The sequence below is a fragment of the Enterobacter cloacae complex sp. P1B genome, assembly GCF_014982345.1.
GTDB classification, from domain to species: Bacteria; Pseudomonadota; Gammaproteobacteria; order Enterobacterales; family Enterobacteriaceae; genus Enterobacter; species Enterobacter bugandensis.
Map to the genome: position 1 here is coordinate 67,952 of NZ_JADCLF010000004.1, position 56,452 is coordinate 124,403.

Annotated in this window: 53 protein-coding genes, 2 tRNA genes and 1 pseudogene (2 of these 56 cut by a window edge); 22 read left to right on the top strand and 34 right to left on the bottom strand. The window is 56.1% G+C overall.

From position 1 onward, the window contains the following. Positions 1–906 carry the 5' portion of an asparagine--tRNA ligase gene (asnS, locus tag INF77_RS03230; RefSeq protein WP_193532702.1) on the bottom strand. The gene continues 495 nt to the left of window position 1, outside the view, so 906 of the gene's 1,401 nt are visible here — the first part of the coding sequence; it begins with the start codon at positions 904–906; the stop codon falls past the left edge of the window. A gap of 167 nt (positions 907–1,073) precedes the next feature. Continuing rightward, a complete protein-coding gene (pncB, locus tag INF77_RS03235) occupies positions 1,074–2,276 on the bottom strand; it encodes a nicotinate phosphoribosyltransferase (protein WP_045630030.1) in 1,203 nt (400 codons plus the stop codon). A gap of 254 nt (positions 2,277–2,530) precedes the next feature. Between pncB and pepN the strand changes: the two genes are divergently transcribed. Next, positions 2,531–5,143, top strand: a complete 2,613-nt coding sequence (pepN, locus tag INF77_RS03240; RefSeq protein ID WP_193532703.1) for an aminopeptidase N — start codon at positions 2,531–2,533, stop codon at positions 5,141–5,143. Between the two features lie 100 nt (positions 5,144–5,243). Here pepN and ssuB read toward each other — a convergent pair whose 3' ends face one another. Genes ssuB through ssuE form a run of 5 tightly spaced genes read right to left on the bottom strand, consistent with a single transcriptional unit; the run spans position 5,244 to position 9,484 of the window. Next, positions 5,244–6,014: an aliphatic sulfonates ABC transporter ATP-binding protein gene (gene ssuB, locus INF77_RS03245; protein ID WP_193532704.1), complete on the bottom strand. Its 771-nt coding sequence runs from the start codon at positions 6,012–6,014 to the stop codon at positions 5,244–5,246. After that, complete coding sequence (gene ssuC / locus INF77_RS03250; RefSeq protein ID WP_028012588.1) at positions 6,011–6,802, bottom strand: aliphatic sulfonate ABC transporter permease SsuC; 792 nt, start codon at positions 6,800–6,802, stop codon at positions 6,011–6,013. The genes ssuB and ssuC overlap by 4 nt, the downstream gene beginning before the upstream one ends. A 9-nt stretch (positions 6,803–6,811) precedes the next feature. Further along, positions 6,812–7,957, bottom strand: coding sequence for an FMNH2-dependent alkanesulfonate monooxygenase (ssuD, locus tag INF77_RS03255; RefSeq protein ID WP_150143247.1), 1,146 nt, complete (start codon positions 7,955–7,957; stop codon positions 6,812–6,814). Beyond that, positions 7,954–8,916, bottom strand: coding sequence for a sulfonate ABC transporter substrate-binding protein (locus INF77_RS03260; RefSeq protein WP_028012590.1), 963 nt, complete (start codon positions 8,914–8,916; stop codon positions 7,954–7,956). Before INF77_RS03260 ends, ssuD begins: the two co-directional genes overlap by 4 nt. Then, entirely contained in the window at positions 8,909–9,484 is a 576-nt protein-coding gene (ssuE, locus tag INF77_RS03265) for an NADPH-dependent FMN reductase (RefSeq protein WP_088204950.1), read from the bottom strand. The genes INF77_RS03260 and ssuE overlap by 8 nt, the downstream gene beginning before the upstream one ends. A 249-nt stretch (positions 9,485–9,733) precedes the next feature. On the opposite strand from ssuE, the gene pyrD reads away from it, so the two are divergent. Next, a complete protein-coding gene (gene pyrD, locus INF77_RS03270) occupies positions 9,734–10,744 on the top strand; it encodes a quinone-dependent dihydroorotate dehydrogenase (RefSeq protein WP_045261711.1) in 1,011 nt (336 codons plus the stop codon). A gap of 165 nt (positions 10,745–10,909) precedes the next feature. Then, positions 10,910–11,452 (top strand): cell division protein ZapC, encoded by a 543-nt coding sequence (zapC, locus tag INF77_RS03275; protein WP_028012593.1) that lies wholly within the window; start codon positions 10,910–10,912, stop codon positions 11,450–11,452. Here the strand turns inward: zapC and INF77_RS03280 are convergent. Next, complete coding sequence (locus INF77_RS03280; RefSeq protein ID WP_047368226.1) at positions 11,449–12,558, bottom strand: YcbX family protein; 1,110 nt, start codon at positions 12,556–12,558, stop codon at positions 11,449–11,451. The two genes, zapC and INF77_RS03280, sit on opposite strands and share 4 nt — an antisense overlap. Positions 12,559–12,656: 98 nt before the next feature. Here INF77_RS03280 and rlmKL point away from each other — a divergent pair, with 98 nt between their 5' ends. The 6 genes from rlmKL to rmf all read left to right on the top strand — a co-directional run bounded on the left by rlmKL (position 12,657) and on the right by rmf (position 20,582). Continuing rightward, positions 12,657–14,765 (top strand): bifunctional 23S rRNA (guanine(2069)-N(7))-methyltransferase RlmK/23S rRNA (guanine(2445)-N(2))-methyltransferase RlmL, encoded by a 2,109-nt coding sequence (gene rlmKL, locus INF77_RS03285; protein WP_028012595.1) that lies wholly within the window; start codon positions 12,657–12,659, stop codon positions 14,763–14,765. Positions 14,766–14,777: 12 nt separating this feature from the next. Further along, positions 14,778–16,685 (top strand): ABC transporter ATP-binding protein, encoded by a 1,908-nt coding sequence (locus tag INF77_RS03290; protein WP_028012596.1) that lies wholly within the window; start codon positions 14,778–14,780, stop codon positions 16,683–16,685. Between the two features lie 12 nt (positions 16,686–16,697). Then, positions 16,698–17,951: a membrane integrity-associated transporter subunit PqiA gene (gene pqiA / locus INF77_RS03295; RefSeq protein WP_045261707.1), complete on the top strand. Its 1,254-nt coding sequence runs from the start codon at positions 16,698–16,700 to the stop codon at positions 17,949–17,951. A gap of 4 nt (positions 17,952–17,955) precedes the next feature. Further along, on the top strand, positions 17,956–19,596 hold the full coding sequence (pqiB, locus tag INF77_RS03300; RefSeq protein ID WP_028012598.1) for an intermembrane transport protein PqiB: 1,641 nt from the start codon (positions 17,956–17,958) through the stop codon (positions 19,594–19,596). After that, complete coding sequence (gene pqiC / locus INF77_RS03305) at positions 19,593–20,159, top strand: membrane integrity-associated transporter subunit PqiC (protein ID WP_028012599.1); 567 nt, start codon at positions 19,593–19,595, stop codon at positions 20,157–20,159. The genes pqiB and pqiC overlap by 4 nt, the downstream gene beginning before the upstream one ends. Before the next feature lie 255 nt (positions 20,160–20,414). After that, a complete protein-coding gene (gene rmf / locus INF77_RS03310) occupies positions 20,415–20,582 on the top strand; it encodes a ribosome modulation factor (RefSeq protein ID WP_013097261.1) in 168 nt (55 codons plus the stop codon). 71 nt (positions 20,583–20,653) lie between these two features. Here the strand turns inward: rmf and fabA are convergent, their stop codons facing one another. Together fabA and INF77_RS03320 are read right to left on the bottom strand one after the other, a co-directional pair. Continuing rightward, on the bottom strand, positions 20,654–21,172 hold the full coding sequence (gene fabA, locus INF77_RS03315; protein ID WP_000227926.1) for a bifunctional 3-hydroxydecanoyl-ACP dehydratase/trans-2-decenoyl-ACP isomerase: 519 nt from the start codon (positions 21,170–21,172) through the stop codon (positions 20,654–20,656). 68 nt (positions 21,173–21,240) lie between these two features. Next, positions 21,241–23,001 carry a Lon protease family protein gene (locus INF77_RS03320; protein ID WP_193532705.1) on the bottom strand — a complete coding sequence of 587 codons (1,761 nt, stop codon included), beginning with the start codon at positions 22,999–23,001 and terminating at the stop codon, positions 21,241–21,243. A gap of 185 nt (positions 23,002–23,186) precedes the next feature. Here INF77_RS03320 and matP point away from each other — a divergent pair, with 185 nt between their 5' ends. Next, positions 23,187–23,639, top strand: coding sequence for a macrodomain Ter protein MatP (matP, locus tag INF77_RS03325; RefSeq protein ID WP_023332611.1), 453 nt, complete (start codon positions 23,187–23,189; stop codon positions 23,637–23,639). Between the two features lie 63 nt (positions 23,640–23,702). Here matP and ompA read toward each other — a convergent pair whose 3' ends face one another. Both ompA and sulA read right to left on the bottom strand, forming a co-directional pair. Then, complete coding sequence (gene ompA / locus INF77_RS03330) at positions 23,703–24,758, bottom strand: porin OmpA (RefSeq protein WP_108780329.1); 1,056 nt, start codon at positions 24,756–24,758, stop codon at positions 23,703–23,705. 354 nt (positions 24,759–25,112) lie between these two features. Beyond that, on the bottom strand, positions 25,113–25,622 hold the full coding sequence (gene sulA, locus INF77_RS03335; RefSeq protein WP_041910604.1) for an SOS-induced cell division inhibitor SulA: 510 nt from the start codon (positions 25,620–25,622) through the stop codon (positions 25,113–25,115). 217 nt (positions 25,623–25,839) lie between these two features. On the opposite strand from sulA, the gene INF77_RS03340 reads away from it, so the two are divergent. Next, positions 25,840–26,466, top strand: coding sequence for a TfoX/Sxy family DNA transformation protein (locus INF77_RS03340; protein ID WP_041910603.1), 627 nt, complete (start codon positions 25,840–25,842; stop codon positions 26,464–26,466). On the opposite strand, the gene yccS is transcribed toward INF77_RS03340, so the two are convergent. Together yccS and INF77_RS03350 are read right to left on the bottom strand one after the other, a co-directional pair. Beyond that, a complete protein-coding gene (yccS, locus tag INF77_RS03345) occupies positions 26,423–28,585 on the bottom strand; it encodes a YccS family putative transporter (RefSeq protein ID WP_045261705.1) in 2,163 nt (720 codons plus the stop codon). The two genes, INF77_RS03340 and yccS, sit on opposite strands and share 44 nt — an antisense overlap. Before the next feature lie 19 nt (positions 28,586–28,604). Beyond that, on the bottom strand, positions 28,605–29,051 hold the full coding sequence (locus INF77_RS03350) for a YccF domain-containing protein (protein ID WP_041910601.1): 447 nt from the start codon (positions 29,049–29,051) through the stop codon (positions 28,605–28,607). A gap of 123 nt (positions 29,052–29,174) precedes the next feature. On the opposite strand from INF77_RS03350, the gene helD reads away from it, so the two are divergent. Then, positions 29,175–31,229 (top strand): DNA helicase IV, encoded by a 2,055-nt coding sequence (gene helD / locus INF77_RS03355; protein WP_045261704.1) that lies wholly within the window; start codon positions 29,175–29,177, stop codon positions 31,227–31,229. A 57-nt stretch (positions 31,230–31,286) separates the two neighbouring features. On the opposite strand, the gene mgsA is transcribed toward helD, so the two are convergent. Together mgsA and INF77_RS03365 are read right to left on the bottom strand one after the other, a co-directional pair. Next, complete coding sequence (gene mgsA, locus INF77_RS03360; RefSeq protein ID WP_193532706.1) at positions 31,287–31,745, bottom strand: methylglyoxal synthase; 459 nt, start codon at positions 31,743–31,745, stop codon at positions 31,287–31,289. Positions 31,746–31,825: 80 nt separating this feature from the next. Continuing rightward, complete coding sequence (locus INF77_RS03365) at positions 31,826–32,488, bottom strand: DUF2057 family protein (protein ID WP_193532707.1); 663 nt, start codon at positions 32,486–32,488, stop codon at positions 31,826–31,828. 173 nt (positions 32,489–32,661) lie between these two features. On the opposite strand from INF77_RS03365, the gene INF77_RS03370 reads away from it, so the two are divergent. Next, the gene (locus INF77_RS03370; protein WP_028012609.1) at positions 32,662–33,075 is read left to right on the top strand and encodes a CoA-binding protein; all 414 of its coding nucleotides are present in this window, start codon (positions 32,662–32,664) and stop codon (positions 33,073–33,075) included. Positions 33,076–33,112: 37 nt separating this feature from the next. Here the strand turns inward: INF77_RS03370 and hspQ are convergent, their stop codons facing one another. Further along, positions 33,113–33,430 carry a heat shock protein HspQ gene (hspQ, locus tag INF77_RS03375; protein ID WP_008499919.1) on the bottom strand — a complete coding sequence of 106 codons (318 nt, stop codon included), beginning with the start codon at positions 33,428–33,430 and terminating at the stop codon, positions 33,113–33,115. 60 nt (positions 33,431–33,490) lie between these two features. Then, positions 33,491–34,681, bottom strand: coding sequence for a 23S rRNA (cytosine(1962)-C(5))-methyltransferase RlmI (gene rlmI / locus INF77_RS03380; protein ID WP_045261702.1), 1,191 nt, complete (start codon positions 34,679–34,681; stop codon positions 33,491–33,493). 22 nt (positions 34,682–34,703) lie between these two features. Between rlmI and INF77_RS23430 the strand changes: the two are divergent. Together INF77_RS23430 and yccX are read left to right on the top strand one after the other, a co-directional pair. Then, a pseudogene (locus tag INF77_RS23430) lies at positions 34,704–34,935 on the top strand (helix-turn-helix transcriptional regulator); the annotation flags it as partial. 11 nt (positions 34,936–34,946) lie between these two features. Then, on the top strand, positions 34,947–35,228 hold the full coding sequence (gene yccX / locus INF77_RS03390) for an acylphosphatase (RefSeq protein ID WP_048999181.1): 282 nt from the start codon (positions 34,947–34,949) through the stop codon (positions 35,226–35,228). Here yccX and tusE read toward each other — a convergent pair. The 6 genes from tusE to INF77_RS03420 form a co-directional block, all read right to left on the bottom strand. Beyond that, positions 35,225–35,554 (bottom strand): sulfurtransferase TusE, encoded by a 330-nt coding sequence (tusE, locus tag INF77_RS03395; protein WP_028012611.1) that lies wholly within the window; start codon positions 35,552–35,554, stop codon positions 35,225–35,227. The two genes, yccX and tusE, sit on opposite strands and share 4 nt — an antisense overlap. A 69-nt stretch (positions 35,555–35,623) precedes the next feature. Next, positions 35,624–36,175, bottom strand: a complete 552-nt coding sequence (locus INF77_RS03400; protein WP_126817645.1) for a LuxR C-terminal-related transcriptional regulator — start codon at positions 36,173–36,175, stop codon at positions 35,624–35,626. Positions 36,176–36,185: 10 nt separating this feature from the next. Beyond that, on the bottom strand, positions 36,186–37,343 hold the full coding sequence (locus tag INF77_RS03405; RefSeq protein WP_193532708.1) for a CfaE/CblD family pilus tip adhesin: 1,158 nt from the start codon (positions 37,341–37,343) through the stop codon (positions 36,186–36,188). 1 nt (position 37,344) lies between these two features. Beyond that, positions 37,345–40,062, bottom strand: coding sequence for a TcfC E-set like domain-containing protein (locus INF77_RS03410; RefSeq protein WP_193532709.1), 2,718 nt, complete (start codon positions 40,060–40,062; stop codon positions 37,345–37,347). A 72-nt stretch (positions 40,063–40,134) separates the two neighbouring features. Next, complete coding sequence (locus INF77_RS03415; protein WP_028012615.1) at positions 40,135–40,641, bottom strand: CS1 type fimbrial major subunit; 507 nt, start codon at positions 40,639–40,641, stop codon at positions 40,135–40,137. 75 nt (positions 40,642–40,716) lie between these two features. Next, positions 40,717–41,460 (bottom strand): fimbrial protein, encoded by a 744-nt coding sequence (locus INF77_RS03420; protein WP_048999178.1) that lies wholly within the window; start codon positions 41,458–41,460, stop codon positions 40,717–40,719. Between the two features lie 307 nt (positions 41,461–41,767). On the opposite strand from INF77_RS03420, the gene INF77_RS03425 reads away from it, so the two are divergent. Together INF77_RS03425 and INF77_RS03430 are read left to right on the top strand one after the other, a co-directional pair. Then, complete coding sequence (locus INF77_RS03425; RefSeq protein ID WP_063154537.1) at positions 41,768–42,529, top strand: winged helix-turn-helix domain-containing protein; 762 nt, start codon at positions 41,768–41,770, stop codon at positions 42,527–42,529. Continuing rightward, positions 42,526–43,002 carry a hypothetical protein gene (locus INF77_RS03430; RefSeq protein WP_193532710.1) on the top strand — a complete coding sequence of 159 codons (477 nt, stop codon included), beginning with the start codon at positions 42,526–42,528 and terminating at the stop codon, positions 43,000–43,002. Before INF77_RS03425 ends, INF77_RS03430 begins: the two co-directional genes overlap by 4 nt. A gap of 56 nt (positions 43,003–43,058) precedes the next feature. On the opposite strand, the gene yccA is transcribed toward INF77_RS03430, so the two are convergent. Then, positions 43,059–43,718, bottom strand: coding sequence for an FtsH protease modulator YccA (gene yccA / locus INF77_RS03435; protein ID WP_013097244.1), 660 nt, complete (start codon positions 43,716–43,718; stop codon positions 43,059–43,061). A 269-nt stretch (positions 43,719–43,987) separates the two neighbouring features. On the opposite strand from yccA, the gene INF77_RS03440 reads away from it, so the two are divergent. Then, a complete protein-coding gene (locus tag INF77_RS03440) occupies positions 43,988–45,616 on the top strand; it encodes an ABC transporter substrate-binding protein (RefSeq protein WP_028012619.1) in 1,629 nt (542 codons plus the stop codon). Positions 45,617–45,760: 144 nt separating this feature from the next. After that, positions 45,761–45,848: transfer RNA gene (locus tag INF77_RS03445), tRNA-Ser, on the top strand. Positions 45,849–45,915: 67 nt separating this feature from the next. Here INF77_RS03445 and INF77_RS03450 read toward each other — a convergent pair. The 5 genes from INF77_RS03450 to INF77_RS03470 form a co-directional block, all read right to left on the bottom strand. Then, entirely contained in the window at positions 45,916–46,752 is an 837-nt protein-coding gene (locus tag INF77_RS03450; RefSeq protein WP_126345216.1) for an alpha/beta fold hydrolase, read from the bottom strand. Positions 46,753–46,904: 152 nt separating this feature from the next. Beyond that, a complete protein-coding gene (locus INF77_RS03455) occupies positions 46,905–47,123 on the bottom strand; it encodes an acyl carrier protein (RefSeq protein ID WP_028012621.1) in 219 nt (72 codons plus the stop codon). Positions 47,124–47,140: 17 nt separating this feature from the next. Beyond that, entirely contained in the window at positions 47,141–48,574 is a 1,434-nt protein-coding gene (locus INF77_RS03460) for an AMP-binding protein (RefSeq protein WP_193532711.1), read from the bottom strand. Further along, positions 48,571–49,689 carry an MBOAT family O-acyltransferase gene (locus INF77_RS03465; RefSeq protein ID WP_063154529.1) on the bottom strand — a complete coding sequence of 373 codons (1,119 nt, stop codon included), beginning with the start codon at positions 49,687–49,689 and terminating at the stop codon, positions 48,571–48,573. Before INF77_RS03465 ends, INF77_RS03460 begins: the two co-directional genes overlap by 4 nt. Positions 49,690–49,817: 128 nt before the next feature. Then, positions 49,818–50,954, bottom strand: coding sequence for a D-alanyl-lipoteichoic acid biosynthesis protein DltD (locus tag INF77_RS03470; protein ID WP_028012624.1), 1,137 nt, complete (start codon positions 50,952–50,954; stop codon positions 49,818–49,820). Between the two features lie 279 nt (positions 50,955–51,233). Between INF77_RS03470 and INF77_RS03475 the strand changes: the two genes are divergently transcribed. Beyond that, positions 51,234–51,321: transfer RNA gene (locus INF77_RS03475), tRNA-Ser, on the top strand. A gap of 44 nt (positions 51,322–51,365) precedes the next feature. Here the strand turns inward: INF77_RS03475 and INF77_RS03480 are convergent. Genes INF77_RS03480 through hpxO form a run of 3 tightly spaced genes read right to left on the bottom strand, consistent with a single transcriptional unit; the run spans position 51,366 to position 54,517 of the window. Beyond that, positions 51,366–52,301: a PDR/VanB family oxidoreductase gene (locus INF77_RS03480; protein ID WP_193532712.1), complete on the bottom strand. Its 936-nt coding sequence runs from the start codon at positions 52,299–52,301 to the stop codon at positions 51,366–51,368. Positions 52,302–52,312: 11 nt separating this feature from the next. After that, positions 52,313–53,347 carry a molybdenum cofactor-independent xanthine hydroxylase subunit HpxD gene (gene hpxD / locus INF77_RS03485; protein ID WP_193532713.1) on the bottom strand — a complete coding sequence of 345 codons (1,035 nt, stop codon included), beginning with the start codon at positions 53,345–53,347 and terminating at the stop codon, positions 52,313–52,315. Positions 53,348–53,362: 15 nt separating this feature from the next. Beyond that, positions 53,363–54,517, bottom strand: a complete 1,155-nt coding sequence (gene hpxO, locus INF77_RS03490; RefSeq protein ID WP_047368243.1) for an FAD-dependent urate hydroxylase HpxO — start codon at positions 54,515–54,517, stop codon at positions 53,363–53,365. A gap of 239 nt (positions 54,518–54,756) precedes the next feature. On the opposite strand from hpxO, the gene uraD reads away from it, so the two are divergent. Beyond that, on the top strand, positions 54,757–55,257 hold the full coding sequence (uraD, locus tag INF77_RS03495) for a 2-oxo-4-hydroxy-4-carboxy-5-ureidoimidazoline decarboxylase (protein ID WP_193532714.1): 501 nt from the start codon (positions 54,757–54,759) through the stop codon (positions 55,255–55,257). Then, entirely contained in the window at positions 55,254–55,577 is a 324-nt protein-coding gene (uraH, locus tag INF77_RS03500) for a hydroxyisourate hydrolase (RefSeq protein ID WP_047368245.1), read from the top strand. The genes uraD and uraH overlap by 4 nt, the downstream gene beginning before the upstream one ends. Here uraH and guaD read toward each other — a convergent pair. Then, positions 55,557–56,452, bottom strand: partial view of a guanine deaminase gene (gene guaD, locus INF77_RS03505; RefSeq protein WP_063943665.1) — the 3' portion only. 421 nt of this gene lie beyond the right edge of the window; only the last 896 of its 1,317 coding nucleotides appear in the window; its start codon lies beyond the right edge, outside the window; the stop codon is at positions 55,557–55,559. The genes uraH and guaD overlap by 21 nt on opposite strands.

Sequence of the window (56,452 nt, forward strand, 5' to 3'; positions counted from 1 at the left end):
ACGCTCCAGACGCGCTACAGCATCGCTGTCTACGCGTTCGGCGAAGAACTTCATGTCGTCAGGTCGCTCTTCCAGCACCGCTTTGAAGACGTACTTCAGCATCGCTTCTGCGAGACCTGCAATGTCATTCAGATCGGCAAACGCCACTTCCGGCTCCAGCATCCAGAACTCCGCCAGGTGGCGGCTGGTGTTGGAGTTTTCGGCGCGGAAGGTTGGGCCGAAGGTATAGATCTTAGACAGCGCACAGGCGTAGGTTTCGCCGTTGAGCTGGCCGGATACCGTCAGGAAGGCTTCTTTACCAAAGAAGTCTTTGTCGTAGTCGACTTTACCTTCCGGCGTGCGCGGCAGGTTTTCCATGTCCAGCGTCGAGACGCGGAACATTTCGCCTGCGCCTTCCGTATCGGACGCGGTGATCAGCGGGGTAGACACCCAGAAATATCCCTGCTCATCGAAGAAGCGATGCAGCGCCTGGGCCAGCGTATGACGCACGCGAGCCACCGCACCAATCAGGTTGGTACGCGGACGCAGGTGTGCGACTTCACGCAGGTATTCAATGCTGTGACGTTTTGCCGCCATCGGGTAGGTGTCCGGATCTTCAACCCAGCCAGTCACTTCAATGGCAGAGGCCTGGATCTCGAAACTCTGGCCCTGGCCCGGGGATGCCACAACCACACCGGTGACGATAACGGAACAACCCGTTGTCAGGCGCAGAACGTCATCATTGTAATTGGGCAGAGAATTATTAATGACGGCCTGTACAGGATCAAAGCAGGAACCGTCATAGACGGCAAGGAAGGAGATGCCAGCTTTAGAATCTCGGCGAGTACGCACCCATCCGCGCACGGTGACCTCCTGGTCAACGGCGACACGGCCCTGGAGTACGTCGGCTACAGGCACAACGCTCATAATATTCTCTCTGTTAATAGTCGGAAAAAATAAACACTTGTCCACCCCAAGACGGGGGGATATCTATGTTACCTGCCAACCGCTATCAGACAAGTAAATTTCGCAGTCAAAAGAGAAGAATTGAGAAATAAATAAGGGAAGGGAGCCCTGAAGGCTCCCGTAAGCGCTTAACTGGCTTTTTTGATCTGGGGGAGATCGAACGCTTTGCGCAATGCGCGAACAAACGCTTTGTCATGGCAGATGGTTTTACCCGGGCTGTCGGAGAGCTTAGCCACCGGCTTGCCGTTACATTCCACCAGCTTTATCACGATATTCAGAGGTTTTACCTGAGGAATGTCGCAGGTCAACCGGGTACCGATCCCGAAGCCCAGGTTAATTCTGGCATTGAAATGACGATACAGTTCGACGGCTTTTGCCAGGTCGAGATTATCGGAGAAGACCAGCACCTTGCTCATCGGGTCAATGCCGAGTTTTTGGTAATGAGCAATCGCCTTTTCGCCCCATTCAACCGGATCCCCTGAGTCGTGGCGTAACCCCTGGTAACGCTCAGCGAACTCGGGACCAAAGTCGCGCAGGAAGGCATCCATCGTAATACAGTCGGTCAGGGCGATCCCGAGTTGATTCGGGTACTCTTCAAGCCACGCAGCCAGCGCCGCACGCTGGCTGTTAGCCAGGTCCGGGCTAATTTGCTGATGCGCCTGGAACCACTCGTGCGCCTGAGTGCCCATTGGCGTCAGGTTGAGGCGACGCGCCAAATCGTAGTTGCTGGTACCCACGAACCACGGCTCCTGCTGCAGACGTTCAACGATAGCCTGCTGAACCTCGCGAGAGAAGCGGCGACGGGTACCGAAATCCATCAGGCGGAAGCGGGACATATCCAGCCCTTCGGTCAGCGTTGAGAATGCCTCAAGTTTGTTCTCCAGCGAGGCGACCGCCTGTTCGACGCCCGTTTCAGGCGAACGGTAGCGGTGAGCCAGCTCGCTGATGACGGCCAGAAGCGGCACTTCCCACATGATCACTTCCCGCCACGGACCTTCAAGACGAATATCCAGCTTGCCGTTCTCGTTGGTCACGGTGACCTGTTCAGGCTTATAGCGGAAGTCGCGCAGCCAGTTCAGATAGTCCGCTTTAAAGAAAGGCAGGCCAGAAAGCCACTGATATTCGTCATCGGTGAGCGCCAGATGCTGCATCGCATCGACCTGTTCACGAATGGAGTCTGCGTAGATACCGAGCAAGTCGTCACCACGGCAGCGGAATTCCGCCGCGACGTGAACGTCATAGTAATGGTGGAAAACGGCTTGCTGCATATGCAGTTTATACGCGTCGGTATCCAGCAACGTATGCAGAACCGGAGAAGCGAATTGAGTCATAGGTGCGCTGTAGCATCCTCTCACGGGAGCGTTTAGTACAATAAACAACTCCGGAGTATACCTTGTTTAGTGATTTATTGAACCCCGATCACAACATAAGCACACTTTATGGTCGAGAGCATTTCGTGCCCCGTGTTATACAAATGTAGCGAAAAAGGTGTTTAAGCCTGAAAAGATGAACATTCTGCATAGCGCGTTTTACGCAACAGGAATATATTGAAACGTTACTCGACAAACGATGCATAAGGTTTTCTATGACACAACAGCCACAAGCCAAATACCGCCACGACTACCGTGCGCCGGAATACCTGATTAGCGATATCGACCTGACTTTTGACCTGGATGCCACAAAAACCGTTGTGACGGCGGTAAGCCAGGTGACGCGCCACAGCGCGACTGCCGTACCGCTGCGTCTGGATGGCGAAGACCTGACGCTGGTCTCCCTGCACATTAACGATGAAGCCTGGTCAGATTATAAAGAAGAAGGCAACCAGCTGGTCATCGACAACCTGCCGGAACGCTTTACGCTGCGCATCGTGAATGAAATCAGCCCTGCCGCCAACACGGCGCTGGAAGGGCTCTACCAGTCAGGCGTGGCCCTGTGTACCCAGTGTGAAGCCGAAGGTTTCCGCCACATTACCTGGTACCTGGACCGCCCGGACGTGCTGGCGCGCTTTACCACCAAAATCATTGCCGATAAAACCCTCTATCCGTTCCTGCTCTCCAACGGTAACCGCGTGGGTGAGGGCGAGCTGGAAAATGGCCGTCACTGGGTGCAGTGGCAGGATCCGTTCCCGAAACCGTGCTACCTGTTTGCGCTGGTGGCGGGTGATTTCGACGTGCTGCGCGATACCTTCAAAACCCGCTCTGGCCGCGAAGTGGCGCTGGAGCTGTTCGTTGACCGCGGCAACCTTGACCGCGCGCCGTGGGCGATGACTTCACTCATTAACTCCATGAAGTGGGATGAAGAGCGTTTCGGCCTCGAATACGATCTCGACATCTATATGATCGTCGCCGTCGACTTCTTCAACATGGGCGCGATGGAGAATAAAGGCCTTAACATCTTTAACTCCAAGTACGTGCTGGCGCGTACAGATACCGCCACCGATAAAGACTACCTCGATATCGAACGCGTTATCGGCCACGAGTATTTCCATAACTGGACCGGTAACCGCGTCACCTGCCGCGACTGGTTCCAGCTGAGCCTGAAAGAGGGGCTGACCGTCTTCCGCGATCAGGAGTTCAGCTCCGATCTGGGCTCGCGGGCGGTCAACCGCATCAACAACGTGCGCACCATGCGCGGCCTGCAGTTTGCGGAAGATGCCAGCCCAATGGCGCACCCGATCCGTCCGGATAAAGTCATTGAAATGAATAACTTTTACACCCTGACGGTGTACGAGAAGGGCGCTGAAATTATCCGCATGATCCACACCCTGCTGGGTGAAGAGAATTTCCAGAAAGGGATGCAGCTTTACTTCGAACGTCACGACGGCAGCGCGGCTACCTGCGACGACTTCGTGCAGGCGATGGAGGACGCGTCCAACGTTGATCTTTCTCACTTCCGTCGCTGGTACAGCCAGGCCGGGACCCCGATTGTCACCGTTAAGGACGACTACAACCCGGAAACCGAGCAGTACACTCTGACCATCAGCCAGCGCACGCCGCCAACCGCCGAGCAGGAAGAAAAATATCCGCTGCACATTCCGTTCAGCATTGAGCTGTACGACAACGAAGGCAACGTCATCCCGCTGCAGAAGGGCGGCCACCCGGTGCACCACGTGCTGAACGTGACCCAGGCAGAGCAGACCTTTATCTTCGATAACGTCTACTTCCAGCCGGTGCCTGCGCTGCTGTGCGAGTTCTCCGCGCCGGTGAAGCTGGAGTACAAGTGGAGCGACCAACAACTGACGTTCCTGATGCGTCACGCCCGCAACGATTTCTCCCGCTGGGACGCGGCGCAGAGCCTGCTGGCAACCTACATCAAGCTTAACGTGAACCGTTACCAGCAGGGCCAGCCGCTGACGCTGCCGGTGCATGTGGCAGACGCGTTCCGCGCCATCCTGCTGGATGAGAAGATTGACCCGGCGCTGGCGGCTGAAATTCTGACGCTGCCGTCCGCGACTGAAATTGCGGAGTTGTTCGACATCATCGACCCGATTGCCATCGTGGCGGTGCGCGAAGCGCTGACCCGCACGCTGGCGACCGAACTGGCGGATGAATTCCTGGCGCTCTACAACGCTAACAAGCTTGACGCGTATCGCGTGGAGCATGCGGATATCGGCAAGCGTACCCTGCGCAATACCTGCCTGCGCTATCTTGCGTTTGGTGAGGCCGAACTGGCGAACACGCTGGTGAGCAAGCAGTATCACGAAGCGGATAACATGACTGATGCGCTCGCGGCCCTGGCAGCAAGCGTTGCCGCTGAACTGCCGTGCCGCGATGCGCTGATGCAGGAGTATGACGACAAGTGGCACCAGGATGGTCTGGTGATGGACAAGTGGTTTATTCTGCAGGCGACCAGCCCGGCGGCCGATGCGCTTAGTAAGGTTCGCAGCCTGCTGAAGCACCGTTCGTTCACCATGAGCAACCCGAACCGCGTTCGCTCGCTGATTGGCGCATTTGCCAGCAGTAACCCGGCCGCGTTCCACGCCGAAGACGGCAGCGGATACCAGTTTATGGTGGAAATGCTGACCGAGCTGAACAGCCGTAACCCGCAGGTGGCGTCGCGTCTGATAGAGCCGCTGATCCGTCTGAAACGCTACGATGAGAAGCGTCAGGCGAAGATGCGCGCCGCGCTTGAGCAGCTGAAAGGGCTGGAAAATCTGTCTGGCGATCTGTACGAGAAGATTGCTAAGGCGCTGGCCTGATGTAAAAAAGCCCGGTGGCGCTACGCTAACCGGGCCTACGTGGGTGCGCGGGGCATCGGTTTTCTCCCTCTCCCTGTGGGAGAGGGCCGGGGTGAGGGCATCAGGCATTGGCCTTTATCCGCTGAATCTCCGCTTCCCCACGTTTCATCACCCGATTCAGCACTTCGGCTTCCAGCTCCGCCAGTCTCGCCGAGCCCACGCGACGAGGCCGCGGGATGTCCACCGTCAGATCCAAACCGATTTTCCCGTCTTCTATAAGCAATACCCGGTCCGCCATCGCCACGGCTTCGCTGACGTCATGCGTCACCAGCAGTACCGTAAAGCCGTGCGCCTGCCAGAGGGATTCAATAAGATCCTGCATTTCTATCCGCGTCAGGGCATCAAGAGCGCCGAGCGGCTCATCAAGCAGCAGCAGGCCGGGACGGTGAATCAACGCTCGCGCCAGCGCCACGCGCTGCTTCTGGCCGCCCGACAGCGCCGCAGGCCATTCACCTGCACGGTTTTCCAGCCCGACGGCGGCCAGCGCCTGACGGGCCTCATCCCGCCAGTTGCCTTTGAGCCCCAGCCCGACGTTATCAATCACCGTTTTCCACGGCAGAAGGCGCGCATCCTGAAACATCATGCGCGTATCGTCCTGAATATTGGCCAGCGGCGTGGTTCCTGCCAGAATCTCTCCTCCGTTGGGGGCTTCCAGCCCGGCTAAAAGACGCAGGAGCGTGCTTTTTCCGCCGCCGCTGCGCCCGACTACAGCCACAAACTGGCCGGCGGGAATGTGCAGATCCAGCCCGTTAAGAATGGTGTTTTCGCCGTAGCGTTTGGTTACGCCGTTCAGCAGCAGCGGCGTGCCCTGATTTAGTCGTGCGGTATTCATGCTTTCGCCTCCTGAAGGGTATAGGCCGGGTTCCAGCGCAGCCAGCTGCGCTCCAGCCACTGTGCGCTGACGTCGGCGAGTTTGCCGAGCAGTGCATACAGAATGATGGCGACCACCACCACGTCCGTTTGCAGGAATTCGCGGGCGTTCATCGCCAGGTAGCCAATACCGGAGTTGGCTGAGATGGTTTCCGCCACAATCAGCGTCAGCCACATCAGGCCGAGCGCAAAGCGCACCCCGACCATAATGGAGGGCAGGGCGCCCGGCAGAATCACGTGAGCAAAGAGGGAAAAACCCGATAAGCCGTAGCTGCGCGCCATCTCCACCAGACCGCGATCGATATTGCGGATGCCGTGCCAGGTGTTGATGTATATCGGGAACAGCGTGCCCAGCGCCACGAGGAAGATTTTGGCGCTCTCATCGATCCCAAACCACAAAATGACCAGCGGGATCAGCGCCAGATGCGGCACGTTGCGCAGCATCTGGATGGAGGTATCCAGCAGCCTTTCCCCCCAGCGTGAAAGGCCGCTGATCAGACCCAGCACCAGACCGATGCTGCCGCCGATGGAAAACCCAATCACCGCGCGCCAGGAGCTGATCGCCAGATGTTGCCACAGCTCTCCGCTGACGCTCAGCGACCAGAACGCTTCGATAACGCCCTCCGGAGAGGGCAAAATGCGGCTCGACAGCCAGCCGGTGGTCGACGCAAGCTGCCAGAGCGCCACGATGCCAACGGGCAAAAACCACGGGGCGGCGCGCAGCAGCCATTTTTGTGAGGTGGCAGACATGGTCACTCCTTAGCTCTGTGCGGCTTTGCGCGGAATAAACTCGTTTGCCACGGCTTCGCCCTGCAGCTGGAGCCGCTGCGGCTGCGGAATTTCCGGAACGGCGACATCCAGATGCGGGAATAACAGCTCGCCCACCCTGTAGGCCTCTTCCAGGTGCGGATAGCCGGAGAGAATAAAGCTGTCGATGCCCAGGTCAGCGTATTCATTAATACGTGCAGCCACGGTTGGCCCGTCGCCGACCAGCGCCGTGCCCGCGCCGCCGCGTACCAGACCCACGCCCGCCCACAGGTTCGGGCTGATTTCCAGATTCTCGCGCTTGCCGTTGTGCAGAGAGGCCATGCGGTGCTGCCCGACGGAGTCGGTTTTGGCAAACGCAGCCTGCGCCTTCGCAATGGTCTCATCGTCCAGATGGGAGATCAGACGGTCTGCCGCCTGCCAGGCTTCTTCATTGGTTTCGCGCACAATCACGTGCAGGCGAATCCCGAAGCGCACCTTGCGGCCATGGGAGGCGGCTTTGGCGCGGACCTGGGCAATTTTCTCTTTCACCAGCTCGGGCGGCTCGCCCCAGGTCAGATAGAGATCGACCTGCTCGGCGGCCAGATCCTGGGCCACATCCGACGATCCGCCAAAATAGAGCGGAGGGCGCGGCTGCTGCACCGGCGGGAAGTAGAGCTTCGCGTCGCGAACGTGAATATGCTTACCTTCAAAGGTGACGGTTTCGCCTTCCAGCAGGCGTCGCCAGACGCGGGTAAATTCGGCGGAGGCTTCATAGCGCTCGGTATGGTCGAGGAACACGCCGTCACCCGCCAGCTCCTGCGGATCGCTGCCCGTCACCAGGTTAAACAGAGCGCGGCCGTTGGAGAGCCTGTCAAGCGTTGCTGCCTGACGCGCCGCCACGGTGGGTGAAACGACGCTCGGACGCAATGCAACCAGGAATTTAAGGCGCTGGGTGACCGGGATCATCGACGCGGCCACCAGCCAGGCATCCTCGCACGAGCGTCCGGTCGGGATCAGCACGCCGGTAAAACCGATTCGGTCCGCCGCCTGGGCAATCTGCTGAAGATAGCCATGGTCAACCGGGCGCGAGCCCTCTTCTGTACCAAGATAGTGTCCATCACCGTGGGTGGGTAAAAACCAGAAAAGATTCAGACTCATGATTTAGCTCCTTCTTTGCCAGCGGGCTGCCAGATGCGTTCGCGAATATCGACCTGTTTTGGTACCAGGCGGTTTTGATAGAAGAGGTCAGCAGTCTGTTGCTGAAGCGCGGCGACGTGTGCGTCGACAGGCGCAATGGTGGTGGGCGGACGGTGACTGAGGTAGCTCGCGATCACCGGCTCAGGTAAGCCCATGGTTTTTGCCAGCAGGGCGATGCTCGCCTGACGCTGGCTCTGGGTCAGGGCATCTGCCTGCGTAAAGGTATCCAGTACGCCCTGAATAAACGCGCCGTTTTTTTCGGCGTAAGGGCGTGAGGCGAGGTAGAACGAACCGGTTTGCTTCAGCGTGGTACCGTCTTTCAGCACCCGTACGCCACCCTGCAGTAATGCCGCGGAGTAGTACGGATCCCAGATAGCCCAGGCATCAACGTTCTTCTGCTGGAACGCGGCGCGCGCGTCGGCGGGCGTCAGGTAAACGGGCTGAATGTCGGTGAACTTGAGCCCGGCTTCCTGTAAGGCGCGCAGCAGCAGGTTGTGCGAGCTGGAACCTTTCTGGAAAGCGACCTTACGCCCTTTAAGGTCGGAGACGCTTTTAATGTCACTGTTTTCAGGTACCAGGATGACTTCGGCTTTCGGCTTAGCGGGTTCTACACCGACGTATACCAGGTCTGCCCCGGCAGCCTGAGCGAAAATAGGCGGGATGTCGCCCGTACTGCCCAGATCGATACTGCCGACGTTCAGGGCTTCAAGCATCTGCGGCCCTGCCGGGAACTCCACCCATGAGAATTTGGTGTCCGGGAAGCGTTTTTCCAGCAGCTGGTGGCTTTTTGCCAGCACCATACTGACGCTGCCTTTTTGGTAGCCAATCCGTAAACTGTCCGGTGCGGTTTCTGCGGCATGTGCCAGCGCGGTAAACGCCATCAGGCCAGCCAGTCCGAGGCGGGTTAAGGTTTTAAACATGTGCGACTCCCTGCAGCGGATTAAAAGAAGGAACCTGGATATCCCGGCGATGCAGCGCGTGCCAGAAAGTTTCCAGCGAGGCATCAAGGCGCGTTTGCAGATTCGGCGTGAAGTGCGGCTTATGCTGGTAGTCAATGACCTGCGAATCATCCGCGAAAACGCCGTGAAGGATCTCCTGCGCCTTCAGGGCGTTCAGCACCGGCTTCAGGGCGTAATCTACCGCCAGTAAATGGGCCACCGTGCCGCCCGTTGCCAGCGGCAGAACTACTTTGCCGTCCAGTGCGCGCTCGGGGAGAAGATCGAGCAGCGTTTTCAGCGCGCCCGAAAAAGAGGCTTTATAAATCGGGGTCGCAACGATGAGGCCGTCCGCTTCCTTGAGCTGCTCAGTGAGGGTTTTCAGCGCGGGGCTGTCGAAGCGGGCATACAGCAAATCTTCAGGTTCGAAGTTATGCAGATTCCAGTGGCACACTTCCACGTCCAGGGCATTGAGCTTGTCGCGGGCATATTCCAGCAGGGCGCTGGAACGCGAAGGGAATCGTGGACTTCCGGCCAGGGTAATAACGCGCATACTTCCTCCTTATAACTAATTGTTTGCTTTTGTCTAACATTCATAACAATTTTCAGGAGTGTGACACCGCGCGGTTATTCCACTAAATGATTTATCCGCAATTAAACTGCGAAAAACTGCATAAGAAAGAGAGTGGGAGGTAAACGATTGCGTTTTACGCCGATTTTTTTGCCGCAGGTCAATTCCCTTTCGTGACGGGATCGCCCATAATCCCCTCCCGGTTTGCACACCGGGAATCCAGGAGAGTTCATGTACTACCCCTTCGTTCGTAAAGCCCTTTTCCAGCTCGACCCCGAGCGCGCTCATGAATTTACATTCCAGCAATTACGTCGTATTACAGGAACGCCTCTGGCGGCCCTGGTGCGTCAAAACGTGCCGGAAAAGCCTGTGCAGTGCATGGGGCTGACCTTTAAAAATCCGCTTGGTCTGGCGGCCGGTCTGGACAAAAATGGCGAGTGCATTGATGCCCTGGGCGCGATGGGCTTTGGCTCCATCGAAATTGGTACCGTCACGCCGCGCCCGCAGCCGGGAAATGACAAGCCGCGCCTGTTCCGCCTGGTCGAAGCCGAAGGGTTGATCAACCGCATGGGCTTTAATAACCTCGGCGTTGATCATTTGGTAGAGAACGTGAAGAAAGCCCATTTTGATGGGGTGTTAGGCATCAATATTGGCAAGAATAAAGATACGCCGGTTGAGCAGGGTAAAGATGACTACCTGATTTGTATGGAAAAAGTCTACGCCTATGCCGGGTATATCGCGGTGAATATTTCCTCGCCCAATACCCCGGGGCTGCGCTCCTTACAATATGGCGAAGCGCTGGACGATCTTCTGAGTGCCATTAAAAATAAACAAAATGAACTCCAGGCGATCCACCATAAATATGTTCCGGTCGCGGTGAAGATCGCGCCGGATCTTTCTGTCGAAGAATTGATCCAGGTTGCCGACAGTTTGGTTCGCCATAATATTGACGGGGTGATTGCAACGAATACCACGCTCGATCGTTCGCTCGTTCAGGGAATGAAAAACTGTGACGAAGCGGGTGGGTTAAGTGGCCGTCCGGTACAATTAAAAAGCACCGAAATTATTCGCGCGCTGTCTGCGGAATTAAAAGGCCGTTTACCGATTATTGGCGTCGGCGGTATCGACTCGGTGATTGCTGCGCGCGAGAAGATGGCGGCCGGTGCGTCACTGGTGCAAATCTATTCCGGCTTTATTTTTAAAGGCCCGCCTTTGATTAAAGAAATCGTTACGCATATCTAATCTTTTTTCTTAATCAGACAACCAGGGCTTTATTTCCAGCCCTGGTTGTTTTATATTCCGTCACTGTTGCTTATTTAGACATTATCGTCTTTTATTACTAGTGTTATAAACGAAGCGGCGAACAGGACATTTTTAGTACAGGACGTTTGGGGACGGGAGAGACACATGCGAATTAAACCTGACGATAACTGGCGCTGGTATTTTTGCGACGAGCATGACCGTATGATGCTCGATTTAGCCAATGGCATGTTGTTTCGTTCTCGTTTTGCCCGCCGAATGTTAACCCCGGACGCGTTTTCTCCATCGGGCTTTTGCGTTGACGATGCGGCGCTTTATTTCTCCTTTGAAGAAAAATGCCGCGACCTGATGCTCTCTAAAGAGCAGCGTGCCGAACTGGTATTAAATGCGCTGGTGGCTATCCGTTTCCTGAAACCGCAAATGCCGAAAAGCTGGCATTTCCTGCCTCACGGCATGGACTGGACGCCAGCAACGGGCGATGCGGCCAGCGTTAACCTGAGCGATACCGCCGAAGAGGTGAGTTTGTTAGTGGTTGAGCCGGGCGAAAATGCCGCACTCTGTCTGCTGGCGCAGCCCGGCGTGACGATTGCCGGGCGCGTAATGCAGTTAGGTGATGCGATCAAAGTCATGAATGACAGGTTGAAGCCACAGCTGCGCGTCGATGCCTTCAGCCTCGAACAAGCGGTTTAAGCTTCTAGTTGTACCGACGTTTTCGGTACGCAGCTACAGCACAGGATTGTGCCGTCATTTCCAATTGCAGATTTTTTCAGCGCACTCACTTCTCCCTCCAGCAGCTTGATGCGGCAGCATCCGCAAATTCCCGCGCGGCAGGAATACGGTACGCGAATACCGGCTTGCTCCAGCTGCTCCAGTAAAACCTGCTGATTGTTGCCACGAATAACCTTGCCCTGCCAGTGAATATCCACCCCAGTGGCGACATTCGTCTCAACCTCGACCATTTCTTCTTCCTGGCCTGAGCCGTACACTCGCGCCGGCCCGCGGGCGAGAATTTCAACTTCATCGCCTACGCGGATTGCGCCGCTGGATCGCGGGATCAGGTTCTGGCCGAAATCGACATCGCCGTTGTCCTGCGCGGTACGGAACGATTGCAGCGTTTTCAGCGGCTCGCCGGAAGGATGCTTCTGGCCTTTCTCAGGACTTACCGTGGTGAAAATGCAGCGGCTGCAGGGTTTGACGACATCAAAGATGACGCTGCCGATGCGGATGACTTTCCAGGTGTCTTCATCCCAGGCGTCCGCTCCGGTCACGACCAGATTCGGGCGGAACTGTTCCATCTGTACGCTGGCTTTACAGCGATTCTGTAAATCACGCAGAGACGCTTCGTTGGTGAGCAGGAACGGGAAGCCATCCGCGAAGGAGAGGGGAACGGCGTCGTGGCGCTTTACGCGACGCGTCAGTTCCGGCCCAACCCACCGCAGCTGCACGTCGCGGGAGAAGAAGCCGCTCAGCCAGCGGTTAATTTCATCCGGCGCGATGCGCGCGGTAAAATGGTTGCCCCATACTTCCGTTGGCGCGTCGACAGCCGCAAAATCCGCAAAGCGAATCACCGCGCTGGAACCGTCCGGCGCGGTAAGGTGCAAACCGTCGTGAAGCGGGGAAGGGGTAAAGCGAACCATCTGAGGGAACTGGCGTGCGGTGATAAACGTACCGTCAGGCTCGGTGACCATAAAAATACGATCGAAGGCGAACCCGCTCATGTCTGCCAGCGCGTGAGTGACGCCGATGCCGCGCATGGATTTCACCGGATGAATAAAAAGCCTGGATAACGTCGCCACTGCACACTCCCTCGAATGAAAATAAGCCTTCAACTTTATGACATACACGCCATATTAGCTATAATGCGCGACAATTTTCTAAGAGTAAAAGTGACGATATGAATTCTCTGTTTGCCAGTACGGCCCGTGGGCTGGAAGAGCTGTTAAAAACTGAACTGGAAGCCCTGGGCGCGCAAGAGTGCCAGGTGGTTCAGGGTGGTGTCCATTTTGAGGGCGACACGCGGCTTATTTACCAGAGCCTGATGTGGAGCCGTCTGGCGTCGCGCATCATGCTGCCGATGAAGGAATGCAAGGTCTATAGCGACCTGGATCTCTACACCGGCGTACAGATGATCGACTGGACAGAGATCTTCACGCCTAACGCCACCTTCGCGGTGCATTTCAACGGCGTAAACGACGAGATCCGCAACAGCCAGTACGGCGCCCTGCGCGTAAAAGACGCCATTGTGGACTGCTTCACGCGTAAAAATAAGGAACGTCCGAACGTTGATCGCGAAAACCCGGACCTGCGTATCAACGTCTGGCTGAACGGCGACACGGCGAGCATCTCCCTCGATCTGAGCGGCGCGGGTCTGCACCTGCGCGGCTACCGCGATCGCACCGGTATGGCACCGATCAAAGAAACCCTGGCCGCCGCCATCGTGATGCGCTCCGGCTGGCAACCGGGCACGCCGCTGCTCGACCCAATGTGTGGCTCCGGTACGCTGCTGATTGAGGCCGCAATGCTGGCAACCGACCGTGCGCCGGGGCTGCACCGCGGCCACTGGGGCTTCAAAGGCTGGGCGCAGCACGACGAAGCGCTCTGGAAAGAGGTTAAAGACGACGCGCAGACCCGCGCGCGTAAGGGCCTGGCGGAGTATACTTCTCACTTCTACGGTTCGGATAGCGACCCGCGCGTAATTGAACGCGCGCGCAGCAACGCCCGTCGCGCCGGTATCGGCGAGCTGGTCACCTTCGAGGTGAAAGACGTGGCGAACCTGACCAACCCGCTGCCGAAGGGCCCGTACGGGACCGTAATCAGCAACCCGCCATACGGCGAGCGTCTGGACAGCGAGCCTGCGCTGATTGCCCTGCACAGCCTGCTGGGCCGCAATATGAAGGACTACTTCGGCGGCTGGAATCTGTCTCTGTTCAGCGCCTCGCCGGAGCTGCTGAGCTGCCTGCAGCTGCGTGCCGATCGCCAGTTTAAAGCGAAAAACGGCCCGCTGGACTGCGTGCAGAAAAACTATCATCTGGCAGAGAAAGCGGCGGACAGCAAGCCAACCGGCGTGGCAGAGGATTACGCCAACCGCCTGCGCAAAAACCTGAAGAAATTTGAAAAATGGGCGAAGCAGGAAGGGATCGAGTGTTATCGCCTGTACGATGCCGACCTGCCGGAGTACAACGTGGCGGTTGACCGCTATGCGGACTGGGTGGTGATTCAGGAATATGCTCCACCGAAAACCATCGATGCGCAAAAAGCGCGCCAGCGCATGCTGGACGTCATTGCGGCCACCATTGCCGTGCTGGGGATTGCGCCGAACAAGCTGGTGCTGAAAACCCGCGAGCGTCAGAAGGGTAAAAACCAGTACCAGAAGATGGGCGAAAAGGGCGATTTTATCGAAGTGGGCGAATACAACGCTCGCCTGTGGGTGAACCTGACCGACTATCTTGATACCGGCCTGTTCCTCGACCACCGCATCGCCCGCCGCATGCTCGGCCAGATGAGCAAGGGTAAAGATTTCCTCAACCTGTTCTCCTACACCGGGAGCGCCAGCGTGCATGCCGGTCTCGGCGGCGCGCGCAGCACTACCACGGTGGATATGTCCCGCACCTATCTGGAGTGGGCCGAGCGTAACCTGCGTCTGAACGGCTTAACCGGGCGTCAGCATCGCCTGATGCAGGCCGACGTGCTGGGCTGGCTGCGCGATACCGACGAGCAATTCGACCTGATCTTTATCGATCCGCCGACCTTCTCTAACTCCAAGCGCATGGAGGATAGCTTTGACGTTCAACGCGATCACCTGCGCCTGATGACCGACCTGAAGCGCCTGCTGCGCAAAGGCGGCACCATTATGTTCTCGAACAACAAACGCGGCTTCCGTATGGATCATGACGGCCTGGCAGCCCTGGGACTGAAAGCACAAGAAATCAGTCAAAAAACGCTGTCTCAGGACTTCGCCCGTAACCGTCAAATTCATAACTGCTGGTTGATTACCGCGGTCTGAAAGGAAAAATAAATGTCATTAATTAGTATGCACGGCGCGTGGCTCTCTTTCAGCGACTCACCGCTTCTCGATAATGCAGAGCTGCATATCGAAGATAACGAGCGCGTCTGTCTGGTGGGCCGTAACGGCGCGGGTAAATCCACGCTGATGAAAATCCTCAACCGCGAGCAGGGGCTGGATGACGGCCGCATCGTATACGAGCAGGATCTGATCGTCTCCCGCCTCCAGCAGGATCCGCCGCGTCATGTGACCGGCAGCGTGTACGATTTCGTGGCGGAAGGCATCTCCGAGCAGGCGGAGTACCTGAAGCGCTATCACGAGATTTCGCATCTGGTGATGACCGACCCGAGCGACAAGAATCTCAACGAACTGGCGAAAGTACAGGAGATGCTCGATCACCACGGTTTGTGGCAGCTGGAAAACCGCATTAACGAGGTGCTGGCGCAGCTCGGGCTGGAACCCGACATGGAGCTGTCGGCGCTCTCCGGCGGCTGGCTGCGTAAAGCGGCGCTGGGGCGCGCGCTGGTCAGCGGCCCTAAGGTACTGCTGCTGGACGAACCAACCAACCACCTGGATATCGAAGCGATTGACTGGCTGGAAGGGTTCCTGAAAACCTTCAGCGGCACCATCATCTTCATCTCGCACGACCGTTCGTTTATTCGCAATATGGCGACGCGCATTGTTGACCTCGACCGCGGCAAGCTGGTCACCTATCCTGGCGATTACGACACCTATCTGCTGGAGAAAGAAGAAAACCTGCGCGTGGAAGAGCTGCAGAATGCGGAGTTCGACCGCAAGCTGGCGCAGGAGGAAGTCTGGATCCGCCAGGGCATCAAAGCCCGCCGTACCCGTAACGAAGGCCGCGTGCGTGCCCTGAAGGCGATGCGTCGCGAGCGCAGCGAGCGCCGCGAAGTCATGGGCAGCGCCAAAATGCAGGTGGAAGAGGCGTCCCGCTCCGGCAAGATTGTCTTCGAAATGGAAAACGTTAACTACCAGGTTGACGGCAAGGTGCTGGTGAAAGATTTCTCTGCGCAGGTTCAGCGCGGGGACAAAATTGCGCTCATCGGCCCGAACGGCTGCGGCAAAACCACGCTGCTGAAGCTGATGCTGGGCCAGCTGCAGGCCGACAGCGGCCGCATTCACTGTGGCACCAAGCTGGAAGTGGCCTACTTCGACCAGCACCGCGCGGAGCTGGATCCGGACCGCACGGTGATGGACAACCTCGCCGAAGGTAAACAGGAAGTGATGGTAAACGGCAAGCCGCGTCACGTTCTGGGCTACCTGCAGGACTTCCTGTTCCACCCGAAACGCGCCATGACACCGGTGCGCGCGCTGTCCGGCGGGGAGCGTAACCGTCTTCTGCTGGCCCGTCTGTTCCTGAAGCCAAGTAATCTGTTGATCCTCGATGAACCGACGAACGATTTGGATGTCGAAACGCTGGAATTACTCGAAGAGCTGATCGATGGGTATCAGGGAACCGTGATGCTGGTTAGCCACGATCGTCAGTTCGTGGATAACACCGTGACCGAGTGCTGGATCTTCGAAGGTGAAGGGCGAATTGGCCAGTACGTGGGCGGTTATCACGACGCAAAAGGGCAGCAGTCGCAGTCTCTGGCGCAGAAACAGTCGAAGTCCAGAACAAGTTCTGAACCTGCTGTAACAAAAGCAGAAACTGTCAAGAAAACCTCGGCTAAACTAAGCTATAACCTGCAGCGCGAACTGGAGGGGCTACCTCAGCGTCTTGAAGAGCTGGAGGCCGCGCTTGAGGAGCTGCAAGCGCAGGTTGCTGATGCGTCCTTCTTTACCCAATCGCATGACTATACTCAGAAAGTACTGGCTGAAATGTCCGCGGCTGAAAAAGCCCTGGAAGAAGCATTTGAGCGCTGGGAGTACCTTGAGTCTCTGAAAAACGGCGCATAACAGGGATTAAATATGTGTGACCAGCACCATGCCGACAGGCATATATTATGCTCGCAATGCGATATGCTCGTGGCGTTGCCAGAGCTTGGTCACGGACATAAAGCCCAGTGTCCACGCTGTGGCGCGACGTTGACAACCGAGTGGGACGCGCCGCGGCAGCGTCCCACCGCTTACGCGCTGGCAGCACTGTTCATGCTGCTGCTCTCCAATCTCTTCCCCTTCGTCTATATGAAGGTGGGCGGGATGACAAGCCAGGTGGATCTGCTTGAAATCCCGGGCGTGATGTTCTCGGAAGATTACGCCAGCCTCGGCACCTTTTTTCTGCTATTCGTCCAGATAGTCCCGGCGTTTTGCCTGGTCATCATCCTGCTGCTGGTTAACCGCGTCAGGATGCCGTCACCGCTGAAAATCCGGCTCGCGCGCATCCTTTTTCAGCTCAAAAGCTGGGGGATGGCCGAGATCTTTCTCGCAGGGATACTGGTCAGTTTCGTGAAGCTGATGGCGTACGGCGACGTGGGGATAGGCAGCAGCTTTATTCCCTGGTGTCTGTACTGTGTCCTGCAGCTGCGTGCTTTCCAGTGCGTGGACAGGCGCTGGGCCTGGGACGATATCGCCCCGGCACCGACGCTCGCGCAGACGGTGAAGGTCGGCGTGCCGGGTATCCGCCAGGGGCTGCGTTCTTGTCCGTGCTGTACCGCCGTGCTGCCCGCCGATCTTGAGGTTTGTCCGCGCTGCGAAACGAAGGGCCATGTTCGCCGTAAAAATAGCCTGCAGTGGACGATGGCACTGCTGGTCACGTCCGTCATGCTGTATCTGCCCGCTAATATTCTGCCGATTATGATCACCGATTTGCTCGGCGATAAAATGCCCTCGACGATCCTCGCCGGGGTCATACTGCTGTGGAGCGAAGGATCCTATCCTGTCGCCGGCGTGATTTTCATCGCCAGTATCATGGTGCCCACTTTAAAAATGATCGCCATTGCCTGGCTCTGTTGGGATGCAAAAGGCCACGGAAAACGCGACAGCGAACGCATGCATCTGATTTACGAAGTGGTCGAATTTGTCGGTCGTTGGTCAATGATCGACGTGTTTGTGATTGCCGTTCTCTCTGCGCTGGTGCGGATGGGCGGTTTGATGAGTATTTATCCCGCGATGGGGGCTTTAATGTTTGCACTGGTGGTGATTATGACCATGTTTGCGGCCATGACCTTCGACCCTCGTTTATCGTGGGATCGTGAGCCTGAATCAAGCCATGAGGAAGAGTAAGAGCATGGAAAATAAGAGTGGAGAGGCGAAAGTGCAGAAGGTCAAAAACTGGTCGCCGGTGTGGATATTCCCCATCGTGACCGCGCTGATCGGTGCATGGATCCTGTTTTATCACTACAGCCATCAGGGACCGGAAGTGACGCTGATTACCACCAATGCCGAAGGAATTGAGGGCGGTAAAACGACCATCAAAAGCCGCAGCGTGGATGTGGGCGTGGTGGAAAGCGCAACCCTGACCGACGATTTAACCCATGTGGAGATTAAGGCGCGTCTTAATGCCGGCATGGAAAAACTCCTGCACGGCGATTCTGTTTTCTGGGTGGTTAAACCGCAGGTGGGACGTGAAGGGATCAGCGGCTTAGGAACGCTGCTCTCAGGTGCCTACATCGAACTGCAGCCGGGTGCAAAAGGCAGCCAGCCGGCGCAGTACCAGCTTCTGGATTCACCGCCGCTAGCACCGCCTGATGCAAAAGGTATCCGCGTGATCCTCGACAGTAAAAAAGCGGGCCAGCTCACGGCGGGCGACCCGGTACTTTTCCGCGGCTATCGCGTGGGTTCGGTGGAGAAGAGCACCTTCGATCCTCAGAAAAGATCCATCAGCTATCAGCTGTTCATCAATGCGCCTAACGATCGTCTGGTTACCAGCAACGTCCGTTTCTGGAAAGACAGCGGCATCGCGGTGGATCTGACCTCGGCGGGCATGCGTGTAGAAATGGGCTCGCTGACAACACTGTTTGGCGGCGGCGTAAGTTTTGACGTACCCGAAGGTCTGGACCTGGGGCAGCCAGTTGCGGAGAACACCGCTTTCCGCCTGTTCGACGATCAAAAAAGCATTCAGGATGCACTCTATACCGATCACATCGACTACCTGATGTTCTTTAAGGATTCTGTTCGCGGCCTGCAGCCTGGGGCGCCCGTTGAGTTCCGCGGTATTCGTCTGGGGACGGTGGGACAAGTGCCTTACTTTGTTCCAGGCCTTAAGCAGATGCTTGATGATGATTACCGTATTCCGGTGCTGATCCGCATTGAGCCTGAGCGCCTGATCAACCAGATTGGTGAGAATCAGGATATCGGCGAGCACATCACCGACCTGATGAATCGCGGTCTGCGCGGCTCGTTGAAAACCGGTAACCTGGTGACCGGCGCACTGTATGTCGATATGGACTTCTATCCAAAAGCGCCGCCGATTACCGGTATGCGTGAATTTGGTGGTTACAAGATCATCCCAACGGTAAGCAGCGGTCTGGCCCAGATCCAGCAGCGTCTCATGGAAACGCTGGATAAAATTAACAATCTGCCTCTGAACCCAATGATTGAGGCGGCGACAGGTTCGTTACATCAAAGCCAGGCGACAATGCAGCGCCTGCAGACCACGCTGGATAACATCAACAAGATCACTGCAAACCAGAGTATGCAGCAGCTGCCGCAGGATATGCAGAAAACGCTGCGCGAGCTGAATCGCAGTATGCAGGGCTTCCAGCCTGGCTCGGCGGCGTACAACAAGATGGTGGCAGATATGCAGCGTCTCGATCAGGTCTTGCGTGAACTGCAGCCGGTTCTGAAAACGCTCAACGAGAAGAGCAACGCGCTGGTGTTCGAAGCGAAAGATAAAAAGGATCCTGAGCCGAAGAGGGCGAAACAATGAAAAAATGGCTAGCGATTGCAGGAGCGATGGTACTCACGGCCTGTAGCTCCGGGAGCGAAACGAAAAGCTACTACCAGCTGCCTCTGGTGACGCAGGCGGTTACGCAAAGTTCCGCCTCGCAGGGCAACCGTCTGCTGTGGGTTGAGCAGGTCGCCGTGCCGGATTACCTGGCCGGCAACGGGGTGGTCTATCAGACCAGCGATGTACAGTACGTTATCGCCAACAACAACCTGTGGGCCAGCCCGCTGGACCAGCAGTTACGCAATACGCTGGTGGCGAATCTGGGCAGCCAGCTTCCGGGCTGGGTTGTTGCCTCCCAGCCTTTGGGAAGCGATCAGGACACGCTGAACGTCACGGTAACGGGCTTCCACGGCCGTTATGACGGTGCCGTTGTCATCAGCGGCGAGTGGCTGTTGAATCATCAGGGACAGCTGATTAAGCGTCCTTTCCATCTGGAGCTGAAGCAGCAGAAGGATGGCTATGATGAAATGGTGAAAGTGCTGGCTCAGGGTTGGGCGCAGGAGTCAGCCAGTATCGCCAGGGAAATTTCCCGACTGCCATAAGTAAAATTCATCGTCAAAAACCGCAATCGGCCTGGTGCTGATTGCGGTTTTTTTTCGTTTTTGCGTCAGGTTGTTACTTGTGCCGGGTCACAATTTTTGTACAAATGATCTTCTGGCTAGCTCACAAATATGACACCCGTATGAATTTTGAACATTGACGCTGGGACTAATTCGGGGTATTCGTTATCTGTGCCTGCGCATCTGGCGCGGACACTGTTTTCTTTCCACCAGACAAAAGAATGAGGGAAACGAGGCATGAAGAGACAGAAACGAGATCGCCTGGAACGGGCTCATCAACGTGGTTATCAGGCCGGCATCGCTGGACGTTCGAAAGAAATGTGTCCTTATCAGACGATAAATCAAAGGTCACAATGGCTTGGAGGCTGGCGAGAAGCCATCGGCGACAGGGCACTTATAGCCTGATAACGTCTCTTTAAAAAAAGAAACCTCCGCACTGCGGAGGTTTCGCCTTTCCGGGGTCGCTTAAAGCGATATCAGAACGCGGAAGTGTCCTGGAACAGACCCACTTTCAGGTCGTTCGCGGTATAGATCAGACGACCGTCTACCAGCACTTCGCCATCCGCCAGGCCCATAATCAGGCGACGGTTAACGATGCGCTTGAAGTGAATACGATAGGTGACTTTCTTCGCCGTAGGCAGAACCTGACCAGTGAATTTCACTTCGCCCACGCCCAGCGCGCGGCCTTTACCTTCACCACCCAGCCAGCCCAGATAGAAGCCAACCAGCTGCCACATGGCATCCAGGCCCAGGCAGCCAGGCATTACCGGATCGCCAATAAAGTGGCAACCGAAGAACCACAGGTCCGGGTTGATATCGAGTTCTGCTTCTACGTAACCCTTATCGAAGTTGCCGCCGGTTTCGGTCATTTTCACGACACGGTCCATCATCAGCATGTTCGGGGCCGGTAACTGTGGGCCTTTCGCGCCAAACAGTTCTCCGCGACCAGAGGCAAGAAGATCTTCTTTTGTATAGGATTCGCGTTTATCTACCATGTTCTCAGTAAGCCTTATTTTAGTGAAGGACGCAGGATAGCTAACACGTGTACGCTGAACAAGTCCGATCAGTTCGAACTGAACCAGCCCAGCCAGCGTAACGGCCATGGATAACGATGGCGAGCATCCTGCTGCGTCGCCTGAGCAATGCGCTCCTGGATAGTCTGCATCAAAGTTGTCTGACCTTCGCCATCCCAAACCAGGTTTGTCAGTAAGGGTAGTGCATCCTCAATCCCTTCGATGGCCCAGATGGCGAATTGTTCCTGTTCAACCGCGTCCAGAATATCCTGGCACAGGCTGAGATGGCGTACGTTAGGCGCCGGAATAATCACACCTTGTTTGCCGTTTAAACCGCGCTGCTGACAGACAGAGAAGAAGCCTTCAATTTTTTCGTTCAGACCGCCAACGGGCTGAGCACGACCAAATTGATCGACCGAACCGGTAATAGCAATGTTCTGGTTGATCGGCACATCCGCCAGGGCGCTGATTAAGGCGCACAGCTCCGCCATTGAGGCACTATCGCCATCCACTTCGCTGTAGGACTGCTCAAACGTCAGCGAGGCGGAGAAGGGGATTTGCTGCTCAAGCTGCAGCTCAGACATCAAAAATGCCTGCATGATCATCATGCCTTTGGCGTGAATGTTGCCGCCCAGTTCGGCCTTGCGTTCAATATCGGTAAACTCGCCGTCGCCAATATGCACAACGCAGCTGATTCGCGAGGGTTCACCGAACGCGCGCGGATGGCCAGGAAACTCGATCACCGAGAGGGCGTTGATCTGCCCAACGCGTTCGCCTTCTGTCTCGACCAGAATTTGTTCCAGCAGAATTTCATCCTGCATGCGGTCAGCAAGATAGCCTTCGCGCCACTCTCGCTGCGCCAGCATCCGCGTGAGCTGTTCGCCAGTAAACGCACCGTTACCGCTGATCGTACCGACTTCACGCAGCTGCTTGCCGATCCAGAGCGGGCAGAGCGGCAAGGTTTCCTGGTCACCGGTATAGCGAACGGCTTCGCGGATTAAACCCGGCCACGCGTCGGCGGCAGGCGCTGGCAATGCAAAACGTTCCGCCACGGCCATCACCCACTGACACCACTGCGCCATGTCGTCCGCATCGGCAATCTGAATGTTGTCTTCGTATTCGCTGTAAACTGCCTGTTCGGCCAGTTCCGGCTCCATCTCCTGGAAGTCCGCCAGCGATTCGCGGTCACCCATCAGCACGACGGTCAGCGACAGCGGCATTGACGGCACGGAGACAGGAAGAGGACGAGACTCGTCGTAACCGACCCAGTCAAAGCGCTGTTGGGTCACAACGGTTTTCAGACGCATCCACAGCAGCGGCTGCGAGAGCAAAGTGCGCAGAGAGATGATGAGCACGCCGCCGTTTGCACGATGCACCAGCCCCGGCTGCAGGGAAAGCTCGCCGTTAAACTGGCGCAGACAGCCAAACAGCTGTTCAGCCTCGACCCAATTAGCGGTAATTACCTCGCCGTTAGTAGCAAAACGACCGTCGGCCTGGTCCGCCGGTCCGAAGGTAATATTATGCCCCGCGATACGATACTGGCCGCCAAATACCGCGGTGGTGTCTGGCCGCAGCTGGCGCGTGGCATCCCCAAGCAGCGTCAGATATTCCGCTTCTTCCGGGGCTTTCAGCAGCATGAAGGGCGATGTCGCCCACGGGCTTAACGTCTGCTCCAGCGCATAATGTAAGCGTGGTTGCGTATCGCTAAGGATGAATTCGTGTTCTTTTGCGAGATCGGGCTGTGCAAACAGTTCCTGATAGCTCTCGGCATCCGGAACAAGGTCACGCCATGCTAGTTTCGTAATGGTCAAAGTTGATGTTTTTTAGTCAGATGTAAAAGCGTGGAGTATACCGTAAGCGGGGGGCTCTACCCAAGCAGGATTGGTATTTCAGCAGGCGGATTGGCTGTAGTCACTCACAGGATATGATTTCTTTTCAGCAGATTGCTAAAAAACTGATATTCTGAACAGAGTTACGTGGTAACACTGAGATCGCAATGAAATATCAACAACTGGAAAATCTCGAAAGCGGCTGGAAATGGAAGTACCTGGTCAAAAAGCACCGTGAAGGGGAGCTGATCACCTGCTACATCGAAGCCAGCGCTGCGCAAGAAGCCGTGGATATTTTGCTGACCCTCGAAAATGAACCGGTACAGGTCAATGGCTGGATTGAGAAGCACATTAATCCTGCGTTGTTAAACCGGATGAAGCAAACTATCCGCGCGCGACGTAAACGGCATTTTAATGCTGAGCATCAGCATACCCGGAAAAAATCCATCGACCTGGAGTTCGTGGTCTGGCAGCGTCTGGCCGGGCTGGCACAACGGCGTGGTAAGACCCTGTCGGAAACCATCGTGCAGCTGATTGAGGATGCCGAACATAAAGAGAAGTACGCCAACCAGATGTCGTCGCTGAAAAACGACCTTCAGGCGTTGTTGGGCAAAAAATAGATTTTAGTTTTCTTCAGACAATAAAAAACCCCGCATGGCGGGGTTTTTTTATAAGACGATAACTTATGCCGCTGGCTGAGTTACAACGTCTTTAACGCCTTTAACTTCGATCTCTACGCGACGATCTGGTGCCAGGCAGTCGATCAGTGCAGCGCGAGCTTTAACGTTGTCACAGGTGTTGCCAGTAACTGGGTTAGATTCGCCCATACCACGTGGGGAGATCTTGTTAGCTGGGATACCTTTAGAGATCAGGTAATCAACAACAGACTGAGCACGTTTCTCAGACAGTTTCTGGTTGTAAGCGTCAGAACCGATGCGGTCGGTGAAGCCCAGAACCACTACAGAACCGTCTTTAGGATCCAGGTTGCTCAGCTGGGTGTACAGCTGATCCAGTGCCTGCTGACCTTCTGGTTTCAGGGTCGCTTTGTTGAAGTTGAACAGAACGTCAGACTTCAGAGTGAAGTGCTTGGTCTGTACTTCTGGAGCTGGAGCCGGCGCTGGAGCAACAACTGGTGCTGCATCTTCCTGCTGGCCGAAACGGTAGGAAACACCTACGCTCAGCATGCCGTTGTCTGGACGAACGCCAACGGTAGCACCGTCACCGATGTTGTTAACCCACTGGTATTCCAGACGGGTAGCGATGTCACGGGTCATAGCCCACTCAACGCCACCAGCGAATACTGGGGAAACGCCAGTGTCATGGTCGTCGCCAGCGATGTTGTTGCTGGAGTCTGCACGCCATACCATGCCGCCCAGACGGGTGTACACGTCCAGATCGTCAGTTACTGGGTAACCCAGTTTAGCGGTCAGCTGAACGCCCTGAGCTTTGAAAGCGCCATTGATGGTGTCGCCTTTGTATGGCATACGACCTAACCAGTCGTAACCCATTTCAAAGCCAACATACGGGTTAACCTGATAGCCACCGAACGCACCTGCACCAAGCTGGCTCTCGTGAGTAGGGCCATCGTTGTTCAGGCTGCTGTTGTACCAGCCAGTGTCATGGAACTGAGACCAGCCCAGTTTACCACCTGCATACCAGGTATTATCTTTCGGAGCGGCCTGCGCTACGGTAGCGAAGCCAGCCAGTGCCACTGCAATCGCGATAGCTGTCTTTTTCATTTTTTGCGCCTCGTTATCATCCAAAATTCGCCATGAAGGTCTCAAGAGAGAATCACGGTTAAATCCTTCACCGGGGGGCGTGGTCAAATATAAATCTACCGATATCTTCGGCTTAGGCCGAGCACCCCTGGCGATGTAAAGTCTACAACGTAGCTGAAAACTTACAAGTGTGAAGTCTGTCAGGCATATGAAAAAAAAAGTTCCGTATACCTATTATTTAACATTTTTAGAACGAATTTTGTGCAATAAAATTAAGGAGAACCGCACCAGACAAGCCTTGCCGCAATTTTGAGGCCGGGAACTAAAACCGCATCCTGCGGTCAAAAAAAATTCCAGGAAAAATCTTAATTTCACTCAATGATACAAATTTGAGTGAATTTTTAGCCCAGAAAGTTGTCCTCTGCGATAAGAATCTGGACGAACCGGGCGCATGATAAACCCGATCGCATTCCCTTCTTCAGCCGCTTCGGTCAGACGAAAATGTTCCTCTTCCGTCAATTCTTCCGGTAACCACCCGATCACCACGCTGTAATTTCCGGTGCGTAACGCGCGAATCATCGATTCGACGGTATCGCAGGGAGAAAGCTGGTTGATCTGCATAACCTTTGCCAGCGGCAGGCCTGCAGACTGCACCCATTGGCGGCTCAGTTTTTGCTGTGGCGTCAGCCAGAGCTGCCAGCGTGATTGCTGACCAAGCTGCTGTAATAACGGAAGCAGCAGGAGTTGGGTCAACAGAGGCTGGTCTTCACGGTAAACCACTTCACTAATAAGCCCCGTCGAAGCACCCCCAACGGTGTTCTGCGCGACAGTGCCCGCGGTAGAGGAGAGAGAAGTTGAGCGATTTGCATAGCCTGAAGTGTACATATTCATTCCAGCCCTGTAGTTACTGTATGGATATACAGTAACCCCTGTATGCATAAAGATCAACCTCATTTTCGGAAAGCGACTCGCAAAATTCATTCAATGTTGATGCCCTTCGAAAAATCATCTTGCTCAACGACGCTAAGTTGCCTATTTTCCTGCTAACGGATCCGCTAGTAAGAAATTTCGTTGTTACTTTATGATTTTGAAGGGAAATATCATGAAAAAGATATCTTATGAACGGATTTATAAATCCCAGGAATACCTGTCACCACTGGGTGAAATTCATCATCGCGCGCTGTTCGGCGGCTATACCCTGGCAGTGGATGATGCGGTTTTTGCCATGGTGTCAGAAGGTGAGCTCTACCTCCGTGCCTGTGAAGAAAGTGCGAAATACTGTGTGAAAAATGCTGCGTCTTTTTTGACCCTGATGAAGCGGGGCCGTCCGGTGCTTCTCAACTATTACCGGGTGGATGACGGGCTATGGCAGGACAGGGAGCGTCTGCTTCAGCTCTCCACTTTCGCACTTAATGCGGCAAGAAAAGAGCGTTACCAGCGGCATCAGCGCAATCGACTTAAGGACCTGCCAAACCTGACCTTTCAGCTGGAAGTGTTGCTCTTTGAAGCGGGCATCACCAACGAAGAAACGCTGCGGGCGCTTGGCGCAAGGGAGAGCTGGCTGAAGATGCGGGCGAAAAATAAAGCGCTGAGTATCAAAGTGCTATTCGCGCTGGAAGGGGCGATCGAGGGGCTGCATGAGGCGGCACTCCCGGCCGGCATTCGCCGGGAGTTGACGGAGTGGTTTAATGCGCTGCCTGAGCCACTGGAGAATCACTCCTCCAGGTAGCGATTTGCTGTTGCAGCCGGCAAATTTCTGGCAGCAGGGCGATGAGCAGGCCAATCTGCTGTAACACCAGAGGCGCTTTGCTGTCGTTTCCGGGCTCAAGATGCGCAATACGTTGGGTAAGTTCATCCAGCGCCTGTCTCACGCGCGGTTCATCGGCTGGCCGGTGATGCAGTGCATCATCGACATAACAGACCGCGTCATCCAGCAGATTGAGGATGCCCGGGTTGGTGAGTTTTTCGCGGTGGGCGCCCAGCGTGGAAATATAGCTGGTGAAGGTATGGTTCAGGCAGAGCAGCCGGAAAGCCGTCTCACGAATCTCGGCCGTGGCGCGAGGCTCCGTTGACATGTTAGAGACCACCGAGGCCAGTTCCGCATCGCTGTTGTGCGCATCGCGGCGCGCTATCCGGTAAGCCAGGCGGTTATCGCGGCCCTGATGATACTGCTCAAGGATGGCGTCCAGGTATCGGCAGTTGGCGTTCATAGCCCTGTCTAACACGCGCGGTAGATTACGGAAACGCCAGTCCGGCCAGATAAAGCTGACGGCGGCCCAGGCGATAGCGCAGCCAATCAGGGTATCGAGTACGCGGGGCAGGGCGACCTCGAACCCTTCACCCAGCAGGTTAAAGCAGAGCAGAACCAGCAGCGTGATGAACATTGTGGCATGGGCGTACTGCACGTTGCGAAACGCGAAGAACAACACGCCGGTGATCACGATCAGGATCAGCTGTCCTTCAATGGACGGCACGAAATAGAGCACCGGAAGGCCAATGGCGACGCCGACCAGGGTGCCGATAATACGCAATGCCAGGCGGTGTCGGGTGGCGTTATAGTTCGGCTGACAGACAAACAGGCTGGTCAGCAGGATCCAGTAGCCGTGGTGCAAACCGGTTATCTGGATAAAAGCATACCCCACGCATAAGACCAGGGACATTCGCACCGCGTGACGAAACAGCGCCGACTCCGGCGTGAAGTTGCGGCTCAGCCTTAGCCACATATCGCTCACGCTGTGCACGCTGTCATCTGCAAGCTGGTTATCCATCTCGCTGCCCGGCAGTGCCATCGCCTGCTCGGACTCAATCGTCGCCAACTGAGCATCAATCGCCCGCAGGTTGTTGAGCAGAAAACCCAGCGCTTTGATCTGTTCCGGTGACGTTCCGCTGGCCTGCACGCGGTCGAGCGCCGCATCAAGATGGCTAAACACGCGTTCGAAGCGGGAGTCGTGCTGATAGGGCGTGCGCAAAAGAATGGAGCGCGCGAGCTGCTGGCATGCCTGTGACTGCATGGACAGCAGGCGCTGAAAGCGGAACATGACGTCGCTGTAGCGGAACTTCTCGCGCAGAGCGGCATACTGAACGTGCGAGGAGCTGGCGCGCTCATGAATGTCCTGAGCGGCAAAATAGTAGTGCAAGGTTCTGCGCGTGCCGCGCTGGCCGCGATCCCCGCGCAGACGGGTAAGCAGCGAGGCTTTCGTCTGGTTAAGGGTGGCGACCAGCTGGCCGTTTGCCAGCGCCAGATCGTAAAGCGGCGCCTGGCTTTCTTCCTCAATATCCGGGTCGAACAGCCGGGATTTCAGTTCCAGATAATGGGCTAGCTGCTCATAGCTGCGGGCAAGGTTATCCTGCAGAGGACGAACCGGGAAAATTAGGTGGCCGGTTAACGTCAGCAGGTTATACCAGATGGCGCCCAACAGCAGCAGCACAGGCTGCTGATACCACTGGTCGTACAGGGAAACGCCCAGCATGGTGTAGATAGCGATCAGCAGGGCCCCAAAGGCGATAGTGGCATAGCGCTGCCCCAGACCGCCCAGCAAAATAAACCCGCTGGTGGAGAGTGTAAGGCCAAGGGCAAACAGCCACGGCCAGGGGAAAAGTAACTCAACGGACGCGGAGGCGATAAAAAAACAGACGAGCGTAATGACCAGATTCCGCAAACGCCCGGCCAGGCGATCGTCCAGATCCGCCAGCGCTCCGGCCACCACCCCCAGCGTGAGGGGGATGGTGAGCTTGACATCATTCAGCCACCACGGCAGGGCAGCCGTGCCGCAAAGCGCGATAAATATCCTGACGTTGTAGAGCCAGGCGCTGTTCCAGGTATAACGGCGAAGCAGTGGACTTAGCATAAACGCGGCCAGTCCTTATTTACTGAAAACGACGACGTGCGTTCGCTTCACGCGCCGCCTGGGCCACTTCGACCGGAACTACCCTGCGCCCGACGGGCCAAAGGGCGATGGCGGCGATCTTAAAGTTCGCGAGCCCGACCGGAATACCAATTATTGAGATGCACTGCGCAATACCGGCAAAAATATGCATGATGCACAGCCACCAGCCGAAGAAAATCAACCACAGAATGTTCAGCAAAGTTCCCCCCGTATTCATCAGGGCGCTTTTGCTCTCCGGGTTCAGCTCGTTAACGTGGATAGCTTCGTTACCGTAGGGGATGAACGAGAGTTTCGTGATTTCCCAGCAGGAACGGGTCAGGGGAAGCGTGAAAATCAGGACGATGCTCACCAGCGTGGCAAAAAGCCAGGAAAGGGTGGTGGCAAAACCGCCCAGCACAAAATTCAACACATTCAGAACGGTACGCATAAACCCTCACTTCCTTTCGATAAAATTAACGCCCAATGATTGTAACGTTTTTTTAGGCTGGAGCACCTTAAAACTGGCAGTTAAACTGTCAGGTAAATTATCTCTTCGTGGATTTGGCGGGACATGGAACTGAAAGCAACTTCTTTAGGCAAACGCCTGGCGCAACACCCCTATGACAGAGTTGTTCTGCTCAACGCCGGGGTTAAAGTCTCCGGAGAACGCCACGAATACCTTATTCCGTTTAATCAGCTTCTGGCTATTCACTGCAAGCGCGGGCTGGTGTGGGGCGAGCTCGAGTTCGTTCTGCCTGACGACAAAGTCGTGCGCCTTCACGGTACCGAGTGGGCGGAAACCCAGCGTTTCCACCATCACCTGAACGCGCTCTGGCAGCAGTGGAGCCACGACATGAGCGTGATTGCCGCTCAGGTGCTGCAGCAGGTGCTGGACGATATCGCGCAAAGCAACGCGCAGCAAACGTGGCTGACGCGCCAGCAGACCGCCGGTCTGCAGCAAAAGATTCGACAGGCACTTTCGGCTCTGCCGCTCTCCGTGACGCGTCTTGATGAGTTCGACAATTGTCGCGATGCCTGGCGTCAGTGCCAGGCCTGGCTGAACGATATGGATAAAAGCCGGCTGGCGCATAACCAGGCCTGGACGGACGCCATGCTCACCCAATACGCCGACTTTTTCAGTACGGTGGAGTCTTCACCGCTCAACCCTGCTCAGGCGCGCGCGGTGGTGAACGGCGAGCAGTCGCTGCTGGTGCTGGCGGGGGCCGGAAGCGGTAAAACGTCGGTGCTGGTGGCGCGTGCGGGCTGGCTTCTCACCACCGGGGAGGCCGTTGCCGATCAGATCCTGCTTCTGGCTTTTGGCCGTAAGGCGGCACAGGAGATGGACGAACGCATCCAGGAACGGCTGCACACCCGGGATATTACCGCCAGAACCTTCCATGCCCTCGCGCTACATATCATTCAGCAGGGCAGTAAAAAAGTGCCTGCCATCAGTAAACTGGAAAACGACGCGCAGGCGCGACAGGCGTTGTTTATTAAAACGTGGCGTCAGCAGTGCAGTGAGAAAAAGGCGCAGGCGAAAGGGTGGCGTCAATGGCTGGAAGAGGAACTCAACTGGGAGGTGCCGGAGGGCAGCTTCTGGCAGGATGAAAAACTGGCGCGTCGGCTCGGCTCGCGTCTTGACCGCTGGGTCAGCCTGATGCGGATGCACGGCGGCTCGCAGGCAGAGATGATTGAAAGCGCGCCGGAGGCGATCCGCGATCTGTTTTCAAAACGGGTCAAGCTGATGGCTCCGCTATTGAAAGCCTGGAAAACCGCGCTGAAAGAGGAAAATGCCGTTGATTTCTCCGGTCTTATCCATCAGGCGATCGTCATTCTGGAGAAGGGGCGCTTTGTCAGCCCGTGGAAGCATATTCTGGTGGATGAGTTCCAGGATATCTCACCCCAGCGTGCGGCACTGCTCTCGGCGCTGCGGGCGCAAAATAAACATACCTCGCTGTTCGCGGTGGGGGACGACTGGCAGGCCATCTACCGTTTCAGCGGGGCGCAGCTCTCGCTGACGACCGCCTTCCACCACTATTTTGGCGAAGGCGACCGTAGCGATCTGGACACGACCTACCGCTTCAATTCACGGATTGGTGAGATCGCCAACCGCTTTATCCAGCAGAACCCGCACCAGCTGGCCAAGCCGCTAAACAGCCTGCGGGCAGGGGATAAAAAAGCGGTCACCCTGCTGGCGGATGACCAGCTGGAGCCGCTGCTGGACAAGCTCAGCGGCTATGCGAAACCCGATGAACGTATCCTGGTGCTGGCGCGTTATCATCACCTTAAGCCTGCTGCGCTGGAAAAAGCCGCTACCCGCTGGCCGAAACTGCAGCTTGAATTTATGACCATTCACGCCAGCAAAGGGCAGCAGGCCGATTATGTGATTGTGGTGGGGCTGAAGGAGGGCAGCGACGGATTCCCGGCTCCGGCCCGCGAGTCGGTCATGGAAGAGGCCCTGCTGCCGGTGCCGGAAGACTTCCCGGATGCCGAAGAACGGCGTTTGCTGTACGTGGCCATCACCCGCGCGCGTCACCGCGTGTGGCTGCTGTTCAATAAAGAGGAGCCATCCGTGTTTGTCGATATATTGAAGAGTATTGACGTGCCGGTGGCGCGGAAGCCATAACGGCGTCAGGCAAGATTTCCAGGCCGGGTAGACGTAGCCGCCACCCGGCAAAAAAAGCTACTTCAGTCTCTCGGAAAGATAGCGCTGATAGTCCGGAATAAGGATCTCAACCGGCGAGTTAAACTGCGGTGATTCAATGATAAAATCCGCCGTTGACAGGTTCGTCGCCACCGGAATATTCCACACCGTTGCCAGACGCAGCAGCGCTTTGACATCCGGATCGTGCGGAACCGCATTCAGCGGATCCCAGAAGAAGATCAGCACATCAACTTTCCCTTCGGAAATCTGCGCCCCGACCTGCTGATCGCCGCCCATCGGGCCGCTCAGCATCGCATTCACCTCCAGACCCGTTTCGCGCTGGATCAGGTTACCGGTAGTGCCGGTCGCTGAGAGGGCATGCTTTTCCAGCAGCGGCTGATGGCGGCGAACCCAGTTAAGCAGCATTTGTTTACAGTGATCGTGCGCCACCAGCGCAATATGTTTGCGTTCAGGCAGCGTGCGTGTTGTCAGTTCCATAATCATATCCATCAGGTTAACTGACTACACGATGACGGGAACCGTCTGACGCTGCAAGAGAAAGGCGTAAAAAATGTGGCTTAAGATGAAGGTTGTTGCTTTGCCCACTGTAAAAACCGGGCCCGCGTGTCGGGATCGGCCTGCTGGAACCAGAATTTAAGGCGCTGTTCCGTCAGGCTCTGGGACTGCGGTGGAATGACGTCCAGTTCCGAGACGCCGGATAGCAGCGTACTGTCGTCCGCCATCATGGTAGCAAACTGCGGAAGGGAGGCGCGTTTGCCGGCTTTGTTATAGACCTGCGTTGCGGCCTCGTAGTCCGGGCTTTTTGTGGCTCTGGTTAACGCCAGAATATCCAGCTTGACCGGGATCGGCATTGCATTCCCGTCCAGCAGCTCAACGCGCGGCGAGGCGTCGAAGGCCGCTGATTCCTTCTCCGTTTCAAGGCGAGGCAGGGTTATGTTCACCTGACTGATTTGCCGGGTATTAAAGCTGACAATCAGCGGCGGAGAGATGTACATCCGCTGCTCATGGTTAGTCAGGCCGATCGCTTTTTCGACCCGGAACACCAGCTGATGCGGCCCGTTATCTAACTCAATGCTGTCAGCCCCGCGCAATAACGAGCTGGAAACCTTTTTCCCGTCCAGAACCAGGAGATCAATGTCGCCAGAGAGCCGAAGCGTGGTGGCAAAAACGCAAACCGGCATCGCTAACGCAATCAGAGCAGTGGCAAAACCGGTTTTCATAGAAGGCTCCCGTCAGAGATACTGTCGCCGCATTAATGTATCTAAATCTTTCGATAATCACGTTTACTAACGTATAGACATATTTTGCCGTTTTGCCCTCATACATCTGTATGGGATGGATGGTTGAGATGTGCGCTTTGGCGTACACTTTTAAAAAAGCCAGGAGAAAAACCATGAAAGAGAACGATATTGCCGAGATTCTGACATCCACGCGTACCATTGCGCTGGTGGGCGCGAGCGATAAACCCGACCGTCCCAGCTATCGGGTGATGAAATACCTTCTCGATCAGGGCTATCACGTCATCCCCGTCTCACCAAAAGTGGCGGGGAAAACCTTACTGGGCCAGCAGGGTTATGCCACCCTCGCTGACGTGCCGGAAAAAATTGATATGGTCGATGTCTTCCGTAATTCCGAGGCGGCGTGGGAAGTGGCGCAGGACGCGATTGCCGTAGGGGCGAAAACATTGTGGATGCAGCTGGGCGTGATTAACGAGCAGGCTGCCGTGCTGGCGCGGGATGCGGGATTGAAGGTTGTTATGGATCGCTGTCCGGCGATCGATATCCCCCGTCTGGGGCTGGCGAAGTAATAAAAAAAAGCCCGTTCATCGGGCTTTTTTTACACGCTTAGTTCCGCAGGCGCGGAGCCTGTAACTGTTTGCGGATAGTCTGAGCAAGTTCATCCATCGTGGGTTGTTCCGGATGCTCTTCCTGCAGCTCGCTACTCAGCTGCGCTTCGGCAAGGTAGGTATGTACGGGTTGTCCGTCGTCACCTTCCATCACCACATGGTACCAGGGTGCAGCGCGAAGCTCTGCGTTCACCGCCAGTTCGTCCGCTGACGGTTCATCAAGGGAATACTCCGGGTCGATATCCACGACCACACCCAAATACCCAAGCAAAGTGTGGCGGACCTGCTGGCCGATACCGAATTTGCTGGCAATCATAGTCACCTCCCGGGAAATACGACTTACACATTAAGTGCGGGCAATATTTCTCTTTTCAAGTTACATGACGCGACAGGCAAACCCTTTCAGATACAGTCCTTCCGGGTAGGTAGCAATCACGGGGTGATCGGCTGCCTGACGGAACTGCTCTATAAATTGTACATCACGACCAGCATCTATTGCGGCATCGGCGATGATTTTTTGGAATAAATCGGTGGTCATCAGCCCGGAGCAGGAGAAGGTGAGCAGAACCCCGCCCGGGTTCAGCAGCTGGATGGCCAGCATGTTGATATCCTTATACCCACGGCAGGCGCCCATCAGCTGGCTTTTGTTTTCCACAAACTTTGGCGGATCCATCACGATGACGTCGAACTTCTCGCCCTGATCGCGATATTTACGCAGCAGCTTGAAGACGTCGTCGCGTATAAATTCGGCTTTGCTCAAGTCCAGTTTGTTCAGCTCGACGTTCTGTTTTGCCACGTCCAGCGCTTCCTGCGAGGTATCCACGCTGACCACCTGGGCACAACCGCCCATCAGCGCCGAAACGGCAAAACCGCCGGTGTAGGAGAAGCAGTTCAGCACGCGTTTGTCGGCAACGTACTGACGCGTAGCCAGGCGGCTGTCGCGCTGGTCAAGGTAGTAACCCGTTTTGTGCCCGCCCTGAATATCCACCAGCAGCTTCATACCGTGCTCTTCAATCGGCAGCAGGGCAGGCGGCAGTTCACCCGTGACCGGGCCCTGCGTCAGCTCCATGCCCTCTTTTTTGCGCACCGCCACGTCGCTGCGGTCGTAAATAGCGCATTCCGGAAACAGGGTTTGCAGCGCGCTAATCAGCGCGGCACGCTGGTATTCCGCCCCGGCGCTCAGCAGCTGCAGCACCAGGAAATTGCCGAAGCGATCGATGGTTACGCCCGGCAGGCCGTCGGACTCACCGGCAATCAGGCGATAGCTGTCCAGCCCGTCGCGCTTTGCCAGCCACTCGCGCCACTGCTGCGCCTGCTGCAGGCGGCGGACGAAGAAGTCGATGTCGATGGTTTCGTCTTTATCGAAGGTCCAGACGCGCGCGCGGATCTGGGAGGCTGGCGAGTAAGCGCCTCGCGCTAACCATTTCCCCTGATGGTCAACAATATCAATGGTTTCACCGAGGCTGGCTTTGCCTTCCATACGGGCAACCGCGCCGGAAAAGACCCAGGGATGACGGCGCAGTAATGACTTCTCGCGCCCTTTGGCTAACACTAAACGTACACTCATAATTTGCTGTTCTGTCGATTTCAGGGAAATGGCGCGTAGAGTAGCACATTCAGCCAGGCGCAATCATCTGCGGATGTCGTTGAGCGTTTCGGCAGATCGTGGAGGAGGTGAGAATGGCCGTGGCGCTGTCACAGTTACAGTCGACTCGCTTACCGATCGGTGAAATCGCATTACAATGTGGGTATCTTTCCAGCTCTCGTTTCACCGCCCGTTTCCGGCAGCACTATGGCTGTTTACCGAAAACGCTACGTTAAGGAGAAGAAAAATGTCAAAAGTCTGCACCATTGCCTGGGTCCACGGCCTTGTTCAGGGCGTCGGGTTCCGCTACAGCACCCAGCGCGAAGCGATGACGCTTGGGCTAACGGGATACGCGCGAAATATGGACGACGGCAGCGTTGAGGTGGTCGCCTGCGGCGACGCGGAGCAGGTTGAAAAACTGATGGCGTGGCTGAAAGCAGGCGGGCCGCGCAGCGCCCGGGTTGATAAGGTCTTAACGGAACCGCATCAACCCGGCAGGGAATATGTGAACTTCGGTATTCGGTATTAAATACACTTCACCGGTTTAGGAAGGCCGGCAATTTTGGTGGCCTGTTTTGCCGGGCCCTTCGGGAACAGGCGATACAGATAGCGGCTGTTGCCTTTTTCTTCGCCAAATTTGTTGGCCATCGCCTTGACCAGCATGCGGATGGCCGGAGAGGTGTTGAACTCGAGATAAAACTCGCGCACAAAACGGACCACCTCCCAGTGTTCGGGGGAGAGGGCGATACCTTCGTTTTCGGCGATTTTCTCCGCCAGCGGCTCGCTCCATAGCGTGGTGTCTTTCAGATAGCCTTCGCTATCGGTCTCAATTTCCTGGCCTGCAAAAATGAACATAGTGCTCTGTCGGTAAAGTAAAAAACGCCCCTAGTCTAGCAAATAAGGGGCGGCGTGAGAAACCTCGACCTACAGAAGAAGCTGGAGCAGATTGTTGGCATTAAGCTTTTTCAGCGCGTTGCATTTATACGTCGACACCTGTTTTTCACTCATCTGCGTCATATGCGCGACATGCCGTACCGATTGTCCGTTCACCAGCCTGTCGAGCACGTTGAACTCCATGCCTGTCAGGCAACAATTCAGGGTGCGCACCCGGCGGGGCTCTCTGGCAAGCAGATACGCCGCATCCGCAACGGCAATCCGGTCATCAATGATATATAAGGTCAGCGTGGCAAACCGCTTTCGCAGATGGGTAGCCAGTGCCCAGCCTTTTTCATTGCACACCAGATAAACCGTTCCTTCCCAGCGCCTGGCTTCCAGCTCCAGAAGAATGTCGACCAGCGCCAGATGCGTCCCCGCGACGGAAAAGCGGCAGCGAACAACGAGGGTGCCGCAGGCCAGCAGCGAACGGCACCACTTTACCGTACCGCTCGAAACCTGCGTCTGAGCGTTACGGCGCAGAAGGGCGTAGCGCAACCCTTCGGCATAAAAACGATTGTTGTCGAGGATGGCGTAACTCACGATGGCCTCTTTATAAGGTACTGGGCGTATAGATAACGCGTAGGGTGCCGGTGTAATCCCCGGCATTTTTACTGCTGGCAGCAAACGCGGGCGTTTTCAGAATGATGGGGGCGGGGACACAAAGTACGCTCTCCCGTCCACCCGGCAGCACAACCTGACGCAGATATTGCGGGTCATTAGTGCCCTGCCAGATCAGCGTTTTGCCATTCGCCGCGGTTTCTGCTGCGCCCGTTACCGGGTTGATCACCGTAACCTGATAATCGAGCCGATCCCGTGCTTCGGTCTGGCTTCCACCGCGTCGTCTGACGGAAAACGCTCCCTCAGTACGGCCCGTGGTCGCTAAACCGTCATCCTCAAAGCGCAGATAGACGCGCGTGCTGGCGCTGTTTTTACCGTCATACAGGCACATATCCAGCGCGCTCTCGCCCTGGATTTCGCTGCCGCCGGGCCGCCCCGGAAAATTGGTCAGATTGAGGTTAACCAGCGGGGTTGAGTGGGGGAACGCCGGCAGATAAATCTGCTGGTTACCCGGATCGACCACCTCAATGCGTATCGTCGCCTGCCAGCGGGCTATGGTGAGGTAGCCCGGACACCCGACGTTGACATCGTTAAAGTTGCCCCCGCACTCGGCGCTTCCCCATTCGCGCAGGTTCTGCTTCAGCGTTGCGGTCCAGATGCCCGGCTGGGCGAGCTTATCCAGTTCGCCTTTAACGATGTAAAAATCAAAATAGGGTTCCCGGTTCCAGGCCGAGAGATCGGCGGTACCGCCGCTGACAAAGCTGGCAAAGGTGAAAACTTTGTTGTTGATAAACATATGTTTTTCCCCATAGACCTTCACATCTGCTGTTTTATTTGTCGACGTGTGGGTAAAACGCAGCGTAATGGCGTAGGGGGCGGCCGGGTTCGCGGTAAACCAGACCGGCGCTGTCATACACGCTCCGTTCGTCGGGTCGGTGCGGGACTCGCAGGTCAGGGTGTTGCGTCCCCACTTTTGCGGGTCGATAGTGTCGTAACCGCTCGGTTCATGGACCCAGATATCAAAACGCGCAGGCGGCACCGCGCGATCGTAGCTAATCCCTACGCTGGAATTTCTTCCGGCAGGGACGCCCGCCAGCGTCTGACAGCTCCACAGCGTCAAAAAAAGTAAAATAAAGAGGTAGTTGTTCACATCATTTCCCTTTGGTGAGGTGCTCTGCATTCATGGCCGTTGGCCCCGTAGGCACGTTCCGCCCGGCGAGCATCAGTTGCGCCTGGTGCTGGACCGAATCCGGCAGGGCGGAGAAAGTGAGTTCCCGACACGGGATAGACCCGACATAACGCACCACGTCGCGCATGCTTTTCACGCTCAGTTCACACTGATAAAACTGCTGCTGACGCACCAGATAAAGGTTGCGCAGCAGGGCGTCGCTCTGGGCGCTGAAACCGCCATTGCCGAGATCGTTCCAGCCGTTCACGTTCAGCGGTACGCCGCCCACGAACGGCGAATGATGTTCGTCAGTGAGCTGGCCGAGCCAGGTGTAGCGGGTGGTGGTTTGCACGTCCCGGCGAAGCATTTTGCCCGGCACCATAAAGAGCGTCCGGCTCCCGGAACCCTGCGTGATTTCACTGCTTGCGCCTGATGAGACGTTCAGCGACTCATTAACCGTCAGTGTTGTTGGCTGATAACCCGGCACCGCAAAAAGGGCACGGCTGTTGGCCGGGATATCCGCGGTGCCGCCGTTATCCAGCGAGACGGCGACGCGTGAATCCCGGGAATCCTCAGGCGTAGCCACGTTTACCGCAACGGCAGAAGCCGGGCGTCCATCGCCCCAGCGGCCAAGCCACAGCCCTGAGCGCGACAGGGCGAGGGTGGAGCTGTAGTTGCCGCTGCTGCTTAACGTATGGCGCCCATCCTGGCGGTCCCATGCGTCGCTCACCGTCAGGCTGGCGTTACCAAAACGTCCACCCTGGCGCGTATACGCCGAGGCATTGAGCGAATCGCTGTTGATCCCCGACGCGCTCAGCCCGTATTCATTCTCGCCGCGCGCGTCGGCATACCAGTTGTGCGCCACGTTGTAGCTCAGCTGGTTTTTCTGATGCTGCTGGTGCTGCCAGGTTGCACCAAGCGAGGTATAGCCTGACGCATCGCCCTGACGCTTATGCGCCAGTGAGAGGCTAATGCTCAGATAGCCGCCTTTGTCTTTTCCGTCGCGAGAGTGGTCGTTGCGCATAAACAGGTTAATGCTGCTGTTGATGTTCAGACCGCGCGCGCTAAAGGTATTACTCAGCCCGCCCTGCCAGGCCTGCGTGCGGGAGCGGGTCATATACACCGGCTCCCACGGCAGGCCGGCATCGTGACGATCGTCATGGTCAGGCAGTTCCCGGCGCGTAACGTAGCGCCCTTCGTTGCGGTTATCCGAATACCCCAGGTTGGCGTACCACGAGCCGACAGGCATGGAGAACATGATCGAGAGGCTACGATAACAGCCGTTGACGGCGTCAAAACCTGCGCTGCGGGTATCACAATTTTCTGCGGATAACGCGTTGCGGTAGAAGCTCAGCGAAAACCCGTCGTTATAGCTGATTTGCTGAATATTGCCGCGTTGGCCCTTGCTGCCGTAGAGGTAGCTAAAGCGTGTGCTTAATACCCCGTCGATCGGGCCCGCGTTAAAGCCGCGGCTCCAGTCGAGGGCATTTTCCAGGAAGTGCTGCCTTTTCATGACGGTTGCGCCGCTGGTCAGCGCCAGCGTCGGGGTGACGGGCAGGCGTATACCCGCCTGTGCGACCGGGCTGCGTTCATCATTGCGATCGTTATTAGCCGTTTCCCCTGCCTGCAAAAACCACTCGACGCGGTCGAATGGCGTAATGCCCGTACGGGTAAACGGAACCTGCTCGGTACGCGTCAGTCGGTTGTTTTCGTAAACTGACAGCGTCACGGTATAGCTTCCATCCGGAAACGCGCGGGTATCCAGAGTTTGTGCCCCGGCATTGAGGTAAAAGCTGGCCAGCAGCTCCTTGCCGCGGCGCGCGTCGATACGCGCATCGTGCGAAAGCAGCACCGTAATGGGCGTGCCCTTCGATTGCTGAATAGGGTTGATCCATGCCCGGGTCGAGCCCGTGCGCAGGCCACGAATTTTTCCCAGCGGCAGCTGGCTGAGGTTAATATTCCCCCCGGCGTTGCTGAACAGGTCGCGGGTATCCATCTCGCCTATCTGTAGATAATATTCACGCCATAAATCCTGGCGGAACCAGGCATTGTTAACGGTCATTTCCTGCTGCTGCTGATGACGCGAGCGTTGTCCCAGCCAGGTCCAGTCGAGGTTAAGATAGCCGTCCTGGGTCAGCGCCAGCGCCCCGTTGCCCTGAACGGTGGCAGACTGATAATCCCTGTCGGCAACGAAATTGATATTTTGCTGATGAATCAACGCGTTTTCGCTGTCCTGGGTGGGCTGATACCACTGGTTTTCCTCCGAGGGCTTTGGCAAAAAGCGCTTATCAAAAAACAGGTTTATGCGAGCATTGTTTTCGTCATAGATGATGGCCGCACGGCGGGTTTCGAGATAATCACACCCCGTCGCGGAGCCGTTGCTGCTGCAGGCCAGGTTGCCGTTACGGGCAAGCGGAACGGCCAACGCTGCGGAAACGGAGCCGATAAGGGCAGGATCGTCGTTAAACTGACGTTTGATGGCCGCGACCACGGTTTCAGGCGCGACAAAACTGACCGTTTCAAGATTGATATCGGTTTCGAAAAGGCCAAGCGACTCGCCGTATAAGCTCACCTCTGTCCACATGCGCTGCGTTTTCGCCAGGTCCTCGAATCCGGCCGGGACGGCCATCTCAGCGCAGGCGAGGTGGACAGATGCGGGTAATAAAGCAACAAAAAGGAGAGTATTTCTGTGAAACGCCATGAACGAGCCTCGACATCATCCTGACGTCAGAGGGCGGGCGCCCTCTGACGTTATTCCTTAGGTGCTATGGTGTTACGCACCGCCTTCCGTGGTGGTCGCCTGAGTCAGCATCAGGCTTACAACGCCGCTGTACTGGCCGGTTTTCAGAATGCCTTTGGTGGTCTGGGAAATGGTCAGAGGCAGAACCGCAGAACCGTTTTCAATGCTGCCCGGGAACAGTTCGGTTCCGGTAAATTCGGCATCGGTGGTGGAAAGGGTTTTATCACCCAGAAGAACCGTCATCGGTACAATCTGATCCCCATCCGTGTTGGTGAGCTTAGCTGCGCTAACGAGGCGTACTTTGACGTTACTGGTAGCGGAGTTGGACCATACCTTGGTGTTCAGGCGGTAGCTTTCCAGGCCCCGACCCGGCAGATACTGCATGTCGATGCTGGCTGGCAGCGGCGTGTTATCGGCCTGGGTCATATCCAGCTGTGAATCAACGCTGGCGTTGACGGTAATATCTTTCTGGATCGCCAGCGCGCTGGCAGATGTGGTCATCGCGGCAACGATCATCAGAGGTTTAATAAATTTACGCATTGATATCTCCATATTTTACAAATGAGCACCCTGGCTCTTTAAACAAACCACAAGGGTTTTTACAGTGACGTCGTGTTATTGCACGACGGGTAAGTCAGCTTCTTCAGCGGTTTTTTTCACCCAGTTGAAGTAGCGGAATTTGTATTTCTTGCCGTTTACCTGATTAAGCGTTTTTAATTTCCGCTCGGTATCCGGATAAATCGTGGCGTCTTCTTTAATCCATTTACAGACGTCCTCTGACTGACAAATACCGATCTCCCTGAGCGGCACGCGCAGGGTGCCGGCGTTGGTGACGGTCCCCCGTGCGGGATCGATATGCAGCGAAACGCGCTCCGTGGCAGGTGCCAGATGTACCAGCGCCCCCCAGATAACATTGACCCCAAGCTTTGCCGTCGCTGCCGTGCTTTCGGGCTGGCCGGGAATAATGCTGTCCGGCTGTTTCACCCCTTCAAAATAGACTCGCCAGGTGGTCTCTTTTTCCGGCGGCGTCAGTGAAACAAGGCGCACCACGCGCATTGCACCTGCAGCCAGGGCAAATTTATCGGGCGTCACCACGACGCCGCCTTCTTTCCACGAAGCAACGTCAATCTCTTTTTCCTGGGCCGTTCCGGGGTTAAGAATTTTCTTTTGCCTCACCCGAATGAACTGAATATCATCCGTTTTCGATGCCACTTTTATTTGCGCTGCGCCGGCGCTATCCACGTTAAGTTCCATTGGATAGACGCTCATATTGGCCCTTGTCATTTCTGAGAAAAATGACAGCGACAGCGCGGCGACATAAAACGCGGTTGTCATATTCACTTTTTGTTTCTGTTTCACATTCAGCCTGCCTGCTCTGAGTTCTTGTGCGGTTTTTAACACCAGGACACCGTCTGCTTTCGTATCGCTTCAGGGCAGGGAAACTTTAACCAGAACAGCAGGTTGTGAAAATTTGTATTAGTTAACCGCTGATATACAGTGATTTATCCTGATTTGCTGGGCTTAAAGTTGTATAGTTAAAAGAAAATGCCGCTACCCAGGATGGGAAGAAAATTCCTGTTGATGAAAAAAGAACCAGCTCAGGAAGCGATTTTCTTGCCGATGTCACAGGGATAAAAAAGCCTGCGGTAATAGCTGAGAGTGAAATATGTTTTTTATATGCAATAATTCGTTGTTATTTGATCCTGAAGCACATGCAATTAGTCTTGTTGGTCAACCGGAGTCTGTATTAACGCTCTCGGCGCCAGCCGTTCGCCTTTTACAGGAGTTTATTCGTCATAAAGGGCACGATCTGAGTCGGGAGGAATTAATTACGCGCGTCTGGGAGGAGTATGGCTTTACGCCGTCTGGAAATAACCTCAACAAAGCGGTCAGTGAATTACGCAAAGGCTTCCAGTCTCTTGGGGAACATCATAATTTCATTGTGACGATACCCCGGTATGGATTCCGTTTTGTTGCCGATGTGATTTGCCAGCCTGCGCAAATTGTTCAACCCGCTGAAGCACAGCCGAACTCTTCCGTCGTGCCGTCAGAGGCAAAACGTCAGCGTATTTCCCTTAAATGGGGCGCCGCGGCGGCGGTATTGTTAGCATCAGCACTGGGGTTAGGCTTGCTGTTTAACCAGCAGCAGAAGATCGCTATACCGATGACGCCAAAGCCCGTCGCGCAGAAAATAGCGGGCTGTAGCATCTGGCTTATTAACGATCATGGCCGGCCGCTGGTGCTCTCGAAACTGGCGGGGCTGCTGGAGGCGAATAATGTGGCGTGCGCGCGCGAAGCGTACAATATCTACTATTTCAGCGCCCGCTTTAACCTTGCAGTTGCGGATGAAGTGTTCATTGGTGCATGCCCGGTCAATAAAACCAGCCTGTGCAAAACCATTCGCTATAAAAGCGGGGCAGAAAAATGAAAATGAGACTTCTGTTTGCTGCGGGTGGGGCGCTTGCTGGCGGCGCGCTGGCGCTCTTTATTTATTCCGGGGGCATATATAAGCGTGATGCGCTGGCCTGCAGTACGGAATTTAACTTTACGCGTAACGAGGGAAAAGTGAATGAGGTCCGGGTCAATACCGTGGCCCAGTTCTATTTTCATCGGGACGGCACCGGCTTAACAACGTACAAAGGTGCAGCTATGGCTGAAGGCCGGGGCATGATCGTTGACAGGGATATGGATTTTACCTGGTCGCGACGGGATGATGATAACGTTATCGTGTTGAGCTACACCAAAACCTGGCGTCGGCATAATGACAATACCCCGGACGAAAAGTGGGGAGGCTTTGCGAGGCCGACAGCCCGCTATTACCTGACGATCTCCGAGCTTGCGCCCGCCGTGTGGCTGATACAGGACCGGCTCTATCCCACCTATATTTGCCGAGGTGACTAGAGCATAAAAAAAGGAGAATGCCTGAGGCATTCTCCTTTTTGTTTCAGCAGGTCTGCTTAATCGCGGCTGGCGAAGCCCAGGATGCTCAGCAGGCTGACGAAGATGTTGTACAGCGACACATACAGGCTCACGGTCGCGCGGATGTAGTTGGTCTCACCGCCGTGAATAATGTTGCTGGTTTCATACAGGATCGCGCCGGATGACAGCAGGATAAACACCGCGCTAATCGCCAGGTGCAGGGCAGGCAGCTGCAGGAAGATGTTTGCCACCATACCAATCAGCACCACCACGATACCCGCCATCAGCATACCGCCAAGGAAGGACATATCCTTGCGCGTGGTCAGCACGTAGGCCGAGCAGCAGAAGAACACCAGCGCGGTACCGCCCAGCGCCATGCCAATCACGTCACCCATACCGGCAGACAGATACGCGTTCAGGATCGGCCCCAGGATATACCCCAGGAAGCCGGTGAAGGCGAACGCGGAAAGAATACCGACCGGTTTATCAGCGGTTTTGTAGGTCAGGAACATCAGACCGTACATCCCCACCAGTGTCAGGATCAGGCCCGGAGACGGCAGCATCAGCACGGTACTGGCGGTAGCGGTGATCGCTGAAAACGCCAGCGTCAGGCTGAGCATGAAATAGGTATTGCGCAGCACCTTGTGGGTGCTGAGTAGCGATGTGCGGTCGCGTGAGGAAGTAATTATACGATCCATGAGTCACTCTCTTATGACAGATGTAATTAACGGAAAGAATAGGAAACGGCGCGCCAGTCTCAAAGTGGTTTTACCCATCTTTACTCAGCACGTTAGCGCTGAAGGTGGTCATTTCTTCTGCAAAAGCATGTGTAACCAGTATGAACGGCGGTTTAAAAGTATTTACCAGATCAACCTCTTATAGGTTACTGAAAAATATTGCGTTATTGCCTTTCGGGCGCTAAGAGTTATCTCCGGATCGTCATAAAACAGACAATAAGGCGAAGGAAATGAAACCACAAACACGCACGCGCTTTACGCTCTCTTTACTCACCGCCGGGATCCTGTGCGCCAGCACGGCGACCTGGGCGGCTAACGTGCCAGCAGGAACAGCGCTGGCCGAAAAACAGGAACTGGTCAGAAACAATGGCAGCGAACCGGCCTCGCTCGACCCGCATAAAGTCGAAAGCGATGTCGAATTCAATATTATCAGCGATTTATTCGAAGGGCTGGTGAGCGTCTCCCCGTCAGGGGAAATCCAACCCCGGCTGGCTGAAAAATGGGAGAACAAGGACAACACCGTCTGGACGTTCCACTTACGTCCGGGTATTACCTGGAGCGACGGGACGGCCATTACCGCAGAGGATGTGGTCTGGAGCTGGCAGCGCCTGGTTGATCCAAAAACCGTTTCACCGTACGCCAGCTATCCCGGCAACATGCATATCGTCAACGCGGCCGATATCGCTCAGGGGAAAAAATCCCCCGACACGCTGGGCGTAAAAGCAATTAACGATACCACGCTGGAAGTGACGCTCACCCAGCCCAACGCGGCGTTCCTGGCGATGCTGGCGCACCCGTCGCTGGTGCCGGTGGATAAAGTGCTGATTGGCCGCTTCGGTGAAAAGTGGACCAAACCGGAGCATTTCGTCAGCAGCGGAGCGTATAAGCTGTCCCAGTGGGTGGTCAACGAACGCATTGTGGCGGAGCGTAACCCGCGCTACTGGGATAACGCGCATACCGTTATTAACAAAGTCACCTATCTGCCGATCACCTCCGAGGCCTCGGATGTGAACCGCTATAAAGCGGGCGAAATTGATATTGTTTATACGGTACCCATTAACCAGTTTGCTCAGCTGAAGAAAACGCTGGGCAGCCAGCTGGACGTCTCCCCGCAGCTGGCGACCTATTACTACGAATTCAACACCACGCGCCCGCCGTTCAACGATGCCCGCGTGCGCAAGGCGCTGAACATGGCGCTGGATAAAGACATCATCGCTGAGAAGGTGATGGGGCAGGGGCAGCGCCCGGCGTGGCTGATTAGCCAGCCGGACATCGGCGGGGTCAAGCTGCAGAATCCGGATTACGCCAGCTGGCCGCTGGACAAGCGCATTGCTGAGGCGAAAAAACTGCTCAACGAGGCCGGGTATAACGAAAGCCATCCTCTGAGCTTCAACCTGCTCTATAACACCTCTGAATCGCACCAGCGCATCGCGATTGCGGCCAGCTCTATGTGGAAGAAAAACCTCGGCGTAGACGCGAAGCTGCAAAATCAGGAGTGGAAAACCATGCTGGATACCATGCACACCCACAACTTTGACGCGGTGCGCTACGCCTGGATTGCCGACTACGACGACGCGGCGACCTTCCTGAACAACTTCCGTACCGGCGACAGTGAAAACACCAGCCAGTACAGCAACCCGGACTACGATCAAGCCTTGATCAACGCCGCAAAAGCCAAAACGCCGGCAGAGCGGGGTAAGTTCTACCAGCAGGCGGAAGATCTGCTTGGGCGTGATGTGCCTGCCATTCCGGTTTATCACTACGTCCGTACGCACCTGGTGAAACCGTGGGTGGGTGGCTTTACGCCGGATAAGCTGGGGTACTATTTTACAAAAGATATGTACATCAAAAAGCACTAAGCGAGAGGGCTGGATTTTATGCTGAGAAAATCGCCGATGTGTTGTCAGTTCAACCGATTAAGCACATTTTGGCTAATTTTAAAGCGAACGATTGCAGCCACTCTTTACAGCATGCGGTGAGGTGTTTATAGTTCGCCTCACTCAGGAAGTGTGGCCGAGCGGTTGAAGGCACCGGTCTTGAAAACCGGCGACCCGAAAGGGTTCCAGAGTTCGAATCTCTGCGCTTCCGCCAGATATAAACCCCAGCTTACTCGTTAAGCTGGGGTTTTTCTTTTTGCGCGTATCAGAAAACCTGACGTCTATGAGCGGATAAAGGCCAGAATATCCGCATTAATGGTATCGGCGTGGGTGGTATGCATCCCGTGCGGGAAGCCCGGATAGATTTTCAGCACGCTATTCGCCAGCAGCTGGTCCTGCAGAAGGGCGGCATTCTTATAAGGCACGACCTGATCGTCATCCCCCTGCATCACCAGAACGGGAACCGTAATGGTTTTCAAATCCTCTGTCTGATCGGTTTCTGAAAACGCCTTAATTCCCTCATAGTGGGCCTTGGCGCTGCCGATCATGCCCTGACGCCACCAGTTCTGAATGGTGCCCTGTGAAACCTCGGCCCCCTCCCGGTTAAACCCATAAAAAGGACCGCTGGCGACGTCGAGGTAAAACTGGGCGCGATTCGCGGCCAGCGCTTTACGGAAGCCGTCGAAAACCTCAACAGGTGTCCCGCCAGGGTTGTTTTCTGTCTTCACCATCAACGGCGGAACGGAGCTCACGAGCACCGCTTTGGCAACGCGCCCCTGCGGCTGGCCGTACTTCGCAACATAGCGGGCCACCTGGCCACCGCCGGTAGAGTGGCCGACGTGCACCGCATTGTGCAGATCCAGGCTTTCAACCACGGCCGACGCGTCAGCCGCATAATGATCCATATCGTGCCCTTCGCTGACCTGGTCCGAACGCCCGTGACCACGGCGGTCGATTGCGATAACGCGATAGCCTTCCGCAAGGAAGAAGAGCATCTGGTTATCCCAGTCATCGGCACTCAATGGCCAGCCGTGATGGAAAACAATGGGCTGAGCCTCCTTCGGACCCCAGTCTTTGTAGTAAATATTGACGCCGTCTTTCGTTGTTACGAATGCCATACCGCAGACTCCTCTGTTAAAGGCAAAACGGTGGCTGGCTGAACGCCTAGCCAATCGTAATGCCTTAAGTAAGTTGGATTTTTTCTATTTCCCGTACCGACAGTACTCCTAAAGTGTAGGAGAAATAGTCAAAGCAGGCGGTTTCATTTCTGTTAACGGTTCTCTTCAATATAACGGGCGAGATCGGCCGGGGTTTTCAGCACCGTCGCCACGTCGGTAGGCGGTATCATACAGCCGTAAACGTCCTGCACCTCCAGCACCATGTCGACTGCCAGAATGGAGTCGAGAATGTCGGATTCAATCAGCTCATCGTGAAAGCCAACCTTGCGGGATAACACTTTTTCAAACAGGGCGAGAATATCGTGTTCCATCATTTTTCCTGGGATAATTAATGTGTGCGGGCGTAAGCGTCCAGCAGCTTGCGGTCAATTTTGCCGTTAGGATTTAGCGGCAAAGCGTCTTTTACGATAATTTGTGAAGGCACCATGTAGTGGGGCACCACGTTTGCCAGCGAGGTTTTGATCGCCTCCGGTGCCAGCTCCGTCACGCAGAACGCGGCGATGCGCAGCACGCTGCCGCAGGGTTTCATCAGCGGCATCACCACCGCTTCGCTGATGCCGGACATGGCCAGCAGGCGGTTTTCAATCTCGCCGATCTCGATGCGGTAGCCATTCAGCTTGACCTGGCTGTCGTTGCGGCCCTGGCAGTAGATGAGCCCGTCTTCATAACCCAGATCGCCGGTCCGGTAGCCGCGGAACGCATCATTTTCCCGACGCAGCAGTTTTGCCGCGTTCTCCTGCGGCAGGCCTAAATAGCCGCGCATGACGTTTTTGCCCCAGATAATCAGCTCGCCCTCGGCGGAAATCTCCATTCTGCTGTCCGGCATCATCACGCCCACCGGCAGCACCGCGCTGTCGCTGTTAAGGATCTCATCCGTGATCTCAACCACGGTTGTCGCAATGGTCGCTTCCGTTGGGCCATAGGAGTTGATGATTTTGGCCTGCGGGAAACGGCGGCGGAGTTGTTTCACCAGCGCTTTATTGAGCACTTCACCAATGAAGATAAAGACGCAGAGTGCAGGCAAATACTCGTTGTTAAAGTGCGGAGAAAGCAGTTGCTGGTAGGCAAAAGAGGGGGTGGAAACCCAGGCGGAGACCGCGTTGCTTTGCAGTCGCTCGAGCCAGTTCTCTTTCTGGATATCCTCTTTGGCATTCAGCACGATGTGGCCTCCCATCGCCAGGTTCGCCAGCAGAGGGATCAGGGAGAGGTCAAAGCTGAACACCGCGTGGTTCATTAGCACCGGTTTTTCCGGCAGCGAAAAGTCCTGGCTGACCCACTTCATGAAGTGCCATACGCTTTCACGTCCAATCTGCACGCCTTTCGGTTTTCCGGTGCTGCCTGAGGTAAACATGATATAGGCCAGATCCTGCTCCTCCAGCACCTTGCCCGCCTCGCCGGTGGCGATGAACTGCCGCGTCGCCACGTCGTAGTAGTAAGGGGCGCCGGTCAGGTTGCAGATCTCGCGAAGCCGCTCCTGCGGGTAAATGCAGTCCACCGGGATGTACGGAATGTTGTGCAGCAGGCAGCTATAGATCGCCACGGCGAACTCGGCCTGCTGATGGCCGTACAGCACGATCGGCGTACCGTCTGCGGGCTGGCAGCGTCGATAACGCTCTGCCCAGTCCGTCACGGCAGAGGAAAGCTGGAGCCAGCTTAAGGTTTCGTCGCTGCCGCTGATGGCCAGCTGCTGCGGGGAGGCGGGATCGCGCAGTGCCGCACGCAAGAAATCCTGCAGTTCCTGAAGATCGGAGTGATTTTTCATAGAGGTGACATTCCACTGAAGATGTAAAGGGATCCTGCGGCGCTTCCCAGCGTCAGAATTCGTCCCAAAAACGCAACGGCCGGATACTGCAATCCGCGGTGTAACGATGGGCTGCGTTTGGCTGACCACAGCAGCATGTTGTGCGCGACGGAAATCGCGCCAAACAGCGCGCCGCTGATGACGTAATGGCGTTCCAGGCCATTCCACGCCCCCATGCAGAACAGGGTGCAAAAAATACCGATATTTTGCGCCAGCGTTTTGTTCTGGCGGAAAAAGTTAAACTTCATCAGGTTCATATAGACGGGCATAAAGACCACGTCGCGCAGCCATTCGGACAGGCTGATGTGGAAGCGGCGCCAGAAATCCTGCGGGTTCTTCGCAAGGAGCGGCATGTTGAAGTTTGCCGGAATATTCAGCCCAAACAGCCGGCCCGCGCCGATGGCCATATTGCTGTAGCCCGCAAAATCAAAGTACAGATAGGCGCTGTAGGCAATCGACATCACCACGCCCACGGTCAGGGTAAACGGCTTATGGCTCCAGGGCTGCACGACGAGCGAATCGATCAGCATGGCAAACAGGAACTTCTGAATGATGCCGGTAATAATTTGCTCCAGCGCCGTTAAAAACTGTTCGCGGTTCAGGATAAATGCCGGCTTATTCACATCGCTCATCCATGTCCGCCAGCGATACATCGGGCCGGCCAGAATAATAAAGGGCATAAAGAGATAGCAGAAATAGTGCAGGAAATTCTGGCCCTCTTTTTTACTGCGATACAGCAGTACATCCACAGCGCGGAAGGTCATAAAAGAGAGACCGATTGTGCCGAGGTGATAATTAAAATGTAATTTCACCAGAACCAGGGGCAGCAGCGTTAAAACGACCGCCTGCCAGGTTTTTAATCTGCCTTTTTCTTTTAACGTGGCGACAAGATAAAACCAGCAAAAGACGGCCACGGGAACACTGTAATTGCCCTGAAAAATATAACCCCAGCCTAATACTGTCACTACGGATAAGGAAACTAGCCAGGTCAGACGGTGGCGTAAAACACGATTAACCATCGCAAACGCCAGCGCGGATGAAAATAAACAGACAAAAAACATTCCTGAGCTGTACATCATTTCGCCTCAGAATTTTTGATATTCAAAATGCAGCTGCATACTCATGCTGTCATCGACAGCGGTCCATGCAACGACGGTGATCGCCAGCAGTAAATAAAGGCAAAAAAGACGGATCGCGATTTTCATTATTTAAAACTCTGTGCAATAAAGCGAAGCATTGGCACCCAGGCCAGTTCGGTAGGGTGCAGACGATCCCAGTTCCAGCCGTTCTGATACGGCATGGCGTACATATCCAAATACGGGATCTGGTTCTCTTTCAGAATGGTTTGAATCTGCTTATCGAACGGGCGGAAGGTGTCGGTATTGTAAAGCGCCCAGGGGTTAACCGGGTCGACGATAGCAATCACCTGCACGTGATGCGCTTTCAAAAGCTGAACGGTTTTCCTGAACGCGGCGAACTGCCCCGGCACCACCGGCGTGTCATCCCACTGCTGCGGCTTACCGTCCTCGTCGTAAATCGTTTTGTCCATCCACAGCGTGGCCGCGCTCTGATGGCGCTTTTTATTCAACTCGCGGGCATTCGCTAGCGCTTTATCCCAGTCAGGGGAAAGACGGGCGGTTGGCTGCTGAGGCCAGGGCTGCGCCGTCTGTGGCCTGATGTTGAGCAGCGACAGCCAGTCGTTTTTAATCAGGGTGCAGAAGTTTGCAAACTGAAAACTCAGCTCGTCCCATATCAGCGCCGGATGCCAGCCATACACACGCATTTGCCCGAAGGTTAAATGGCTTATCTCTTTCGCATCAATATGCTTCAGGTAATTAACCAGGAACGGGCGCGCCTGCGGATCCTTCATCAGGGGATTAAAAATCGAGCCCGGAAAATTATCCGCATAGATAGCGGGCGGCAGGCCTTTTGAATAAAAGCCGTCAGGCGCCAGAAGCAGCACCACTTTGCTGTTTGCATTAAGGCTATCTTTAAAACGCGAGAGAAGTAAAAATTGCGTTTCGTCATCGACAAACGCATCGCCATAGGCCACGACGGGCTGGTGCAATTGCTTATTAAAATAATTAAATACGGCGTAATGTTCCTCTTCTGAGGTGGCGACCTCAGACGCACCAAGGAAGAAAATAGCATTCCCTTCTAAAGCATGGGAAATAGTGGCTATTTTTTCCGCCTGTTCTTTTGTCGTCCCTGCCATGGACTTGATCAGCGGCTGGAATTTAAGCGGCGGATCAAAGCTTGTCACCAGCGGGTGAAAACTCAGGACTAAAATGGCCAAAACGGCCATCAGGATATGTAAACAAAACGTATTTTTGATTTTCATCATCAACCAGTAAGGCGCTATGACAGTAATGCGTTAAAACCCGCATTACCCGGATTTATTACCATTACAAAACACATGGCCGTCTATTTTTTTTGGCATTCTATACCACGGTGATTTAAAAGGATGAGCGTTGCTGTGTAACGGTATGTACAAGGGGGGAAGGGGGGAGGGCAGGTAAGCGTCCGGGTGACTTTTTGCGCAGTCAAACGCCCGCATGCAAAAATAGAAAAATTCCTGCTTTACAAGGCGCTAATAGATGTTTATAGTGCGCCTCACTTTGGAAGCGTGGCCGAGCGGTTGAAGGCACCGGTCTTGAAAACCGGCGACCCGAAAGGGTTCTAGAGTTCGAATCTCTACGCTTCCGCCAAATTCGAAAACCCTGCGATAGCAATATCGCAGGGTTTTTTCGTTTTACAGCGCAATCACCAGCTCCCCGGAGTGACTCCGCGAACAGCAGAGCGCCACCTGCTGGTCAGCCGCGCTTTTTTCTGCCTCCGACTGCACGCTATCCCTGTGGTCCACCACGCCGTCAATCACCGGCGTCAGGCAGGCGCCGCAGATCCCCATTTCGCAGGACAGCGGCACGTCCACGCCGTTTTCCTGTAATACCTGAGCGATGGTCTTATCCGCAGGCACCGGCCAGCGCTCGCCGGTGGAGGCAAGTTTGACCGTAAAGATCTCGCCTGCGACGCCGCTTGTGACAGGGGGAGCGGGCTGAAACGCCTCGCTGTGGATATGGGCGTCATTCCATCCCTTCGCCGCCGCCACATCGCGCGCTTTCTCCATAAACCCCGCAGGTCCGCACACCCACGCGTGCAGCCCCGCTTCAGGCGCGGGGAAATGCTCCGCCAGCGTGGTTCGTGGGGTGGTGGTATGAATAATGCAGTCACCGCACAGCGAGAGCTCGCGCGCAAACGCCGCGCTTTCCCGGTTTCTGACGTAATAGTGCAGCGTAAACGGCGTTCCGGTCGCTTTCAGCTGCAATGCCATCGCATACAGCGGCGTAATGCCAATCCCTGCCGCCAGCAGCAATACCCGCTCAGCCTGATGCAGCGGAAACAGATTGCGCGGGGTCGAGATTGAAAGCCTCTGTCCCGGACGCAGCATTTCGTGAACGTAGCGCGACCCGCCGCGCGAGGCGGCTTCTCGCCCCACGCAGATAAGATAGCTCTCGTCGCCACATGCCCCTGTCAGAGAGTACTGGCGGACCACGCCGCAGGGCAGGTGGACATCAATGTGCGCGCCGGGTTGCCACGCCGGTAGCGCGTCGCCGTTTTCGGCCATCAGCCTGACGGCGAGGCTTTTATCCCCCTCGCGCCACAGCCCGTCAACGATCACGTTCAGCATATTGGCCTCCGTCATACCAGGAAAAATTCGCCAAAGCCCATCTTCTTCAGTCCCCGACGGTAGGCAATCGAACTCTTATCTGCCGGAATATGGGCTTCCAGAGTGAGATCCAGCGGCAGACTTTCCGGGCGCTGGGTTTCGACCATCAGGCGATCCTCTTCAAAAATGCGCAGGTTAAAGGCATGCACGTCCTCCACCGGAATATGCAGATCAAAGTTGCGCGCGATGGGCGCGAACATGCGGGTCACCCGTGACGAGACGGGCGAGGCGGCGTTCATAATCACCAGCCGCGATTCACCCGGAAAATGAATCGTCAGGGTGGCGGTAAACGGCAGATGCATTTCAAAATGGCGCAGCCACTGGAACCCTTCTGGCGCCTGCACGGGTGAACTGGCGGGATAGTTGCTCACGGAACTCCAGTAATCGGCCACGAAACCGAAGGGCGTCTCCTGCGGCTGATAGATAGGGACAAGCTGATTATTGGGATCGGCAAAGGTATCGGTATGGATCCACGCAAAGTGGGCAACATCCAGAAACCCCTCCACCTGGCGCCCGGCGAAGCCGTTCACCTCAAACGCCGGGCAGTTGATCTGCTGAAATCCGTCGTCGCTCCAGTGCGGCATGGTGGGCAGCGGCATGGGATTGTCCGGGTCAAACGCCAGGCAGGTCCAGATCAGGCCGAAGCGCTCTTCCACCGCGTAGTTAATCAGGTTCAGCTTCGCCGGAACGGGCTGGTCGGGGCTGGACGGAATGCGGTTGCAGCGGCCGTCTTCACCAAAGCGTAAGCCGTGGTAGGGGCAGATAATCCCGTGCTCGTCGTGAAAGCCGAGCGTCAGCGGCACGCCGCGGTGCGGACACACGTCCCGGGCAACCACGACCTGGTCGTTAATTCGGTAAATCACCAGCTGTTCATCCAGCAGGGTGGCCTTGACGGGGGCCGGGCCGACGTCGCAGGCGCGCGCAACCGGATGCCAGCATTTCGCCAGGCGCAGCCAGTCCTCTGGCTCAAACGTGCAGTGGGCGGGTGGTGTCGGTTCTCTTTTCATCGTTGTCCCTCTTGTTCAGCCTAACGGGCCGCCCTGAATGGTCTCGCACAGACCGTTGATAATGCGTTCCCCGGTCTCCTCTTTGAGCTCCTGATACCAGGCCTGCGTCAACGCCATATCTTTCCCGTGGGTGACGTCGCAGCGTTTACGCGCTTTCAGCACCAGGTCACGCACCCGGTCGCAGCGCAGGGCTTCGTACTGCCGCAGCGCCAGCGTAATGTTGTGGTTTTCACGCAGGCATTCGCCCAGCACCACGGCGTCCTCCATGGCCGCGCAGCCGCCCTGGCCGATATCCGGCGTGGTGCTGTGCCCGGCATCGCCGAGCAGCGCGACGTTGCCGCGTACCAGGCTGTCGAACGGCTCGATGTCATGGATTTCAATGCGGTTGGTGGTATCGGGATCCAGCGCGGCGATAAGCTTCTGCACCGGCGGCGCCCAGCCGCGGAAGTAGCCCGTGAGATCGGCGCGCAGGGTGGTGCGATCCTCCGCCAGGCCCGCGGGCAGCGGCACGTCAAAAAAGAAGTAGAAACGACCGCCGGAGACGGGCATCAGCGACACGCGTTTGCCTTCGCCAACGAAGGTGGTCCACTGGTGCGCCGGGGCAATCTCTTCATCAATCTTTACCAGCCCGTTCCAGTTCACGTATCCGGCGTAGCGGCGCTCCGGGGTATAGCCCAGCACGTACGGACGAACCGCCGAGTGGCTGCCGTCGGCGGCAATCAGAAAATCACCTGTTGCCGTGGTGCCATCGGTAAAGGTCACGCTTACGCCCGCGTCGTCTTCATGAACGTGTTCCACGCGCTTGCCAAACTGCACCTTGTCGCGCCCCCAGAAGTCCAGCATTTCGCGCTGGAGTTCAGCGCGCGAGACGGGGCAGGGGCGCCCGCCGGTACGTTCAACCAGCGGGGCGAGGCTGAAGCGGGTCAGGGTGTCGCCGCGCCGGTAATCCTTGTAGGCCATAAAACGCATCGGACCGCCGTAGGTTTCGATAATGTCGCCCATGCCGAGGTGCTGCATACACTTCACGCCGTTAGGCCAGATGGAGATGGCCGCCCCGACGGGCCGGATCTCTTTTACGGCTTCGAACACGGTACAGTCGATGCCCGCTTTCTTTAGCGCGACGGCAGCGCTCAGGCCGCCAATACCCGCGCCAATGACGATTGCTTTCATGCTTCTCTCCTTTTGCAGGGTGTAAAAACATTCAGCAATTTGCGTACCAGGCTGCAGAGTGGCGATAACGGCGTTGTGGGAGGTGAGTTTGCACTGCTAAGGTGCGCAAACACGGTGAATATGCCTTTTTATGAATCAATAATTTCCTGTCCAGCCATACAGAATCGACTGTTTCACATCGGCGACAAGAGTGGCGTGGTTTGTGCAACAACCCGGAGGAGGACAATAAAGGAGACACTATGATCGCACTGCACGACTTCAATCATCTTCCTGAGAAAGAGGCTCTCGCGCTGCTCACCCCCTGCGTGGCGCTCCCCGGCTGGGCTGAGGCGCTGGTTTATGGACGGCCTTACCCGAGCCGGAGTGAATTGACGATCGCGGCGCAGGCGCTGATGCAGCGCTGGGACGAAGTGGCGTTAGCGCAAGCCCTGAGCGCGCACCCGCGCATCGGGGAAAAGCCCGCGGGTGCACAGGTGGAGGCGGCGCTGTCGCGCCAGGAGCAGGGCGCGGTGAATGACCGGGACGCGGCGCTTGCGCAGGCGCTGCGCGAGGGTAACGCCCGCTACGAGGCCCGCTTCGGCCGGGTGTTTCTGATCCGCGCGAAGGGCCGGAGCGGCGAGGACATTTTACAGATACTGAATGCGCGGCTGAAGAACAGCGACGCGCAGGAAGTTCAGGCGGCGCTGGAACAGCTGCGGGAAATTACGCTGCTGCGGCTGGAAGGAGTGATTAGCGAATGAGCACGCTCAGCACCCATATTCTCGATATTTCAACGGGCAAACCCGCCGCGGGCGTGACGGTCCATCTCGAACGGGAGGGCGAAATCATGGCGACGGGCGTGACCAACGTTAATGGTCGCATCACCGAATTTGTCCCTTTCCTGCCCGCAGGCCGCTATCGGCTGGTGGCGGAGATCGGCGGGTGGTTTCGCGCAACCGGCCGGGAGACGATTTACCCCTGCGCGCAAATTGATTTTGTGACGGGAGAAGCGGCAGACGAGCACTTCCATCTGCCGTTTGTGATTGCGCCAGGCGGGTGGTCAACCTACCGGGGCAGTTGACCACACCCGCTCGCCGTTGACCCAGGTCTCACTGATGTTGCGCTCGTCGCCCAGGGTCATCAGCACAAATAGCTGCTCGTAGATATCCTGACAGCGGCGATTGCGCAGGCGCTGCAGCGGCGTCACGTCAGGATCGATAACCACGAAATCCGCCTCTTTGCCGGGGGCGAAGTTGCCAATCTTATCGTCCAGCCTGAGGGCGTGCGCGCCGCCCAGCGTGGCGTGATAAAACGCCTCGCTGGCGCGCAGGCGGTAGCTCTGCAGCTGGCCGACCTTGTAGGCTTCTCCCAGGGTGCGCAGCATGCTGAAGGTGGTGCCCGCGCCGACGTCGGTGCCGATGCCCATCCGCACCTTGTGCTGCCAGCAGGCGGGCAGGCGAAACAGCCCGCTGCCGAGAAACAGGTTCGAGGTGGGGCAAAACGCCACCGCCGAACCGGTGTCGTGCAGGCACTGCCACTCGCTGTGGTGCAGATGAATCGCGTGGGCAAATACGCTTCGCTCGCCGGTCAGGCCGTAGTGGTGATACACGTCCAGATAGCGCTCGTGCTCCGGCCAGAGATCGTTCACCCAGGCCACTTCATTTGGGTTTTCGCTGAGATGGGTCTGCAGCCAGGTATCCGGAAACTCCTCTCTGAGCAGGCTGACCGCGGCGAGCAGCTCGGGAGAGGACGTTGGGGCAAAGCGCGGCGTAATGGCATACCCCAGCCGCCCCCGGTGGTGCCAGCGCTGGATCAACTCCCGCGTCTGCCGGTAGCTCTGCTTTGCATCTTCGCTCAGGTAGTCCGGCGCGTGCCGGTCCATCATCACCTTTCCGGCGATAAGGCGCATGTTGAGGCGCAGGGCTTCGGTAAACAGCGCTTCGACCGATTGCGGAT

What these genes read in the sequence shown, in the direction of transcription:
- pncB (WP_045630030.1), bottom strand. Translation starts at nt 2,276, where the DNA reads ATGACTCAATTCGCTTCTCCGGTTCTGCATACGTTGCTGGATACCGAC.
- INF77_RS03440 (WP_028012619.1), top strand. Translation starts at nt 43,988, where the DNA reads ATGAAACCACAAACACGCACGCGCTTTACGCTCTCTTTACTCACCGCC.
- INF77_RS03365 (WP_193532707.1), bottom strand. Translation starts at nt 32,488, where the DNA reads ATGAAAACCGGTTTTGCCACTGCTCTGATTGCGTTAGCGATGCCGGTT.
- ssuD (WP_150143247.1), bottom strand. Translation starts at nt 7,957, where the DNA reads ATGAGTCTGAATCTTTTCTGGTTTTTACCCACCCACGGTGATGGACAC.
- pqiB (WP_028012598.1), top strand. Translation starts at nt 17,956, where the DNA reads ATGGAAAATAAGAGTGGAGAGGCGAAAGTGCAGAAGGTCAAAAACTGG.
- matP (WP_023332611.1), top strand. Translation starts at nt 23,187, where the DNA reads ATGAAATATCAACAACTGGAAAATCTCGAAAGCGGCTGGAAATGGAAG.
- ssuB (WP_193532704.1), bottom strand. Translation starts at nt 6,014, where the DNA reads ATGAATACCGCACGACTAAATCAGGGCACGCCGCTGCTGCTGAACGGC.
- sulA (WP_041910604.1), bottom strand. Translation starts at nt 25,622, where the DNA reads ATGTACACTTCAGGCTATGCAAATCGCTCAACTTCTCTCTCCTCTACC.
- INF77_RS03425 (WP_063154537.1), top strand. Translation starts at nt 41,768, where the DNA reads ATGTTTTTTATATGCAATAATTCGTTGTTATTTGATCCTGAAGCACAT.
- hpxD (WP_193532713.1), bottom strand. Translation starts at nt 53,347, where the DNA reads ATGAAAAGAGAACCGACACCACCCGCCCACTGCACGTTTGAGCCAGAG.
- INF77_RS03415 (WP_028012615.1), bottom strand. Translation starts at nt 40,641, where the DNA reads ATGCGTAAATTTATTAAACCTCTGATGATCGTTGCCGCGATGACCACA.
- INF77_RS03260 (WP_028012590.1), bottom strand. Translation starts at nt 8,916, where the DNA reads ATGTTTAAAACCTTAACCCGCCTCGGACTGGCTGGCCTGATGGCGTTT.
- INF77_RS03455 (WP_028012621.1), bottom strand. Translation starts at nt 47,123, where the DNA reads ATGGAACACGATATTCTCGCCCTGTTTGAAAAAGTGTTATCCCGCAAG.
- zapC (WP_028012593.1), top strand. Translation starts at nt 10,910, where the DNA reads ATGCGAATTAAACCTGACGATAACTGGCGCTGGTATTTTTGCGACGAG.
- INF77_RS03370 (WP_028012609.1), top strand. Translation starts at nt 32,662, where the DNA reads ATGAAAGAGAACGATATTGCCGAGATTCTGACATCCACGCGTACCATT.
- INF77_RS03430 (WP_193532710.1), top strand. Translation starts at nt 42,526, where the DNA reads ATGAAAATGAGACTTCTGTTTGCTGCGGGTGGGGCGCTTGCTGGCGGC.
- mgsA (WP_193532706.1), bottom strand. Translation starts at nt 31,745, where the DNA reads ATGGAACTGACAACACGCACGCTGCCTGAACGCAAACATATTGCGCTG.
- pqiA (WP_045261707.1), top strand. Translation starts at nt 16,698, where the DNA reads ATGTGTGACCAGCACCATGCCGACAGGCATATATTATGCTCGCAATGC.
- INF77_RS03450 (WP_126345216.1), bottom strand. Translation starts at nt 46,752, where the DNA reads ATGGCATTCGTAACAACGAAAGACGGCGTCAATATTTACTACAAAGAC.
- INF77_RS03470 (WP_028012624.1), bottom strand. Translation starts at nt 50,954, where the DNA reads ATGAAAATCAAAAATACGTTTTGTTTACATATCCTGATGGCCGTTTTG.
- tusE (WP_028012611.1), bottom strand. Translation starts at nt 35,554, where the DNA reads ATGTTCATTTTTGCAGGCCAGGAAATTGAGACCGATAGCGAAGGCTAT.
- yccX (WP_048999181.1), top strand. Translation starts at nt 34,947, where the DNA reads ATGTCAAAAGTCTGCACCATTGCCTGGGTCCACGGCCTTGTTCAGGGC.
- uraH (WP_047368245.1), top strand. Translation starts at nt 55,254, where the DNA reads ATGAGCACGCTCAGCACCCATATTCTCGATATTTCAACGGGCAAACCC.
- yccA (WP_013097244.1), bottom strand. Translation starts at nt 43,718, where the DNA reads ATGGATCGTATAATTACTTCCTCACGCGACCGCACATCGCTACTCAGC.
- INF77_RS03290 (WP_028012596.1), top strand. Translation starts at nt 14,778, where the DNA reads ATGTCATTAATTAGTATGCACGGCGCGTGGCTCTCTTTCAGCGACTCA.
- uraD (WP_193532714.1), top strand. Translation starts at nt 54,757, where the DNA reads ATGATCGCACTGCACGACTTCAATCATCTTCCTGAGAAAGAGGCTCTC.
- pepN (WP_193532703.1), top strand. Translation starts at nt 2,531, where the DNA reads ATGACACAACAGCCACAAGCCAAATACCGCCACGACTACCGTGCGCCG.
- INF77_RS03480 (WP_193532712.1), bottom strand. Translation starts at nt 52,301, where the DNA reads ATGCTGAACGTGATCGTTGACGGGCTGTGGCGCGAGGGGGATAAAAGC.
- INF77_RS03460 (WP_193532711.1), bottom strand. Translation starts at nt 48,574, where the DNA reads ATGAAAAATCACTCCGATCTTCAGGAACTGCAGGATTTCTTGCGTGCG.
- pyrD (WP_045261711.1), top strand. Translation starts at nt 9,734, where the DNA reads ATGTACTACCCCTTCGTTCGTAAAGCCCTTTTCCAGCTCGACCCCGAG.
- rmf (WP_013097261.1), top strand. Translation starts at nt 20,415, where the DNA reads ATGAAGAGACAGAAACGAGATCGCCTGGAACGGGCTCATCAACGTGGT.
- yccS (WP_045261705.1), bottom strand. Translation starts at nt 28,585, where the DNA reads ATGCTAAGTCCACTGCTTCGCCGTTATACCTGGAACAGCGCCTGGCTC.
- hspQ (WP_008499919.1), bottom strand. Translation starts at nt 33,430, where the DNA reads ATGATTGCCAGCAAATTCGGTATCGGCCAGCAGGTCCGCCACACTTTG.
- rlmKL (WP_028012595.1), top strand. Translation starts at nt 12,657, where the DNA reads ATGAATTCTCTGTTTGCCAGTACGGCCCGTGGGCTGGAAGAGCTGTTA.
- hpxO (WP_047368243.1), bottom strand. Translation starts at nt 54,517, where the DNA reads ATGAAAGCAATCGTCATTGGCGCGGGTATTGGCGGCCTGAGCGCTGCC.
- INF77_RS03410 (WP_193532709.1), bottom strand. Translation starts at nt 40,062, where the DNA reads ATGGCGTTTCACAGAAATACTCTCCTTTTTGTTGCTTTATTACCCGCA.
- fabA (WP_000227926.1), bottom strand. Translation starts at nt 21,172, where the DNA reads ATGGTAGATAAACGCGAATCCTATACAAAAGAAGATCTTCTTGCCTCT.
- ompA (WP_108780329.1), bottom strand. Translation starts at nt 24,758, where the DNA reads ATGAAAAAGACAGCTATCGCGATTGCAGTGGCACTGGCTGGCTTCGCT.
- ssuC (WP_028012588.1), bottom strand. Translation starts at nt 6,802, where the DNA reads ATGTCTGCCACCTCACAAAAATGGCTGCTGCGCGCCGCCCCGTGGTTT.
- helD (WP_045261704.1), top strand. Translation starts at nt 29,175, where the DNA reads ATGGAACTGAAAGCAACTTCTTTAGGCAAACGCCTGGCGCAACACCCC.
- INF77_RS03350 (WP_041910601.1), bottom strand. Translation starts at nt 29,051, where the DNA reads ATGCGTACCGTTCTGAATGTGTTGAATTTTGTGCTGGGCGGTTTTGCC.
- rlmI (WP_045261702.1), bottom strand. Translation starts at nt 34,681, where the DNA reads ATGAGTGTACGTTTAGTGTTAGCCAAAGGGCGCGAGAAGTCATTACTG.
- pqiC (WP_028012599.1), top strand. Translation starts at nt 19,593, where the DNA reads ATGAAAAAATGGCTAGCGATTGCAGGAGCGATGGTACTCACGGCCTGT.
- INF77_RS03465 (WP_063154529.1), bottom strand. Translation starts at nt 49,689, where the DNA reads ATGTACAGCTCAGGAATGTTTTTTGTCTGTTTATTTTCATCCGCGCTG.
- ssuE (WP_088204950.1), bottom strand. Translation starts at nt 9,484, where the DNA reads ATGCGCGTTATTACCCTGGCCGGAAGTCCACGATTCCCTTCGCGTTCC.
- INF77_RS03340 (WP_041910603.1), top strand. Translation starts at nt 25,840, where the DNA reads ATGAAAAAGATATCTTATGAACGGATTTATAAATCCCAGGAATACCTG.